We start from the raw sequence: 54,351 nt of genomic DNA, 5'->3' as shown, positions 1-54,351 counted from the left end.
CTCGGGGAGATCGTCGTACGCCTCGAAGATGCCCTTGGCGCCGAGCCGCCGCGCCATCTCCGTGTGGTCGTGGCCGCGCCACACCCCCGGCACGGCGAAGTACTCCGCCTTCGACTCCCGCAGCGCGAAGCCGACCTCGCGGTCCCGCAGGAACGGGATCAGCGGGGTCTGTACGGCGCCCAGGCGGGCCAGCGCGAAGGACAGCAGGGCCGTCTCGATCCGGGTGGGCAGCTGCCAGGCGACCACCGTGCCGGGGCGCACGCCCATGCCGTACAGCCCCGCCGCGACCCGCTCGGCACGCGCGCGCAGGGCGCCGAAGGTGAGCGTGCGGTCGTCCTGGAGGAAGAGCGGGCGGTCGGGGGTGCTGCGCGCGCGGCGGTCGAGCAGCTCCCACAGCGTGCGGGAGGAACTCAGGGAGTGCGGGGTCTCGTTCACATCTGCCCCCTGCTTGGCTGACGGGTCGTCAGGTGGGATGCTATCTGACAGTCCATCAGATAAGTACCGTCCGGCGGAGGGGACCCATGACGGAACTGCCCCGCATCATCAGCGTCGACGACCACGTCATCGAGCCCGCGCACCTCTTCGAGACCTGGCTGCCCGCCAAGTACCGCGACCGCGGCCCGCAGCCCCTCACCGCCGGCATCGGCGAGCTGGCGTATGTCGGCGGGAAGTACCAGATCACCATGGATCCCGACGGGCAGCCGACCGACTGGTGGATCTACGAGGACCTGAAGTTCCCGTACAAGCGCAACATCGCCGCCGTCGGCTTCGACCGCGACGAGATGACCCTGGAGGGCATCACCCGCGCGGAGATGCGCCGCGGCTGCTGGGACCCCGCGGCGCGGCTCGCGGACATGGACCTCAACCACGTCGAGGCCAGCCTCTGCTTCCCCACCTTCCCCCGCTTCTGCGGCCAGACCTTCGCCGAGGCGCACGACAAGGAGGTCGCGCTGGCCTGTGTGCGCGCCTACAACGACTGGATGGTGGAGGAGTGGTGCGGGGACAGCGGCGGGCGGCTCATCCCGCTGTGCCTGATCCCGCTGTGGGACGTGGACCTGGCGGTCGCCGAGATCCGGCGCAACGCCGCACGCGGGGTCCGCGCGGTGACCTTCTCCGAGATCCCCACCCATCTGGGCCTGCCGTCCATCCACTCCGGCTACTGGGACCCGTTCTTCGCCGCCTGCCAGGACACCGGCACGGTCGTCAACATGCACATCGGGTCGTCGTCCCAGATGCCCGCCGCCTCACCGGACGCCCCGCCCGCCGTCCAGGCCTCGCTGTCCTTCAACAACGCGATGGCCTCGATGATGGACTTCCTCTTCAGCGGCGTCCTGGTGCGCTTCCCGCGGCTCACGCTCGCCTACTCCGAGGGGCAGATGGGCTGGGTGCCGTACGCCCTGGAACGCGCCGACGACGTCTGGGAGGAGCACCGCGCGTGGGGTGGGGTCCGGGACACGATCCCCGAGCCGCCCTCGACGTACTACTACCGGCAGATCTACTGCTGCTTCTTCCGCGACAAGCACGGCGTCGCCTCGATCGACGTCGTCGGCCGCGACAACGCCACCTTCGAGACCGACTACCCGCACGTCGACTCGACCTTCCCGCACACCAAGGAGGTCGCCCTCGACCATGTGAAGGGCCTCGACGACGAGACCGTCTACAAGCTGATGCGGGGCAACGCCATCCGGATGCTCGGCCTGGACCTCGACCGCTGATGGACCTCGCGGACACGCCGGAGGAAGAGGAGTTCCGCGCGGGACTGCGGGAATGGCTCGCGCGGGTGCTGCCGACGCTGCCGCCGAAGCCGTCCCCCGACGACTGGCCCGCGCGGCGGGCCTACGACCTCGGCTGGCAGCGGACGCTGTACGACGCCGGATACGCCGAGGTGCACTGGGACGCCTCCCCGACCCTGCGGCTGATCTTCCTGGAGGAGACCGAGAAGGCGGGCGCGCCCTATGTGGGAGCCAATTTCGTCGGGCTGCTCCACGCGGGGCCGACCATAGCCGCCGAGGGCACCGCCGAGCAGCGGGCCCGCTGGCTGCCGCCGATCCTGCGCGGCGAGGAGGTCTGGTGCCAGGGCTTCAGCGAACCGGACGCCGGATCGGACCTCGCGGCACTGCGCACGCGCGCGTGGCGGGACGGCGACGCCTACGTGGTGAGCGGGTCCAAGATCTGGACCTCCCACGCGGAAGTCGCCGACTGGTGCGAGCTGCTGGTGCGCACCGACCCCCAGGCGCCCAAGCACCGGGGCATCACCTGGCTCGCGATGCCCATGGACGCGCCGGGCGTCACCGTACGGCCGCTGCGGACCCTCGCCGGGTCCGCCGAGTTCGCCGAGGTGTTCCTCGACGAGGTGCGGGTGCCGGTGGCCAACCGGGTCGGGGACGAGAACGACGGCTGGCGGGTGACCCTGGTGACCCTGTCCTTCGAGCGCGGCACCGCCTTCGCCGGCGAGGTCGTCGCCTGCCGCCGGGTGCTGGGCGAACTCGCCCGCCAGGCCCGGAAGAACGGCCGCTGGGACGATCTCGTGCTGCGGCGCCGGCTGGGCCGGCTGCACGCCGAGTTCCGGGCGCTGTGGCGGCTCACGCAGTGGAACGTCAGCGCGGCCGAGACGACCGGCGGAGTGCCGGGAGCGGCGGGTTCGGTTTTCAAACTGAGGTACTCACACGCCCGTCAGGAGCTGTACGACACCGCCGCCGACGTCCTCGGCACCGACGCCCTCGACCTGGACCGCCCCTGGGTTCCCGACCGGCTGTCCGCCCTGTCGTACACCATCGCCGCCGGCACCTCCCAGATCCAGCGGACCATCGTGGCCGAACGGCTCCTCGGCCTGCCGAAGGGGCGATGACCATGCGTTTCCGGCTCACCGACGACCAGCGCGCCCTGCGGGACGGGGTACGGGAGCTGCTCGCGCGGCGGTTCGACGCGGACGCCCTGCGCGCGGCCGTGGCGCGGCCCGGCCTCGACCGGGCGCTGTGGCGGGACCTGGGCGCCGCCGGGTTCTTCGCCCTGCGGCTGCCGGAGGCGGACGGCGGCGTCGGACTCGGCCTGCCCGAGACCGTGTTGGCGTTCGAGGAGGCGGGCCGGGCACTGCTCCCCGGCCCGCTGGTGGCCACCCACCTCGCGGCGGGCGCGGTGCCGGGAGCGGCCGACGGCTCGGTCGTCGTGGCGGCCGTCGACGGGGAGCTGGTGGAGTGGCTGGCGGAGGCGGACGTGGTGCGCGGGGACGCCGCCGGGGCCGTTCCGCTGCGGTCCGTCGACCCGTTGACGCCACTGCACCGGGTGCCCGAGGCGGCCACCCCCGACCCCGTCGCGGTCCTGCTCACCGCCGCCGAACAGCTCGGCACCGCGGGCCGGGCCGGCGAGCTGGCCGTCCGGTACGCGCGGACGAGGGAGCAGTTCGGGCGGCCGATCGGCGCCTTCCAGGCCGTACAGCATCTGTGCGCGGACCTGCTGGTGCGGGTGGAGACCGCGCGGGCCGCCGTGTACGCCGCCGCCGTCACCGCCGACCCCGCGGACATCGCCGCCGCTCGGCTGCTCGCCGACGAGGCCGCCGTGCGCGGCGCCCGGGACTGTCTCCAGGTCCACGGCGGAATGGGATTCACCTGGGAGGCGGAGGTGCATCTGCTGCTGAAACGTGCCTGGGTGCGCGCTCACCGTGGGGGAAGCGGTACGGAGAGTGAGGAACTCCTCGCGGGTGAACTCCTGTCCGAGGCGGGCTGAGAGGCGCTGGGCTGCGGCGTCGTCAGAACCGTGGAGGAGGGGCTGGTTCCGCACTCGGGAATGTCACGGATCGTGGCACCGGGCAGTTACTCAGCGTTGATATCGGGTTGTGTCCCGCGTGGCACTCGTCACGTCCCGGAGCGGGAGTCCCCCTCCGGTACCTTGTGGGGGACGCGCCGCATTCCGGCTGTTCGACTCCCCGCGACGAGGGTCGCACAGTATGCCGCACGGGTACTCCTTCGCGCGGGAATATGCCCGAAGCGCTTGTTGGGGTGACGGTACGTCAACGAAGCTGTTCTGCAAGGGATTCACGTTCCGTGACCCTTGCTCTGGGCGTTGTTCTGGTCATGCGGAAAATGGCTACGATCGTGGCCCCCGTGAGGCTTGCGAGCCTTAAGTGTCCATCGGTTCGGATGGTGTGAGCGGTGCAGGTGCTTCAAGTGCAGCTGGAGATCCGGCCCGACCCCGCTGAGGTGGGGCGGGCGCGGAGGTGGGCACGCGCGCGGCTCGCCGGTTCCGCGATAGCGGCCGACGAGCCGCTCGCCGAGACGGTGATCCTCATCGTCTCCGAACTGGTCACCAACGCCGTGGTGCACACCGGCTGTCCGGCTGTGCTGCGCCTGTGCCTGCCTCAGGCCGCCGCCGCCGAGGAGGCGACGGTCCGTCTGGAGGTCGCCGACGGCAGCACCCGCGCGCCGGTGCCCCGTTGGGCCGAGGGCGACGAGACCGGCGGCCGGGGCCTCGCGCTCGTCGACGGGCTCGCCGACCGCTGGGGCTGGAACCCCGAGGGCGCCGGCAAGCGCATCTGGTGCGAACTGGACCGCCGTACCGCCCAGCGCGCGGCCGCCGTGTCCTACCCGGACGGCGGCGCGGCGGCGTACGGCGGGTGCGAGGGGCTGGCGTACGAAGCGGTGTGACGCCGTACGGGGGCACGGGCGCACGGTGTTCCGGCGGACCGTGCCGCGCGGTGGGGCGATGCGCCGGGACGTGCTTCCGTGCGCGCCTCTGTCATAACGGACTTAAGTAACAAATCACTGTACGGGTGTTGACGGCGCGTGTCCGTTTGATCACGCTTGTGGTCAGCGATTCGCCGCGAGGGGACGACGAGGGCTTGGGTGACGGAGGTCCTCGACGAGTGTGGGTCGTGAACCGGCGTCGGTTCCCGCAGGGGCATGGGGAATCGGTGGGGGAGGGCACGCCGGGCCGGATGGCGGCGCGTGGTGCCGTGCTCGGGGCGGGCGCTCTCGCGCCGCCAGCCGGACTTCAGAGGATTGCGACCGGGGCCACCGGGGTGCCCGTCGCGCCGACGAACGGCTCCGGCATCGCCGACAGCAGGAACGCGTAGCGGCCCGTTTCTCCACAGGCTGTGGACAACTCCTCGAGATTCCAGTTCTGCCCCTGCGGCATCCCCATCTCCACCAGGTCCAGGGCGTGGACGGGCAGCCACAGATCCTCCACCTCGGGTGGAAATATCTCAAAAGTGAGGGTGTCGTTGGCGACCGCGGTCACATCGCGCGCGTGGAACCACTCCGGCGTCCGCAGCGACAGCCCCGGCGACGGATGGCCGTAGCCGTGCTTGTCGCCGGCGAGATAGACCTGCATCTGCCCGGTCCGTACGAGCACGATGTCGCCCGCACGCACGCGCGTACCGGCCAGTTCCTCGGCGGCCTCCAGATCCTCCGGGGTGACCGCGTGACCGCCGTCGAGGCGGTCCCGGCCGAGCGCGCGGGCCACGTCGAGCAGCACGCCGCGCGAGACGATGTGCCGGGCCTTGTCGATCCCGGCGAACGCGGCGCCGCCGTGCGCGGTGACGGTGTCGGCGGGGCGGCCGTTGTAGAGCCGGCCCGAGTGCGAGACATGGGTGAGCGCGTCCCAGTGGGTGGCGGCCTGGAGCCCCATGGTCACCGTGTCGTCGCTGCACGCGACCGTGCCCGGGCCGAAGATCTCCTGGTTGATCTGCACCATCGCGTGCAGCGGGTTCACCCGCCCCGGGATCATCCCGGTCTGCACGCCGTCCTGCTGGAGCGGCAGGGCCAGCGGTACGCGGCGGCCGGTGCGGACCTCGGCGACGGCCGCGCGGACGACCTCGTCGGTGATCAGGTTGAGGGTGCCGATCTCGTCGTCGGCGCCCCAGCGGCCCCAGTTGTTCACGCGCTGGGCGATGTCGTGGAACACCGGAGGAAGTGCGGCGGATGACATCGGCCCTCCCCGGGGGCTTGTCGCCGAGTATCTGACGGGTCGTAGAATTCGAGGAGACGAATCTAACGGATCGTCAGAAACTGCGGGAAGGGGCCGGGCATGGGGAACTTCTTGGCAGGAAAGGTCGTCGCCGTGACGGGTGCCGGGCGCGGCATCGGCCGGGCGGTGGCGCTCGCGGCGGCCGCGGAGGGGGCGCGGGTCGTCGTCAACGACTACGGGGTCGCCGTGGACGGCGGTTCGCCCACGAGTGAGATCGCCGACGCCGTCGTCAAGGAGATCGAGGCGGCGGGTGGTCAGGCCGTCGCGGTCGCCGACGACATCTCGACCATGGCCGGGGGACAGCGCGTCGTCGACGCGGCGGTCGGGGCGTACGGGCGGATCGACGGGGCGGTGTGCGTCGCCGGGATCCTGCGCGAGCGGATGCTGTTCAACATGACCGAGGAGGAGTGGGATCCGGTCGTCGCCACCCATCTGAAGGGGACCTTCACCGTGTTCCGGGCGGCGTCGGCGGTGATGCGGCGGCAGGGCTCGGGGACGCTGATCGGGTTCACCAGCGGCAATCATCAGGGGTCCGTTTCGCAGGCCAACTACAGCGCGGCGAAGGGGGGTGTCATTTCGCTCGTGCGGAGCGCCGCGCTGGGGCTGCACAAGTACGGGGTCACCGCCAACGCGGTGGCACCGGTGGCGCGTACGCGGATGTCCGCGCGGGTCCCTGCGGGGCTGGCCGAGATCGGGGAGCCGGAGGATGTCGCCGCGATGGTCGTGTACCTGCTGTCCGAGCGGGCGCGGGAGGCGGGGATCACCGGGCAGGTGTACACGGTGGCGGGGGCGAAGATCGCGGTGTGGGCGCAGCCGAGGGAACTGCGTTCGGCTTATGCGGAGGGTGGGTCCTGGACGGCGGAGCGGATCGCGGAGGTTTTGCCGGGGAGTGTGGGGGTCGATCCGATGCCGTTGCTTCGTCGGGCGGGCGCGTGAGAGCTCGGGGCGTGCGGTTGTGTGGCGGCTGCGGGTTGGTGGTGGCTGGTCGCGCAGTTCCCCGCGCCCCTAAAGGGGAGTTACCCGGCGCCGAGTTGAGGAGTGGCTGTGGATTTTGGGTTCGCTGCGGAGGATGAGGCGTTTCGGGGTGAGGCGCGGGCGTGGCTTGGGCAGCACGTTGATGCCGGGGTGGACCGGCGTACCTGGGAGCGGACGCTCGGCAAAGCCGGGTGGGTCGGGCTCGGGTGGGCGGAGAGCGGGTACGGGAATCGGGTCGCGACGCTCACCCAGCAGGTTGCCTGGGCCGAGGAGTACGTGCGGTCGGGGGCGCCCGCGCGGTGTGGGCATATCGGGGAGAATCTGCTCGGGCCCACGCTGATCGCGCACGGGACGGCGGAGCAGAAGGCGCGGTTCCTGCCGGCGATCGCCGCCGGGGAGGAGCTGTGGTGCCAGGGCTACAGCGAGCCGGGGGCGGGATCCGACCTCGCCGGGGTGCGGACGAAGGCCGAGCGGGACTCGGACGGGACGTATCGCGTCACCGGGCAGAAAATCTGGACGTCGCTCGCGCACGAGGCCGACTGGTGTTTCGTGCTGGCGCGTACGGAGGCGGGGTCGCGGCGGCACCATGGGCTGAGTTTTCTGCTCGTGCCCATGGACCAGCCGGGGCGGATCGAGGTGCGGCCCATCCGGCAGCTGACCGGGACGAGCGACTTCAACGAGGTGTGGTTCGACGGGGCACGCGCGCGCGTGGAGCACGTGGTCGGGGCGGAGGGGAAGGGCTGGCGGGTCGCCATGAGTCTGCTCGGCTTCGAGCGCGGGGTGTCCACGCTCGCCCAGCAGGTGGGATTCGCCGAGGAGTTGGGGCGGGTGGTGCGCGCGGCGGTCGCGTCGGGCGCGGTGGCCGATCCGGTCGTACGGGAGCGGCTGGTGCGGCAGTGGGCCGAGCTGCGGGTCATGCGGTGGAACGCGCTGCGGACGCTGGGCGGTTCGGCCGGGGCGGGGGCGTCGAGCGTGGCCAAGCTGCTGTGGGCGGGCTGGCATCAGCGGCTCGGGGAGCTGGCGATGCTGGTCCGGGGCGCGGAGGGGGCGGTGGGGCCGCGGGACTGGTCGGCTGACGCGCCGTACGAACTCGACGCCGCCCAGCACCTGTTCCTCTTCTCCCGCGCCGACACCGTCTACGGCGGATCGGACCAGATCCAGCGCACGATCATCGCCGAGCGGGTGCTCGGGCTGCCGAGGGAAGCCAAGGGCTGAAGGGTGCTGTGGGATGCGCGGTGTGGTCTTCGACGGGGAGCGGGTTCGGGTCGTGGACGACCTGGAGGTGCGGGAGCCGGGGCCCGGGGAGGTGCGGGTCGCGGTCGTGGCGGCGGGGCTGTGTCACAGCGATCTGTCCGTGGTGGACGGGACGATTCCGTTCCCGGTGCCCGTGGTGCTGGGGCATGAGGGTGCGGGGGTGGTCGATGCGGTCGGGGACGGTGTCAGCCATGTCTCGCCCGGGGATCATGTCGCGCTGTCCACCCTCGCCAACTGCGGGGCGTGCGCGGACTGCGACCGGGGGCGGCCGACGATGTGCCGGCGGGCGATCGGGCGGCCCGGACGGCCGTTCTCCCGGGGCGGGCGGCCGGTGCACCAGTTCGCTTCGACGTCGGTCTTCGCCGAGCGGACGGTGGTGCGGGCCGTGCAGGCGGTGCGGATCCCGGACGACGTGCCGATGACGTCGGCCGCGCTGATCGGGTGCGGGGTGCTGACCGGGGTGGGGGCGGTGCTGAACCGGGCCCGGGTGGAGCGCGGGGAGAGTGTGGTCGTCATCGGGACCGGCGGGATCGGGCTGAACGTGATCCAGGGGGCCCGGCTCGCGGGGGCGCTGCGGATCGTGGCGGTCGACGCGCAGCCGGGGAAGGAGGCGGTGGCGCGGCGGTTCGGGGCGACGCACTTCCTGACCTCCGCCGAGGGGGTGCGCGAGATCCTGCCGACCGGGGCGGACCACGTCTTCGAGTGCGTGGGGCGCGTGGAACTGATCCGTCAGGCCGTCGATGTGCTGGACCGGCACGGCCAGGCCGTGCTGCTGGGTGTGCCGCCGGCCGACGCCGAGGCGTCGTTCCGGGTGTCGTCGATGTATCTGGACAAGTCCATCCTGGGCTGCCGGTACGGCTCATCGAGGCCGCAACGGGACATCGCGCTCTACGCCGAGCTGTACCGGGAGGGGCGGCTGCTGCTGGACGAGTTGGTGTCGCGGACGTATGCCGTGGAGGACTTCGAGAAGGCGGCGGCGGACGCGGGGGCGGGGGTGCCGGCGCGGGCGGTGCTGACGTTCTGACCTCGAACTGGAGTTTCGGCAAGGGGTGGTTGGCCGGAGTTTTCCACAGGGGCGGGAAATCCGGTGGGGCTTTGTCGGTCCCGACCTCTAGCGTCAGCCGCATGACCTATCGCGACCTCGCCACCCGGCCCGTGCTGATCTGGTCCCTCGTCGCCGTGGGCGCCCGGATGCCGGTGGCCATGGCGCCGCTGGCCGTGGTGTTCCTCGTGCGGGAGCGGCCCGGCGGGTACTCGCTCGGGGCGCTGCTCGCGGCGGCGTACGTGCTCGGCGAGATCGTCGGGGCGCCCGTGCTCGGCATGCGGGTGCGCCCGGAGCGGGCCCGGCGGCAGATGGGGGCGGGGCTCGCCGTCGGGGCGGTCGGGTTCGCGGGGCTGGGGCTGATGCCGGGTGCGTCGGCGGTGGTGTTGGCGGGGTGTGCGTTCGTTGCCGGAGCCGCCCCCGCCGCGTCGGCTGGTGGGTTGCGGTCGTTGCTGACCGGTCGGCTGGTTCCCCGGGACGCCGTGGCGCAGGCGCTGTCCGTCGAGTCGATGCTGATGTCCGGGGTGTGGGCGGTCTCCCCGGCCCTGGTCACCGGGCTGGCGTTGGGGTGGGCGCCCCGGGTGCCGCTGCTGCTCGCGGCCGTGCTGGTGGTGGCCGCGGCGGGTGGGCTGTGGCTGCTGCCCGAGGGCTGGGAGGTGGAGGAGGCCGCCGCGCGGGGCCGGTCGATGCTGCGCCTGCTCGCCGGGGCCTGGCCGGTGTACGTCACCGGCGCGGCCAGTATCGCCCTGCTGGCACTCGCCGAACTCCTGCTGCCCGCCCTGCTGGAACACCGGGGGATCGGCGTCGGCTGGTCGGGGCCGCTGCTCAGCGGGTTCGCGCTCGGGTCGGCGGTGGGCGCGTTCCTGTACGGGGCGCGGTCCTGGCCGGGGCGGCTGCGCACCCGCAGCGTCGTGCTGATGTGCGGGGTCTCGGGGTGCGCGACGCTGGTCGCCCTCATACCGGGCACCGTCGGGATCGCGGTCGCGCTGACCTGCGCGGGCGTGCTCCAGGCGGGCGCGATCATCACCCGGAACCTGGCTCTCCAGGAGACCCTTCCGCCGAGTGCGCTGGCCGCGGGCTACTCCGTGATGTACGCGGCGGCCAGCGCCGGATACGCCGTGACGGGCTCGGCGGCGGGCGCCCTGCTCAAGGTGACGACCCCGGACACGGCGATCCTGGCCGGGGTCGGGCTGACGCTGGTGATGGTGGCGGTGGGCGCCTGGGGCGAGGGACGACTGGACCGCCGTAAGGCTTCCGAGGCCGACGGGGTGTCAGCCGCGGGCGGCGGGGTGTCAGCCGCGGGCGGTGGTATCGCGCGGGCGGCTGCCTCCGACGCGGCTGCCTTGGACGCGGCCGGCTCCGCCGCGGCCCCCGCCGCCTCCCCCGGCTCTGCCGCCCCCGACGTCCCCGCCCCCGGCCCGGAAGGTCCGGCGGTAGGTGGTGGGGGTGACGCCCAGCGCGGTCTGTAGGTGCTGGCGCATCGACTGGGCGGTGCCGAAGCCCGCGTCCCGGGCGACCTGGTCGACCGAGAGGTCGGTGGTCTCCAGCAGGTACCGGGCGCGCTCGACGCGCTGCTGGGTGAGCCACTGGCCGGGGCTGACGCCGGTCTCCTCGCGGAAGCGGCGGGTGAAGGTGCGGACCGACATGGCCTCCTGCTCGGCCATGTCCCGCAGCTGGATCGGCTCGTGCAGCCGGCCGAGTGCCCAGGCGCGCGCCGTGGTCGTGGTGGCCTGCTGCGGGTCGGGCACCGGGCGCTGGATGTACTGCGCCTGTCCGCCGTCGCGGTGCGGCGGAACGACCGTGCGCCGGGCCACCTCGTTGGCGACGGCCGTGCCGTGGTCGCGGCGCACGATGTGCAGGCACAGGTCGAGACCGGCGGCGACGCCGGCGGAGGTCAGCACGTCACCGTCGTCGATGAACAGGACGTCCGCGTCCACCCTGACCTTCGGGAACATCCGCTGGAGGCGTTCCGCGTCCGCCCAGTGGGTGGTCGCCGGGCGGCCGTCGAGGTAGCCGGCGGCGGCCAGGACGTACACGCCGGTGCAGATGGAGGCGAGCCGGGTGCCGGGCCGGACGCGGGCGAGGGCGGCGGCCAGCTCCTCGGTGAGCACGCCCTCTTCGTAGACCGGGCCGAGCTCGTACGACGCCGGGACGATCACCGTGTCGGCGGTGGCCAGGGCCTCCGGGCCGTGGGGGACCTGGATCGCGAAGTCGGCGTCCGTCTCGACCGGGCCCGGCGGGCGCACCGAGCAGGTGAGGACCTGGTAGAGGTGCCGCCCCCGCGCGTCCTTGGGGCGGCCGAAGATGCGGTGCGGGATGCCCAGCTCGAAGGGGAGCAGCCCGTCGAGGGCGAGGACGACGACGCGGTGCGGACGGAACTCGGGGTCGCCGCCCGGGACCTCGCTCGGCTCAGGGCGGCTCGGCTCGGGGCTCGGCTCACGGGTCATGGCCCGATCCTAACGAATGCTGTCCTTCGGGCCACTCGTTCACGATCGGTCGGCATCGGAAGCTCTAGTGCGTGACCCAGACAACCGATGCCACAGCCGCAGCGAACGCCCGGAAGGAACCGCGTCCCGCCCGCGGCCGCCGGATCCACCGCGCCTGGTTCGTCGCCGCCGTCACCTTCGTGACGATCACCGGCGCCGCCGCCTTCCGCTCGGTGCCGGGTCTGCTCATCGACCCGCTGCACCAGGAGTACGGCTGGTCGCGCGGCACCATCGGCGCGGCCGTCTCCGTCAACCTGGCCCTCTACGGCCTCACCGCACCGTTCGCGGCCGCTCTGATGGATCGTTTCGGCATCCGGCGGGTCGTCGCGGGCGCCCTGGTGCTGATCGCGCTCGGCTCCGGGCTCACCGTGTGGATGACGGCGGCCTGGCAGCTGCTGCTCTGCTGGGGCCTGCTGGTCGGCCTCGGCACCGGTTCGATGGCGCTGGCCTTCGCCGCGACCGTCACCAACCGCTGGTTCACCGAACGACGCGGTCTGGTGACCGGCATCCTCACCGCCGCGTCCGCCTCCGGACAGCTGGTCTTTCTGCCGCTGCTGTCCTGGATCCTCGTCGAGACCCACGAGTGGCGCCCGGCCGCCGTCACGGTCGCCCTCGCCGCCCTCGCGGTCGTCCCCTTCGTCTGGCTGCTGCTGCGCGACCACCCGGCCGACGTGGGCCTCAGGCCGTACGGCGCGAAGGAGTTCGTGCCCAAGCCCGCGCCGGTGCCGGGCGCCGCGCGCCGCGCGGTCACCGTTCTCTTCCAGGCGGCCCGCACCGGCCCGTTCTGGCTGCTGGCCGGCACCTTCGCGATCTGCGGGGCCTCGACCAACGGCCTGATCCAGACCCACTTCGTGCCCGCCGCCCACGACCACGGCATGCCGGTCACCGCCGCGGCGTCGCTGCTCGCCGTCATCGGCGTCTTCGACGTGGTCGGCACCATAGCCTCCGGCTGGTTCACCGACCGCTTCGACGCCCGCCGGCTGCTGGCGGTCTACTACGCCCTGCGCGGCGTCTCGCTGCTCTTCCTGCCGATGCTGCTGGCCCCGTCGGTGCACCCGCCGATGATCTTCTTCATCGTCTTCTACGGCCTCGACTGGGTCGCCACCGTCCCGCCCACCGTCGCGCTGTGCCGCGAGCACTACGGCGAGGACAGCGCGATCGTCTTCGGCTGGGTGCTGGCCTCGCACCAGGTCGGCGCCGCCCTGGTCGCCTTCCTCGGCGGGGTCGCCCGCGATGTCTTCGGGACGTACGACATGGTCTGGTACGCGTCCGGCGCGCTGTGCGCGGCGGCGGCGCTGATGTCGCTGGTGATCCGGCGCCGGCCGGCCGCCGCGTCCCTCACGGCGGCCTGAGCCGGGCCCTCACCGGGGCGCGCGGGCGTCAGGAGGACTCGGCGCCCGCCCGGCGGCGGCGTACGGCCAGCACCAGCAGTCCGCCGACCGCCGCGGCGGCTGCCGCGGCGCCCGCGAGCAGCGGGGTGCCGTCGGATCCGGTGGCGGCCAGGTTGCCGCCCGTGGAGCTGCCGGTGGTGCCGACGGTGGCCCCGGTGGTGGTGCTGCCGGTGGAGCCGCCCGCCGACGTCGAACCGGTCGAACCCGTCGTGCCGGTCGATCCGGCGGAGCCCGTCGCGCCCGACGTGCCCGTGCCGCCCGCGGCCTGGCCCTCCGGGTCGTTGCCGCCCGTGGCGCCGCCGGTGCCGCCGGTGCCGCCCGAGGCGCCGGAGTCGTCGCCGGTGACGTCGACGCGGAGGTGGGCGGTGTTGTTGCCGAGCTTCTTGTCGTACGTCGGCGTGATGTCGTAGATCGAGCTGGCCCGCACCTCGCCCTTGGTGTCCTTCGCGCCCTCCTTCACCTTCAGCGTGAAGGCCCAGGTGTGCGTCTCGCCGACGTCCAGGGTGGCGTCCTTCGGCCAGCACACGTACGCGGGCTTGCCCGGCTTCGACGGGCCGCTCGGGCCGTCGATGTGGAACGGCGAGCAGTCCGCGGGCACCTCGACGGCGACCGTGCCCGGCGGGATCTGCACCTTCAGCCCGGGCAGGTTGTCGCTCACCTGGTCCTGGACCCAGCCGGGGCCGTCGTTGCGCAGGGTGGCCTCCACAGTCACCGTGTCGCCGGGGGCGGCCTCGGCCCGGTCGCCGACCGCCACGACGTCGGCCGAGCTGTCGGCGGTCATCGCCAGGCGCTGGTAGGCCTGGTCGAACCCGCCGCTCGGGGCCTCGCCGGTGCGGGAGGTGCCGTATTCGACGGCCTCCATGAGCGCGTGCGGCAGCGCCTTGAACCGGACGGACGTGGTGTGGGTGGCGCCGGGCTGGATGACCGTGTCCAGCTCGCACAGCGCCGTCCGCACCCGCTGCTCGTCGGTCGTGTACGTGCAGCCCGCCACGGGCTCCGGGAAGTCCAGACCGCGCGTCAGCCGGACCTGGAAGACGACGCCGTCCACGGGGGCCGTGCCGTGGTTGGTGAGGGTGACGGTGTCCTCGTACACGTCACCGGGCTTGAAGGGCAGGCTCGACAGCGTCGAGACCGACAGGTCGGGCGCGGCGTCCTCCGCGTGGGCGGTGGGGGCGAGGACTGCGGGCACGGCGGCGGCGAGCGCGGCGGCGGTCGCGGCGGCCGCCGCGCGGCGGGTGTGCTGACGCACGAGGTCTCCTTGGTGGGGCAGGAAGGACATGACCGGACGGTTGGCCGACCGGTCATGTCCTGGACACCCGGGAGACTCCTGAGGTTGTACGGACGGCTAGCGGAACCGTCCTTGGTGGAACAGCAGCGGCTCCGCGTCCTCGTCACCCGTCCCCAGCGCGTCCACCCGGCCGACCACGATCAGATGGTCGCCGCCCGGGTGCACCGCGTGGATCGTGCAGTCGATCCACGCGAGCGCGCCCGCGAGCCGCGGGGAGCCGGACACCGGCGCCGCGTCGTGGGCCACGCCCGCGAACTTGTCCGCCCCGCGCACCGCGAAGGCGCGGCACAGCTCGGCCTGCCGGGCGGCCAGGACGTTGACGCAGAAGACGCCCGCGCGGGCGATGCGCGGCCAGGTCGTCGACGTACGGCCGACCATGAAGGCGACGAGCGGCGGATCGAGGGAGAGGGAGCAGAAGGACTGGCAGGCGAAGCCGGCGGGGGTGTCTTCGCCGGGGGTCACGGCGGGTGCCGTGACAACGGTCACGCCGGTCGCGAAGTTCCCGAGCACCCGGCGGAACTCGGCCTGGTCGACGGGCGCCCGCTCGTCCTGCCGTACGGCCCGTAACTCCGGGCGGGGGAGGGGCTCCACGGGGGGTGTGCCGGGGAGTGTGTCGACCGACCTGAGGTAGCGGACTGCGGCTGCCGCCATGCCTGCGTGTCCCATCACGCCTCCATTGAAGCTGACGGTTCGTCAGATGGAAAGGGTGCTGCGAGCAGCGGAAATGCGCGGGCGTACGCTCCGGCGTATGGGGTGGGGAGAGATACGGCGAGAGCTGGACGCCGCCGCCTCCGGGAGTGCGGCGCAGCTGCCCGTGGCGTTCCTGGTGTGGTGGATCGGCACGTTCACCGAGGACGACTACGGAGTCGGGTACGGAGGTGCCTTCGGGCTGGCTTGCCTGTGCCTCCTGGTGCCGCTGGTGCTGCCGTTCCTGGGCCTGATCCATTCGGTAGCCCATCTCGTGCCGGGCTGGCTGCTCGCCCAGCCCCTCGCCCGGCGCTTCCCCGACCGGCCGCGGTGGATCTGGCGGCTGCTGGGCACGACGGTCGTCGCGGCGCTGTGGGCGACGGTGTCCGCCCTCCTCCTGGACTGGCCGTTCGTCACGACGACGCTGGCCTACGCGGCCCTCGGGGTCTGGCCCTTGCTGTGGTGCGGCTTCGTCCGACGGCGGGCGGAGCACACCGGGCGGTCCCGGGGATGCCTGGGCCTGTGGCTCTCCTCGGCCCTGGTCTCCGTGGGGTTGTCCGCGCTGACATTGCTGGGCGGGACGCTGGCCACGGTCACCGGGCTGGTGCCCGAGTACGAGCCGCCGAGGCTGTCCGCCGGGCAGCTGACCGGTGTGTGGCGGGGCGAGGACGGGGCCGTACTGCGGCTGCTGCCCGGCGGACGGGCCGAGGCGACGGACGTGCCGGAGCGGGACCCCGACGGCTGGGACTTCGGCACGTGCCACGGCACCCACACCGGCACCTGGGCGGCCGGCCGGCAGGACGGCCGCGACGGCGTGTCCGTGAGCCTCGGTGGCAGGTGCGGCGAGGAGCTGTTCTGGTCGGCGAGCGGTACGGCGGACGCCCCGGAGCTGTTCGTGCGGACGGGCGACCCGGACTCCCCGGCCCTCCGCGTTCTCGAACGCGACTGACCTCCGTCACCGCCCCTGGAACTCAGCGCTCCGCCGCTCCCCGAACGCCGCCAGCCCCTCCCGGGCGTCCGCCGTGCCCATGTTGATCTCCTGCGCCGCCGCCTCCGCCGCGAAGGCCGTGGCGCGGTCGGCGTCGAGGGAGGCGTTGACGAGCTGCTTGGTCAGGGTGAGGGCGCGGGTGGGCCCGGCGGCGAGGCGCTCGGCCCACTCGCGGGCCGTCTTCTCCAGCTCCGCGTCCGGTACGACCCGGTTGACCAGGCCGAGGCGTTCGGCGTCCCGGGCGGAGACGGCGTCGCCGAAGAACATCAGCTCCTTGGCGCGCTGCGGGCCGAGGAGGCGGGGGAGGAGGTAGGCGCCGCCGCCGTCGGGGACGAGGCCGCGGCGGACGAACACCTCGATGAAGCGGGCCGACTCGGCGGCGAGCACGAGGTCGCAGGCGAGGGCGAGATGCGCGCCCAGACCGGCCGCGGTGCCGTTCACAGCGGCGACGACCGGCTTCTCGCAGTCGAGGACGGCCGCGATCAGCCGCTGCGCGCCGAGCCGCAGGGTGCGGGCCACGTCCCCGGCGATCCGCTCCCGGCCGGCCGCCCCCGACCCCCGCAGGTCCGCGCCCGCGCAGAAGCCGCGCCCGCTCCCGGTGAGCACGACCGCGCGGACGTCCGGGTCGGCGGAGGCCTCGCCGAGCAGCAGGATCAGCTCGTCGCGCTGGTCGGGCAGGAGGGCGTTGAGGGCGTCGGGCCGGTTGAGCGTGAGGTGGGTGACGTGCCGTTCGGTCGTGACACGGATCCACGGTTCGGGCATGGCCATGGAGCTCACCGGCACACCGCCAACGCGTCCAGCGCCACCGCGCCCTGTCCCCGGGGCAGCACCACCAGCGGGTTGACGTCGAGTTCCGCGAGGTCGTCGCCGAGTTCCAGGGCCATCCGCTGCACCCGCAGCACGACCTCGACGAGCGCGTCCAGGTCGGCCGGGGGCCGGCCGCGCACCCCGTCGAGCAGGGTCCGCCCGCGCAGTCCGGCGAGCGCGTCGCGGACCTGCTCCTCGCCGAACGGCGGCACGCAGACGGCCGTATCACGCAGCACCTCGACGAGCACCCCGCCGAGCCCGACCGTCACGGTCGGCCCGAAGAGGTCGTCGTGGGTGACGCCGGCGACCATCTCGACGCCGGGCTCGACCATCTGGCAGACCAGGACGCCGTCCAGCGGGACACCCTCGTAGCGGGCGATGTCGGTGAACTCCCGGTAGGTATCGCGGACCTGCGCGGCCGAGGTGAGCCCGATCCGCACCAGGCCCAGCTCGGTCTTGTGGGCGAGGTGTGCGCCGGACGCCTTCATCACCACGGGGTAGCCGACCAGGCCCGCCGCCCGTACGGCCGCCGCGGCACTGGTCACCAGCTGCTCGCGCGGTACGCGGATGCCGTACGCCCGCAGCAGCTGCTTCGCCGCGTGCTCGCTGAGCTGCTGCCCGGGGCGCAGGAGTTCGCGTGCCTTGCGGTAGGAGGGTGACGGGGTGCGCGGGGCGGTGTCGAAGGGGGAGCGGTAGTCGCGGACGAAGCGGTGGTGGTCGAGGTAGGCGCGGACGGCGGTCAGACAGTTGCCGACGGTGCGGAAGGTGGCCACGCGGGAGGAGCCGAGCAGGACGTCCCGGTAGGCGGGCTCGGTGCCGACCGGCGACCCCCACACCACGCAGACCAGCTTGTCCGTCCGCTCGGCCGCGTCCACCAGGTCGCGCACCAGCCGGTCGGACAGGGGCGGGAAGGGCCCGGTGATCGGGCAGATGAGCACGCCGACCGCAGGGTCGTCGAGGAGCGCATCGATGATCTTCCGCCCGCGGTGGTCGCCCACCGGATGGCCTCCGTTGTCCACGGGGTTGGCCACGCTGAGGTAGCCGGGGATCCACTGGTGCAGCTCGGCCTGCTTGGCCTCGGACAGCACCGGCAGCCGCAGTCCCGCCGCGGTCGCCAGGTCGGCGACGTGCGCGCCCGTGCCGCCGGAGATCGAGTAGACGACGACGCCGTCGGCGCGTGGGGGCCTGGCGCGGGCCAGCAGGGCGGCGGTGTCCTGGAGTTCGTCGAGCCCGTCGACGCGGATCACGCCGTACTGCCGCATCGCCGCGTCCACCACCGCATCCGCCCCGGTGAGCTTGCCGGTGTGGGAGGCGGCGGTGCGGGCGCCGGTGGCGGTACGGCCCACCTTGACCGCGACGACGGGCACCCGGTTACGGGCGGCCCGGTCGGCGGCGAGCAGAAAGGAGCGGCCGTCCTTCAGACCCTCGACGTACGCCGCGATGGCACCGACCTCGGGCCGCTCGGCGAAGTAGGAGAGGAAGTCGGCGGTCTCCAGATCGGCTTCGTTGCCGGTGGGGGCCCAGTGGGAGAGGCGGATGCCGAGTTCCTGGAGGGCGAAGACGGGGCGGCCCTGGTGCCCGGACTGGGTGATCAGCGCGATCGCCGGGCCGTCCAGGTCCTCGCGGAACTCCTCGAAGGCGTTGAGGTTGGTGTTGGGCCCGAGCAGCCGTATCCCCGAGCGGGCGACGGCGGCGGCCAGCCGTTCCTGGGCGGCGGCGCCCTCCGCGCCGGTCTCCGCGAACCCGGAGGCGAAGACGACCGCGAACCGCACCTTCGCCTCGGCCAGTTCCTCGATCACCGGAAGAGGGTCGGCGACCAGCAGGACGGCGAGATCGACCTGCTCGGGCAGGGCGGCGACGGAGGGGACGCAGGGGATGCCGTGGACGGACGGGCGGCGGGGATGCACGGGGTGCAGCCGCGCGCCGACCCGCTCGGCCCAGCGGATCAGCTGCCGGGTGACACCGGCGTTCGGCCGCCCCTCCGCGTCCGAGGCGCCGATCACCGCGACGGACTCGGGGCGGAAGAGCCGGTCCAGATCGGGGACGTCGGCGTGCAGCAGCCGGCCGCTGACGTCGAGGCCGGCCGGGTCGGTCGTACGGCCGTGGACGGCGGGGCCGGGACGCTGCTCGCCGCAGGCGATGACCCGGGCCCGGCGGGAGTCGGTGGTGAGGGTGCCGTGGGTTGATCCAAGCATCGGTCCGCCCCGCTCCTGTGTGACAGCTCGATAACTGACGCTCTGTCAGATTACTGAACTGACACCACGTCAGGAACCCCGTGGAACGGGACCGTCACCCCGGCGGCAGTGCCGGGCCGTCACCCAGGCAGGCGCGACACCCGCCCCCGGCACGTCCGGACCACCGCCTTCGCGATCTTCTCCGCGTCGATCGCCAGCTCCCGGAACATGCCGCTGATGGGATTGGTGAAGCCGGTGAAGAACAGGCCGGGCGCCTGGTGCGGGGTGCGGCCGCCGTGCACGACCGGGCGCCCGCGCTCGTCGAGTACCCCCAGGTGACCCACCAGGCCCTCCAGGGCACGGACGTATCCGGTCGCGGCGATCACCGCGTCCGGGCCGATGCGGTCGCCGTCGGCGAGGACGACCTTGCCGTCCTCGAAGGAGTCCACGGCGGCGACGATCTCGACCCGGCCCCGGCGGACCGCGTCGATCAGGCCGACGTCCTGCACCGGGACCGCGCCCTCGCGCACCCGGCTGTAGAGGCCGGTGTCGGGGCGGGGCAGGCCGTGCGCCGACAGGTCGGGCACGCTGATCCGCGCCAGCGGCCGGGCCAGTACGTCGACCAGGCGGACCGGGAGGCGGCGGACCAGGATGCCGTTGTACTGCGCGGCCCAGCCGGCCGTGGAGCGGCGGACGATGTGCGGGACGGTGCGCACGGCCAGCCGTACCCGCGCGGCCCCGCCCTCCGCCAGGTCGACGGCGATCTCGGCGCCGGTGTTGCCGATGCCGACGACGAGGACGTCGCGGCCGGCGTAGGGCGCGGGGTCGCGGTAGTCGGAGGCGTGCCGGAAGTCGCCGGTGTAGCCGTCGAGGCCGGGCCAGTCCGGGATGTGCGGGGTGTGGTTGTAGCCGGTGGCGACGACGACCGCGGCGCCGGTCAGCTGCCGGCCGCCGGTGGCGTGCAGCAGCCAGCCGTCACCGTCGGGGGAGCGGTCGATCCGGGAGACCTCGACGCCGGTGACGACGTCCAGCTGGTGGTGCTCGGCGTACTTCTCCAGGTACCGCACCACGTTGTCGCGGGAGACCCAGCGCCCGAAGCGGCGCGGCATCGGCAGCCCGGGGAGGCCGGACAGCCTGCGGGTGGTGTGCAGACGGAGCCGGTCGTAGTGGCGCCGCCAGGAGGAACCGACCCGGTCGGACTTCTCCAGCACCACGGCCCGTATGCCCTGCGCGCCCAGCGCGTACGCGGCGGCCAGACCGCCGGGGCCGCCGCCGATGACGTAGACCGGGCGGTGGTCGGGGGCGCTCTCGGGGGCGTCCCCGGGGCCGTGCTCGGGGTCGCTCTGGGTGGTGGGGGTGAGGTCGGGCATGTGGGGGAGCGTAATCACATGTCCGGTTGATGGGTCTCGGTCAAGACCGGAATTGGTTGCGGATCGATCACGGATGAGTGGGGATGGTGGATTTACGGCGGCCGAGGCGGGCGCGGCTTCACAGCCGGAGCACAGGCCTTCCCTGTCCGCACTATCTGACGTACCGTCAGTTTTCATGGACGCGATCTGGCTCACGGGCGCGGAATGGCTGGCCGTACTGCGGATCGGGCTCGGCCTGTGGTGGCTGGAGAGCTGGCGGCACAAGGACAAGAAGGCCTGGTTCGGGGAGGGCAGCGGGATCGCCTGGGCGGCGGACATCGCGGCGCGGCACCGCTGGACCGCCGTACGCTCCGGCTTCGACCTCGTCGTAGCCCCGCGACCGCGCGTGATGGCGTACGTGGTCGCCTACGCGGAACTCGCCCTCGGCCTCGGCCTGATCACCGGATTCCTCACCCCGATCGCCCTGGTCGGGGGCCTGCTCCTCAACGCGCTCTACTTCGTCCTCATGATCCACGACTGGGCGGAGCAGGGGCAGAACTCGATGATGGCGCTGATCTCGGTCGTGGCGCTGTTCGGGATGTCCTGGCAGACGTGGTCGCTGGACAGCGCGCTGGGGTGGTTCCTGTGAGCCGGGCGCCCGAGACGGCGGACGCCTTCGCACGCACCTACTGGGACGCTGCGGGGGAGGGCCGCCTGCTGCTGCGCCGGTGCGGGGAATGCGGCCGGGCGCACCACTACCCCCGTGAGTTCTGCCCGTACTGCTGGAGCGAGGACGTCGTCTGGGAGGCGGCCAGCGGCCGGGCCACGTTGTACACCTGGTCCGTGGTCCACCGCAACGACCTGCCGGCGTTCGCGGGACGGGCGCCGTACGTCGCTGCCGTGGTCGACTTGGCGGAGGGGCCGCGGATGGCGACGGAGGTGGTGGACGCGGGGGAGCTGCGGGCGGGCATGGAGCTGGAGGTGGCGTTCCGGGAGGGGGTGCCGGTGTTCCGGGACGTCCACCTGCACGCCCGGCTGGCGACGGACGTGGTGGAGATCGAGCCGTGACGGCGGCGGCGACGGGGCGCGGCGCGCGCAGGAGGATGAGTACGCGTACTCATCGACAACCCTTCGGGCCACCATGAGACTTGCGGCAACACATCAACACGAAAGGCCAGGGCGCCCATGCCGCCGCACCGCCGCACTTCGCTCCTGCTCCTCGCCCTCACCGGCGGAGTCACGGCACTTCTGCTGACCGGCTGCGTCGGGCAGGAGCGGGTCTGCCTGCCCGGCAAAGATCCGGTGCTCGCCGTAAACAACTCGGGCGGCGACTGCGTGCCTGAGGGCGAGGAACCTGCTCCCGGCTGGGCGCGTTACCCGCAGGGCAAGGAGCCCGTGTACGTAGACGACGAGTGGGACCGGTACTGGTCCGACAAAACCCTCGACGAGAACGGCCGGATCGTTCCGCAGCCGCGGTAATACGCGGGATGCGCTGCGGTCCTAGGCGGCCTGTGGAGACGAGGCCGGGCCGGCCGTCCCGTGGCTCTTCACGCCCAGGTGAGGCGTTGCCCGTCGGGGCCGATGCGCAGCCGCATACGGTCGGCCAGCGGGCACCCGTCCGCCTGCCACTGCGTCTGCGATTGCCGCGGTGATCGGCAGCCCGGCCACGTCTTCGAGCCACGCCCATTGGTCGTTGTCTCAGCCTGTCCAGGGTGGGCGGGAGACACGGCGCAAGCCCTTACGTCGGGGTGGGCGACCGCAGGCTTTCGTAGCGGTTGCACAGGGAGTTGAGGGCGTGGGCAAGCTCCCGGGTGTGAGCAGCCACCCCGTCCGGTCCGGGTTCCGGAGTGGCGCTCAGCCTGGTGCGTGCCAGCCAGATGGATGCCAGCGCGCTGTCGCGGGGCGGGTAGTACCTGGGCAGCTTTCGGGCGGCCGCCTCGACCTCGGGGATGAGCAGCTCGATGTGGCCGCGGAGTGCGCTGGTCAGAGTGTCCAGGTCATCGCCGGTCGTCCCGGATGCGCGGCGAATGGTCTCGCGCATCGTCGCGATGTCCACCGGCGGGGTGTCGTCTGCTGCGTTCACCGGATGCCTCCCGCCCTCAGGTGGCAGGCGCAGCCACACCGGTGCACGAGCAGGATGCCGGTGGAGTGGGGCAGCGGAATGTCCCTGGTCCGGCGGCATTTGCTGTGCATGTCCGGGTAGTCCGGCCGTTGCCCCAGGGTGCATTCCGCCGACAGCGTGGCGGGCGGGGCGGAGTGAGTGCTGAGGGTCATGGCAGCTCACCTCGCGACCGGGCGTTGGCCATCGCCACACCCGCGCTGAGCGCCTCCTCGGCCGTGACCGGCCGCAGGTTCTCCGGCTGCGCGTCCCACTCGGTGCCGCCGCCGACCAGCCGCAGCTGCACGTAGAGGCCGACGAAGCCCATCACCTTGCCGATCTTCTTGGCCCTGGTGTCCTCGACCAGGTCTCCGAGGCCCGGCTTGTGGGTCACCACCAGCACTCACCCCCCGAAGGGCCCGCGTGGGCGCTCGCGTAGATGTCCGCCCCCAGCTGCGCCACGTAGGGGCGGACCAGGACGCCTGTGCACTCCCACGGCGCCTGTGTGGACCGGGCGTGCCGCTTCCGGCGGTGACTGCGGGCGGCGACGACTCGCGCGCCCCAGACATTCGGCGACGGTTGGCGAGACAGGGCGGGGCCCACCAGGCGGGGCGTGGTGGTGCGGCGGTGCCGACCCGGCACCCGGGGGCCGAACAGGACGGCTCTCACCCATCCGAGTGCCTGTGATAGGAAAGCCAATGTCGATGCTCCTCAGTAGCGTTGGCCATGCCCCGGGGCCGTTCGCGCGACCGCCGGGGTCTATCGCTTTCGTGCAGCAGGCGCAGCGGCCGGTGTACTCCCCGGACTAGTCCTGGTCTGTCTCGAACGACGCTGCGCGTCACTGGTCGTCCCTGCTGCGCCGGTTGACCTCCCGGAGCTTGTCTCGCAAGGTCGGACCCTTGTCGCCGTCGCGGGACTGTCCGCCGGTGTCATCGGGGCAAACGGCCGCTGCGTGCAAGAACTTGGGTAAGGCCGGGTGCTTGACTCGGGCACGCCCGCCCTTTCCGCTCCGTCCGTCGTCACTCGCCATCGATCAACCTCCGGTGTCGCTGCATGCACTACGCAACCGGATGGACACGGAGAGCGGTACCTTGTGGGCGGGGTCGGAACTTGAAAGCCCTGAAAGTCCATGACGCACCCGGGAGTTGCCATGGCCAAGAGTTCGAACGTCGCTCTGGGTCGACTTCTCGGTGAGACCGGCTGGAGTCAACGTCAGTTCGCCATGGCCGTGAACCGCTTGGGTGCGGAGAACGGCACCTCCTTGAAGTACGACGAGTCCGCCGTGAGCCACTGGCTTGGCGGCACCATGCCCGTGAGGAAGGTTCGGCCGCTCATCCTGGAGGCGCTGGCCCGCAAGCTCGGCCGCCCGATCACGCACGCGGAGGCCGGCCTTCCTCCGTCACCCGACCAACCGCACACCTATGCGTCTACCGTGGAAGGGCTGATCGAGCTGGGGAGGCAAGACATGGACCCGTCCCGTCGTGGCGTCCTTGGCGTGGCCCTGTTCTCCGTCGCGCTGACCATTCCCGACTGGCCGGACGTGGTGGGCCGTATGGAGTCTGTCCAGACCGGCCGCTCTCGCCGGATCGGATGGGCCGAGGTGGACGCCGTGGCCGCCATGACGGAGAAGGTGTCAGAGCTGGACGACATGTTCGGCGGGCGTCATGCCAGGCCCATGGCCGCAGCGTTTCTGGTCAACACGGTGGCTCCCCACCTGCGGGCCGACGCTCCCGAGGACGTGCGCAGGGGCATGCTGGCCGCCGCGTCGGATCTCCTGTACCTCACCGGGTACATGGCCGTGGACGAAGGGCTTCACGGCCTGGCCCAGCGGTACTACGTCAAGGCCCTGGAGCTGGCCGGGGCCGCGGATGACCACCTGACCTACTGCACGACCCTGCGCGGAATGAGCCTCCAGGCCGTGGACTTGGGACACAACGCCCAAGCGCTCCGGCTCGCGAATGCCGCCGCAGCAGCGTCCCCGAACGCCGGGCCCCGCATGCGCGCGTTCCTGGCCGGTCAGCAGGCGCACGCCTACGCGGCCACCGGGGACCGTCACAACGCACTTCGGTTCATCCGGGAGGCGGAGACGGCCATGGACAAGGCAGAGTCCCAGGCGAAGGCGTTCGGGAGCTATGACCCGTCGTCGCTGGCCTACCACGTGGCTCAGGTCCAGTACGGCCTGGGGGACCGGGCCGGGTCCGTGAAGAACCTTGAGCTGTCGTCCAAGCTCCGCCACGGCGTGTATCGCCGGACCCGCGTTCGCTATGACTCCCTCCTGGCGGAACGGCAACTGGAGCTGGGGCACTTGGAGGCCGCTTGTGCGACCTGGGGCCGCGTACTCGATGACTATCCGTTGGTCCAGTCGGGCCGGGCGGATGAGCGTGTCCGCGCCATGAGGTCACTCATCCGGCCTCACCTACGCAACCGTTACGCCAAGGACCTGTACGAGCGCGCCCGGAGCCTGAGTGTGCCAACGGCCACGTGACGCCGGCATTGGCGGCCTACCGCTGACGCTCGGGGCGAGGCCGTGTCGTTCCGGTCAGTCCTTCACGATCTCTGTGAGCTGGGTGCGACCTTCGTGAAGAGACCGCCCTCTACGCCCCGAGCAAGCCCGCGCTCCTACGCTGAGCCCGCCAGGAGAGTCCGCCGCATGCATCCGGTCCACCGCCTCAGCCAGCGCCTGGAGCTCCGCGAGCTCGAAGCCGCCGACGCCGACGCCGTGTTCGCCATCTACGGCAGCGAGACGGCCACCGAGCACCTGTCGTTCGAACCGCGCACGCTCGACGAGGTCCAGCAGTTCGTGATGCGGTCCATTGCGGCGTCGAAAGCCGACCCGCGAACGGAGTACGCGCTCGCCATCGTCGAACGCCGTACCGGGCACCTCATTGGCTCCGGCCGCCTGGCCCTGGACCCGCACCAGCCCGGCGGAGCCACGATGGGCTTCGCACTGCGCCCCGCTTCCTGGGGCTCTGGCTACGGACTCGAAACCGTACGACTGCTGCTCGGGTTCGGCTTCGAAGAGCTCGGCTTGCACCGCGTCTGGGGCGCCCGATCCCCCGCCAACGAGGCCTCCGCCAAGACGATGGCACGCGCCGGGATGGTCGAAGAGGGCCGGATCCGCGAACATGTTCGCAAGGCCGGCGCCTGGCGGGACTCCATCGTCCACGCGATCCTTGACCATGAGTGGACCGCTCAGAGCGCCTAACCCGTCGTCCGAGGGAAGACCGGTGGCCGCCACCGCAGCCGCGAGCTGCCGCATCTGGCCCTCTGGCCGGGGACAGTGCGCCTTGATTGGATCCGGGCCATGAAGCCAGAACCGGAGTCCATGCGGAATCACTGGTGGTGGCGGCCCGGCTGGAGCGTCGGCCGCCGCTTCTACACGGGGCATCTCACGTTTGAGGGCCAGGCGGACGTACACCGGCTCGCCAACGAGTACCGAGCCGCCCTCGCCCCCCTCCGAGACCTCCTCACGCCCATCCCCGACCGCTGGTTGCATCTGACCATGCAGGGCATCGGGTTCGTCGGCGAGGCCAAGGAACCGGACGGCCAGGCCATCGTCGAGGCCGCCGGCGAGCGGCTGGCGGCCGTGCCGTCCTTCGACAGCCAGATCGGGCCCGTGGTTCTCGACCCGGAGGCCGTACTGCTCCCCGTCCGCCCCGACGGACCGGTCCGCCAGGTCCGCGACGCGATCCGCGTATCGATCGGCGAGGTTCTCGGCGAGGTACCAGAGAAGGCCGAGGGTTTCACCCCGCACGTGTCCGTGGCCTACAGCGCCGCGGACGGCCCGGCCGCCCCGATCGCGGAAGTTCTCGGCGGCCTGGATCCGGAACCCGCCCGGGCGCGCATCTCCAGCGCCGAACTGATCGTGATCCATCGGGACAACCAGATGTACGAGTGGGAGCCGTTCGCCACGGTGGCGCTCGGCTGACCCGAGGGCGTACCCCGGCCCTGCCGCCAGGTGGGGCCTCCGCCTTTCCAGGGCAGCCGAAGAGAACATCGAGACCAGCCACCGCCGGTGGGGCCGCGTCGTTCCGGTCAGCCCCTCACGATCTCCGAGAGCTGGGCGAGGCTGTCGAGCCGCCAGTCCGCCGCGGCCACAACCTGTGGGTCGTCTGCCCAGAAGTGCCCCCATGGTCCGCGACGAAGGTGCGCCACCCGCAGCCCCGCCGCCTTCGCCGGGAAGACGTCGTTGGCCGGGTGGTCACCGACGTAGAGCGTCGCGTTCGGGGCCGCCTGTGCCACCTCCAGCACCCGCCGGAAGAACTCCGGTTGCGGTTTCGCGACACCCCACTCTCCCGAGGTCACGATGAGATCCGCCGGCAGATCGAGGTCGCGGAGCAGTTCCGCCGCGCGGGATGTCTGGTTGCCCGCGATGATGACGCGCACACCGGCCTTCCGAAGCGCGGACAGGGCCGGGCGGACGTCGTCGTAGAGGTCGCTCTCGTCCAGGTGCTTGCCGCGGCCGGCGGATTCGCGGGCGTGGTACTCGGCGGCGACGTCGATGCCCGGACGTACGAGACGGAGGGCTTCGGCGTTGTCGTCACCCTGGGCGACGACGGCGCCGACGAGGGCGGAGAGGGTGTGGCGGGGTACGTCCAGCCAGTCGGCCCACGAAGCCCAGTAGCGGTCGTCCCGGGTGATCGTCTCGCCGATGTCCAACACGATGGTCTCAATCACCCTGGGAGCCTATGGCGCGGCAGCAGGGGCCAGGTCGTGTCTCTCCGATCACGAGCGGAGACCTGAACCCAAGCGGGCGAGCTGGCCACTTGCCGTACTGGAAACTTGCCACTTTCCGAACTGGAAACTGGCCGCTACTCTTTCCGTCATGGAAACTAACGGGGTACGACTGACGCCAGAGCAGGCCCGTTCCGCGCTGGCCGACACCGAGCGCATCCGGGCCTCCGCCGCAGCGCTGTCGGCCACACCGTGGCCGAACTGGTTCTTCATCACGCTGACGCTCTACGCTGCCGCGCTCCCGATCACCTACGGAGGAGCCATGGCTGACGCGGACTGGCTACTGCCGGGCCCCGCCTGGATGGGCATCATGCTGGCGATGACCGCGGTGTACGGGGCGCTCTTCGCCGTCGCGGCCAAGGCCTGGCGCAACAAGACCGGGGTCGCGCTGCGGTTCGACGTGCTGCCGAAGCGGGCGACCGTGCCGCTCGCTGTCGGCCTGCCCGTGCTGCTGGTGGGGTCGGCGTTCGCGTTCCGCGTCACCGGACGGCCAGTGTGGCTGATCGCGGCCTCGCTGATCAGTGCCGCCGTGTCCGTCGGCTTCCACCTTGCCTTCGTCCGCCTGCACCGGAAGACCACGTGAGCGCCGAAACCCACGACCATCTGGAGGGCTTCGACACCACCATCCACGCCCCGAACCGGCTGCGCATCTGCGCCCTCCTGGACACCGCGGGCGAGGCGGAGTTCGGCCTGGTCCAGAAGCAACTCGACCTCTCCGCCTCCGTGCTGAGCAAGCACGTCACCGTGCTGATGGACGCCGGCTACGTCGGGCAGCGCAAGGCCGTGCGCGACTCACGGCAGCGCGTGTGGCTCCACCTGACCCGGCGAGGCCGGGATGCCTACCAGGGGCACCTTGCGGCGCTGCGGGCGATCGTCGGGTCGTCGGATCCGGCTCTCTGATCACGATCGGAGCGAGATGAGCGTCGTGCTCCGCTGTGTCCGCGTCGACCGACCGGACAGAAGCAGCCGGTAACGCGGCCCGGACGAGTGGCCCAATGCCGGCACAACGGCCCTCTCGTCACCCGGGCGGCACTCACCTCACGGCCACAACAAACTCCGCACCCACCGCTCCCCCTCCCGCCGGTACACCAGCCGCACGTGCCGGCGCCGCTCGTCCCCCTGGAAGAACTCCACCTCCACCGGTCGCAGGTGGTAGAGGGTCCAGGTCGGCACCGGGGCTTCGGGGTCGCTTCGGGCCCGTTCCCAGGCCGCCTCCGAGGCCAGTCGCAGCTCCTCCAGCGAACCGAGGACCTCGCTCTGCCGACCGGTCAGGGCTGCCGCCAGCGCGCCCGTGGAGCGGGCGTGCAGGTCGGCCTGGCTCTCGGCGGAGGGGGCGGCGGTGACGGGGCCGCGCAGCCGCACCTGGCGGCCCCGCACGGGCCAGTAGAAGCCGAGGGCCGCGTACGGCCGGGCGGTGAGCTGGCCGCCCTTCCGGCTGGTGACGTGCGTCGCGAAGGACCAGCCGTCGGCGTCGGCGCCGTGCAGCATCACGATCCGTACGTCCGGCAGACCCTGCTCGTCCGTCGTCGCGAGGGACATGGTGTGCGGTTCCGGCTGCCCCGCCGCCACGGCCTCGGCGAACCACTCCGTGAAGAGGGCGAGCGGCTCGGCGGGCGCGGTGGCCGGGTCGAAGGGCGGCAGCGCGGTCACCTCCGGGTCCCACACCCGTAGCGACCTCAGCAGCTCATGAAGATCCGTTCCCATGCCCCGATTGTCAGATGGTTCCCAGGTCGGAGGAGACCCAACGCTCGGGACGCATCCGTACGACCACCTGCTCGCCGTGGTTCTTCCAGGCGAAGTCGACGTAGTCGTCCACCTTCTCGGCGGGCAGGTAGCGCGCGGAGATCTCCCGAAGCCGCTCGATGGTGGCCGGGGTCGTCTCGATGACCGGCCCCTCGACCGACACGTACCGGGTCGTCGGCTCCACCCGGTCCACCATCAGCGTGAACCGGCCGGCCGCGCTGATCAGCTCGTACTTACGCGACTCCAGCCCCGTCATGATCCACACGGTCCCGTCGGACTCGACCTGGTACCAGACCGGCACGGTGAGCGGCGCGCGCCCCGCGCCCGCGTCCACCGACAGCGCGGCGACATGCGGCTCCGCCAGGAACTGTGCACGCTCTTCACGGTTCAGGGCCATCACGGTCTCCTCGTCCTCATCGACTCTGCGGCGTCCGGTGCGGCATCCCAGCACAACGCCGATGGAGGGGGAGGTGTTCCCCAGTGTTCCCCCTCACGTCCTCACGCCTCACGCGTCACGGGGCTGGTCCCACTGCACGTCCGCGAGGGAGTCGACCGGCTGGGGCTTGCCGATCAGGGCCAGGGCGGCGAAGAAGTTGATCTGACCGATCGCGATGGCGAGGGTGGCCAGGGCCTTCTCGTCGTAGTGCCTCGCCGCCTCGGCGTAGATCTCGTCGGTGACACGCTCCCGGCCGTGCGGGGCGGGCTGGAGCGTGGCCTCCACCAGGGCGAGGGCGGCGCGCTCGGCGTCGGTGAAGTACGGCGCGTCCTGCCAGGAGGAGACGGCGGTGATGCGCTCCTCGGACTCGCCGGCCTTGCGCAGGAAGCTGGTGTTCAGGATCGTCAGGTAGGTGTTGTGGACGATCTGCCCGGCGCGCAGGTGGACGAGGTTGATCGTGGTGCGCGGCACCGACTGGTTGCCCGTGGCCCGGAAGAGGGCGGCGCTGATGTCCTTCATCTCGGGCACGTACCTGGTCGGGTCGGACATCCGGGAGATCGGGGTGGTGTTCGTCATCGCTGCGCTCCTCGGTATCGGTCAGTTGCTGCGTTCACTGCACTGACGGATGCGCGCGCCGAGTCGTGACAGCAGTCGGGAGATTTCTTTCAGTCCCGCCCCAGCACCACCGTCCCCGACGAGCAGAACCAGCCGCCCGTCCCCGACGCCACCCCCAGCCGGGGCGGCCCGCCGTCCCGGGTTCGCACCTGCCGTGCCCCCGCCTCGCCCCTCAGCTGCCGTACCGCCTCCACCAGCAGGAACAGCCCCCGCATTCCGGGGTGCTGGGCGGACAGCCCGCCGCCGTCGGTGTTCACCGGCAGCCCGCCGCCCCCGACCGTCAGCCGGCCCTTCTCCACGAACGCCCCGCCCTCGCCCTTCCCGCAGAAGCCCAGGTCCTCCAGCGTCACCAGGGTCATGTAGGTGAAGGCGTCGTACAGCTCCGCGAAGTCGATCTCCTGCGGCCGCACCCCCGCCCGCTCGAACGCCAGCCGTCCGCTCACCGCCGCCGGCGACACCGTGAAGTCCGGCCAGGACGACAGTGCGGAGTGGGAGACGTGCTCGCCGGTGCCGAGCACCCACACCGGGGCCGTACGGCAGTCCCGTACGTACTCCTCCGCGGCCAGCAGCACCGCCGCCCCGCCGTCGGAGCGCAGGCAGCAGTGCAGTTTGGTGAACGGGTCCGCGATCATCGGGCCCGACAGGACCTCGTCGACCGTGACCGGGTCGCGGAACATCGCCTCCGGGTTCAGCGCCGCGTTCGCCCGCGCCTGGACGGCGACCTCCGCCAACTGCTCGATGGTCGTGCCGTGTTCGATCATGTGGCGGCGCGCGGCCATCGCGTACTTGGCGATCAGGGTGTGGCCGTACGGCGCCTCGAACTGCGCCGGGCCGCGCCCGCCGAAGTCGTACGTGCCGGTACGGCGGCCCGCCCTCACATCCGCGCGGGCCGTCGAGCCGTACGCCAGCAGGACCGCCTTCGCGTGGCCCGCGGTGATCGCGTCGGCGGCGTGCGCGGCCATGACCTCCCAGGTGGCGCCGCCGACGGAGGTGGAGTCCACCCAGGTGGGGCGCAGGCCCAGGTGGTCGGCGACCTCGATCGGGGCCAGTGTGCCGGTGCCGGCCGAGGCGAAGCCGTCCACCAGCGACCGGTCCAGGCCCGCGTCGGCCAGCGCCCGGCGGGCCGCCTGGGCGTGCAGGGCGTAGGCGGTGGCGTCCTCGACACGACCGCAGTCGGACAGGGCCACGCCGACCACGGCGACTTTTCGGGTACCCATAGATCTGACGGTACATCAGAAACTGCCTCTATTATGACGGTCCGTCAGATATCAAAAAGCTCCAGGAGGCCCTGTGGATGCCGAACTCACCGCCGAGCAGCGCGACATCCGCAGTGCGGTGCGCGAGCTGCTGGACCGCCAGTGCCCGGCCGGGCAGGTGCGCGCCGCCGTCGACACCCCGGCCGGGCACGACCCCGCCCTCTGGGCCGCCTTCGCCGAACACCTCGGCCTCTCCGGGCTCGCCCTCCCCGAGGTCTACGGCGGCGTCGGGTGCTCCGCGACCGAACTCGCCCTCGCCTGCGAGGAGGTCGGCCGCGCCCTGGCCCCCTCCCCGCTCCTCGCCACCACCGTCCTCGCCGCGCCCCTCCTGCTCGCCCTCGGCAGCACGGCCCAGCGCGCCGCCCACCTCCCCGCCCTCGCCTCCGGCGCCCGTACCGCCGCGCTCGCCGTCCCCGGGCCCCAGCTGACCACCGCCCTCGCCCTGACCGGCGACAACACCGGCGACTGGGCGGGCGGCGGGCGTGCGGGCGGGGTGCAGGCGCGGCGTGCCGACGGGGGCTGGCGGCTGTACGGGCAGGCCGACCAGGTGCTCGACGGGCACAGCGCGGGGCTGCTGCTGGTCGCGGCGCACGCCGGCGGGTACGCGCGTTCCCGCACCCTGCTGTTCCTCGTCCCCGGGGATGCCCCCGGGCTCGTCCGTGTACGGCAGACCTCGCTCGACGCCACCCGGCCGCAGGCCCGCGTGCAACTCCGCGACACACCCGCCGAGTTGCTGGGCGACGACGACGAGCGGGACCCCTGCCCCGCCCTCGCCGCCGTCGGTGACACCGCCGCCGCCGTGCTCGCCGCCGAGGCCGTCGGGGCCGCCGACCGCGCGCTGGAGCTGACCGTCGAACACGTCCGGCGGCGCGAGCAGTTCGGGCGGCCGATCGGGTCGTTCCAGGCCGTCAAGCACCGGCTGGCCGATGTGTATGTGCAGGTCCAGGCGGCCCGCTCGGCGGCGTACTACGCGGCCTGGGCGACCGTCCAGGGGGAGCGGGTGGGCGCGCTGGCTCTCGCCCAGGCCCTGGAGGCGCTGCGGACCGCCGCCGCCGAGGGGATCCAGCTGCACGGCGGCCTCGGGTTCACCTGGGAGCACCCCGCCCACCTGTACTTCAAGCGGGCCGCCGGTGACGAGCTGCTGTTCGGGCCGGTGCACCGGCTGCGTGACCGGGCCGCCGACGGGGCGCGGCTCCTCGAAGGGCGGGTGGCGGTGTGAACGTCCTCGAACGGGTCCTCACCCCGATGGTCCAGCGTGTGTCCACCACCCGGGCCTTCGCCCGTCTCGCCCCGCACGTCATCCCCGCCCTCGACCGCGCCGTCCACCGGGTGACCCGAGGAAAAGTCCTGCTCAGCGCCCTGCTCCTGCCCGGCGTGATCCTCACCTCCACCGGTGCCCGCAGCGGGCTGCCGCGCCGTACACCCCTCGCCTGCCTGCCCGAGCCCGGCGGCCGCTCCTGGCTCCTGGTCGGCTCCAACTTCGGCCGCACCGGCCACCCCGCCTGGACGGGCAACCTGCTCGCCCACCCCGACGCCGAGATCAGCTTCCGGGGCGAGGACATCCCGGTCACCGCACGGCTGCTCGCGGGGGAGGAGCGGGCGGAGGCCTGGCGGGCGCTGCTCGCGTTCTGGCCGCCGTACGCGGAGTATCAGGCGCGGGTGGCGCGGGAGATCAGGGTCTTCCGGGTCGTACGGCGATGAACGTCACAGCGTGGCCAGGCGCTGCACCAGCAGGAACGCGCCGATGCCCAGCATCGCCGCACCCGAGGTACGCGTGACCGCGCGGGCGGCGGCCGGGCGGGCGCCCAGGACCGCGCGGGCCAGCAGGCCGACCGTGAGGTAGACGGCGGCGCAGCACGCCATGTGGAGCAGGCCGAGCGCGGTGGTCTGCACGGGCACGGGCAGGTGGTGGCCCTCCAGGGTGAGGAACTGCGGCAGCACCGACAGATAGAGGAGCAGGCCCTTCGGGTTGAGTCCGCTGATCGTCGCGCCCCGCAGGAAGACCCGGCGCCGGCCGGCCGAAACGGTCTGCGCGTCTGCCGCCCCCGGTACGCCCGGCCGCCGCAGTACGCCCCACCCCAGCCACACCAGGTACGCCGCCCCCGCCACGGTCAGCGCGGTCAGCAGCATCGGGGACCCGGCGACCAGCACCGCGAGGCCCGCCGCCGCGAGGACGGTGTGCAGGGCGTAACCGGTGACCAGGCCCGCGACCGCCGGGAACGGGGAGCGGTTGCGCAGGCCGGCGGAGATCACGTACGCCCAGTCGGCGCCCGGTACGCAGACCAGCAGGAAATCCAGGGCGAGGAAGGAAAGGAGGGAGGCCGAGTCCATGATGGGGACATTAGGCGGAAAGCGGCCGAAAGTGTTCCCGTTCTTTCCTCGTCTTCTCGCACGTTGAGGCAAGATTTGTCCCATGGACGACGTGGACCGGAAAATCCTTGCCGAGCTGCAGCAGGACGGGCGGCTGACCGTGACCGAGCTGGCCGGGCGGGTGCGGCTCAGCGTCTCGCCCTGCCACCGGCGGCTGCGGGAGCTGGAGCGGTCGGGGGCGATCAGCGGCTACCGGGCCGTGGTGGACCCGGCCGCGGTGGGGCTGACCTTCGAGGCGCTGGTCTTCGTCTCGATGCGGCAGGAGGACCGGGAGACGGTCGCCGGGTTCGAGGCGGCGCTGAGCGAGGTGCCGGAGGTGCTGGAGGCGCAGCGGCTCTTCGGGGAGCCGGACTATCTGCTGCGGGTGGTCGCGGCTGATCTCGCCGCGTATCAGCGGCTGTACGACGAGCGGCTGGCCACGCTGCCGGGCGTGCAGCGGCTGACGTCCACGCTCGTGATGAAGCATGTGGTGAAGGATCGGCCGTTGCCCGCGTAGCGCCGTGAGGGCTCATCGTCGTCGCGGGCTGCGGGCCGTCACTGGTTGATCGCGCAGTTCCCCGCGCCCCTTTCGGGGCGCCTGACAAGACGTGGGGAGCGCGGATCCGTTACTTCGTCGGCTTCTTGCCGGTGATCGCCAGATGCACCAACAAGGAGAGGTTCGGCTTGAGTTCGGCCTGCTTGACGCCCCAGGACGTGAAGCCCTTCTGGTGCGAGGCCACCGCCGCGAGCATCGCGACGACCGAGCCGGCGATCGCGGCCGGATTGACGTCCTTGTCGACCCTGCCCTTGGCCTGGAGTTCGGCGACCGCGTCCGCGAGGGAGTTGTTCACCGAGTTCAGGATCTTCATGCGGATCTTGTAGAAGCGCTTGTCGCCCTCGGCGGCGCCGAGATCGACCACGCGCAGGATGGCGTCGTTCTTGCGCCAGAACTCCAGGAAACCGTCCACGAGTTCCTGCGCCGTCTGCCAGCCCGCCTTGCCGACCCAGCTGCGCCCCTCGACCATCTCGGTCAACCCGGCGCCCTCGGCGGCCATTTGCTCGGCGATCTCCAGGACGGCGCCCTCGACGTCCGGGAAGTACTGGTAGAAGGTCGCGGGCGAAGTGCCCGCCTTCCGGGCGACGTCGATGACTTTGACGTCGCGGTACGGAGAGGAGCTGAGCATCTCACTGAGGCAGTCCAGCAGCTTCTGCCGCGTCGCCTGCCCGCGCCGGCCGGCCACGCGGCCGTCGACGGTACGCACTTGTCCTGTCATGCCGTCAGCTTACCGAGGGGTGATCGGAGCGCGATTCGGCCGACTGCAAATGGGGTGCACGGGGGAACGGAGGGTGGTGTGCCTGGTGGGCGGGGTGTGCGAGCCGCCGTTACTTTGACTGCATGGCCGAAAACAGGGCATCTGCTCACCAAGAGGGATACACGGAGGGCGTCCCGTGCTGGGTCGACGCCCAGCTCGCCGACGTGGCGGCGGGCAAGCGGTTCTACGGTGAGCTCTTCGGGTGGTCCTTCGAGGATGCGTACGGCGGCGGCGTCTGGGCGCACTCCGAGGGCGAGCCGGTCGCCGCGCTCGCGCAGAAGGCGGACGGGCGGCTGCCCACCGTCTGGACGGTGTACTTCGCGACGCCGGACGCCCAGGCCCTGTCCCGGCGGATCCTGGCGGCCGGCGGCCAGGTGGTGACCGCGCCGATGCCGGTCGGCGACCTGGGCGTCGCGGCGCTCGCCACCGACCCCGAGGGTGCCGTGTTCGGGCTGTGGCAGCCGGGCACGCACGCGGGCTTCGGCCGCCGCCACGAGCCCGGCACGTTCGGCTGGGCGCAGCTCTACGCCCGGGACACCGCCGCCGCCAACCGCTTCTACGGCGGTCTCTTCCACGACGCCCTGTTCGGGCCGGAGGCCGAGCCCGACTTCGGCCGCGCCCCGCTCACCGACGTCTTCCCCGCCGAGATGCCGCCGCACTTCCTGGTCCACTTCCGGGTGGCGGACTGCGCGGCCGCGCTCGTGGAGGTGACCCGGCTCGGCGGCCGGGTGCAGGCGGGCCCCTTCGAGGCGTCGTACGGCACGGTGGGCGTGGTCACGGACGACCAGGGGGCGTCGTTCGCGGTGGTGCAGCGCTGAACCGGGGGCCGCCGAAGGGCGCGTCTGGTCCCTTTGGTGTGCCTATAGGGTGAGACACCCCGTTTCTCACCGGGTTCGCAACCGGGGCCCCGGCCAGGAAGAATCGGGGTGCGTGCCGCCATGGCGGTGCGGTGGTGAGACGCTGCACGGGGTCGCGTACATATGTGGGTGACGCGGCTCGTACGGGGAGGTGGCAGGCAAGTGGTGGATCAGCTGACGCAGCACGATCCGCGGCGGATCGGGCCGTTCGAGGTGCTGGGACGGCTGGGGGCCGGCGGCATGGGGCTGGTCTATCTCGCGCGCTCGGCGTCCGGCCGGCGCGTGGCGATCAAGACGGTCCGCACCGAGCTCGCCGAGGACCAGTTGTTCCGGGTCCGCTTCACCCGTGAGGTGGAGGCGGCCCGCGCGGTCTCCGGCTTCTACACGGCGGCCGTGGTCGACGCCGATCCGCGCGCCGCGGTGCCGTGGCTGGCCACCGCGTACGTGCCCGCGCCCTCGCTCGAGGAGATAGTGAACGACTGCGGTCCGCTGCCTGCGCAGGCGGTGCGCTGGCTGGCGGCGGGCGTGGCGGAGGCGCTCCAGTCGATCCACGGCGCCGGTCTTGTCCACCGTGACCTGAAGCCGTCGAACGTGCTGGTCGTCGAGGACGGCCCGCGGGTGATCGACTTCGGTATCGCGTCCGGCGTTTCGAACACCCGTTTGACAATGACCAACGTCGCCGTCGGCACCCCCGCCTATATGTCCCCCGAGCAGGCGAAGGACTCCCGCAGTGTGACGGGCGCCTCCGACGTCTTCTCCCTCGGCTCCACCCTCGTCTTCGCCGCCACCGGCCACCCGCCCTTCCACGGCGCCAACCCCGTCGAGACCGTCTTCATGCTGCTGCGTGAGGGGCCGGATCTCGAAGGTCTGCCGGACGAGCTGCGCCCGCTGATCGAGTCCTGTATGCAGATGGACCCGGCGGCCCGCCCCACCCCCGCCGACCTCCAGGCCCAGCTCGCCCCGCACCTGTTCGGCTCCGGTTCCGACGACAGCGGTACCGCCTCGGCGTGGCTGCCCGAGAAGGCGGTCGCCCTCATCGAGGCCCGCCGCGGCGGCCGCCCCGCGGTCAAGTCCGCACCCGGCGGGCACTCCGCCGGTCGCAGCGGGGGCAGTCCCGCCGTACCGCCCCCGCCGTCCCACGACCCCGTCGTCCCGGCTGCCGTCGGCGCACCCCCCGTGTCCGTCGGTGCCCCCGACGGCGGCCCCGTCCGGCTGGCCGGCGCCTCCGTGCCCATCGGGCCCGGCCCGCGCGTCGCCGACGCCCGTGCCGCCGCCGTCAAGGCGCCCCCGCCGGAGGCCGGTCTCGCCGCCTCCTGGTCCAAGCCGCGCCCCGGCGTCAACGGCGCCGACTCCGCCGTGACCGCGCCTCCGGCGCCCGCCGCCCCGCCGGAGCCGGCGGCGACGGGCTGGCGTCCGTGGCGCTTCCGCATGTCGAACGATGTGTGGGGCACCCCGGCGGTCGACGGCGACCTCGTCTACGTCACCTCCTTCGAGGTGCACGCCCTGGACGTGGCCACCGGCCGCCGCCGCTTCAAGACCCGTGACGTCGCCTGGTCGATGGCGGTCGCGGACGGCCGTATCCACGCCTCCGACGGCCCCACCCTGTTCGCCCTGGACGCCCGCGAGGGCACCGACCTGTGGCGGCTGTCGACGGACGCCTGGGTCTACTCCCTCAAGGCCGAGCGCGGCACCGTCGTCACCGGCACCCGCGGCGGCGGCGTCCAGGCCTGGGAGGCCGTGAACGGCCGCAAGCTGTGGGAGGTCACCGGCTGCCAGACCGACTTCGAGTCCCCGGAGGCCGGTCCGGCGCTGCATGACGGCACGGTGTACGTCTGGCAGGACGCCCGGCTGCGCGCCCTCGACGCCCGCACCGGCGACGAGCGCTGGTCGTACCCCATCGGCGACGCGGCCTCCTGCGGCGGCGTACCGGTCCGGGTCGCCCCCGCGCCCGACGGCTACGTCTACATCTCCGCGGGCACCCGCGTCCTCGCCGTGGACGTCGCGAGCGGTCATGTGCGCTGGCACTTCGAGGCCCCGGCGGTCTTCCTCTCCCCGCCGGCCTTCGCGCCCGGCCCCGCGGTCACCGGCGGCGGTGTCTACCTCGCCGACTACCTCGGCACGGTCTACGCCCTCGACGCCACCGACGGCCGCGACCGCTGGCGCATCGCCACCGAGTCCCGGGCCTCCGTCGAGCCCGTCCTCGTCGCGGCCGGCCACGTCCACGTCGGCAGCGGGACGGGGCTCTACACGCTGGACGCGGTCACCGGCACCCCCAAGTGGCGGTTCCAGGCGGGCGGCGACATCGTCGGCACCCCGGCCGTCGCCGAGGGCCGGATCCACTTCGGTTCGACCGACCACCTGCTGTACACCCTGAAGGCCGACGACGGCCGGCTGCGCTGGAAGCTGGCCACCGGCGGCGAGATCACCGGCTCCCCGGTGGTCAAGGACGGCATCGTGTACGCGTGCAGCAAGGACCGCTGCGTCTACGCCCTGGACGCCGAGAAGGGCACGGGCACGGCGCGCACCGCCTGAGCTTTGGAGACGGCCGTCGTGCGGGCACGGAAGGGGTTCCAGACGGCGGCCGTCGCTCTCGGGGAGCGTGTGGAGGATCCTTCACCGCTCTGACACCTGACGCTACGCCCGGTGAGCGGGGGGCGCCAGGCGAGCTGCGCTAGTGTGACGCGCGCATGTCATGAACGTCTTTGGTCAGCACGGGGGTCCGTACACCATGAAGCTTCGCCATGTCCGCGCCGTCGCCGTCTTCGTCGGCGTGGTCGTCGCCCTGACCGGCGCCCGCCACTCCAGCGGTGGCGGCTGCGACAACTCCAGCTCGTCCGGCTCGTCGAGCAGCACGGGCGGCAGCCACTACGACGACGATGACGACTACAACTCCACCACCGGGTCCACCTCCGGCGGCGGCGAGACGAGCGACACCGGCGGCGGAGCCGACGTCGACGCCTCCCAGGACGTGAAGATCGAGAGCTGCGTGTACGACGCGACCCGCGGCATCGTCGCCCGGGTCAGTGCCAGCAACCCCAGCACGAGCATCACGTACACCTACGAGTTCAGCGTCACCTTCAAGGACCCCCAGGGCACCCTGGTGCGCACCAGCGAGTCCACCATCCCGTTCGTCTCGGCGGGCTCCACCGACACCCTCGACGTGGCCGCCTCCTACGTCCCCGCGGACGGCGGCGACGGCAGCGGCAGCAGCTGCGAGCTGGACGACGTGACGCGTACGGCGGTGTAAGGCCGGGGCGTTCGGCTCACCGGACGCGGTGTTCCCGCAGGCGCCCCCGGAACAGCTCGGCCTGCCGCTCCGGCGGCAGATTCCCGAGCGCGACCAGATGGGGCGCCTGCGCGAACCCCCGCGCCACCACGGCCTCCCGCGTCGTCCACAGGGCCCGTACGGTTCCCTGGACCGCGCCGGCCGGATACCCGGCGAGCACGACCGCGCACGCGGTGGCGGCGGCCAACGCCCCGCCCGGCTCGGTGAGTTCGGAGACCAGCCCGAGCTCGTACGCCCGCCGCGCGCTCATCCGCTCGGCGGCCCCCATGAGCGCCATACGCGCGACCTCGCCGTACGGCATCCGCTGCGCCAACAGCACCGACTCGTACGCGCTGACCATCCCGTAGGTGGTGTGCGGGTCGAAGAAGGTGGCGCCGCTGCCCGCCACGACGAACTCCGCCTCCCCGAGCAGGTAGAAGGCCCCGCCGCACGCCATTCCTTCCACAGCGGCGACGACCGGCGTCCACAGGTCGTTGGCCTTGGGGCCGATCCGGAGCAGCGGATCGTCCTGGCTGTACGGGGAGGCGGGCTGCGGCACGACGGCGTCCCGGTCGATGCCGGAGCAGAAGGCCCGGTCGCCGGAACCGGTGAGGACGACGGCCCGTACGCCGTCGTCGTACCGGAAAGTCCGCCAGGTCTCGGCGAGTTCGCGGGCGGTGGCGAGATCGATGGCGTTGAGCCGCTCGGGCCGGTCGAGGGTGACGACGGCGACGCCGGTGTCCCGGTCCACGCTGACCAGCAGGCCGCTCACGGCCGCTCCAGAACCCACTGCGGCAGCCCGGCGCCGTCGAAGACGACCCGCACCGCGGCCCCGATGCGCACCCGGTCGGCGGGGAAGGAGCCGAGAGGCGCACCCGCCCGCTCGACGAGATTCCCGACCAGCCGGATCCGTGGCGCGTCGGCCAGCTCCACCACGATCACGTTGTACGGCGCCCGTTCCGCGTAGTCGGGGAGCAGCGGCGGATGCGGCACGACGTACGACCACACCCGGCCCCGCCCCGTCGTCCGCCGCCACTCGCTCGCGAAGGACTGGCAGTACGGGCAGCAGGGCCGGGGCGGGAAGCGCGGCTCGCCGCAGTCGGCGCAGGCCTGGACGCGGAGTTCGCCCTGGGCGGCGTACTCCCAGAAGGGGGCGCCGTCGGAATCGGTGACGGGACGGAGCACGGTGATCGTCAACTCCTCAGCAGCAGCGCGGACGTGGGGACACCCTCGCCGGCGGTGACGAGGCAGGTGGCGGCGCCGGGGACCTGGGCGGTGCCGGTGCCGCGGAGCTGCTTGACGCCTTCGTTGATCAGGTTGAAGCCGTGCACGTAGGCCTCGCTGAGCCCGCCCCCGCCGGTGTTGAGGGGCAGCCGCCCGCCGATCTCCAGCGCCCCGCCCTCGGTGAAGGCGCCGCCCTCGCCCCGGCCGCAGAAGCCGTAGCCCTCCAGGGAGAGGGGGATGAGCGGGGTGAACGCGTCGTAGATCTGGGCCACGTCGACGTCCTGGGGGGCGAAGTCGGCGTGCTTCCACAGATGCCGGGCGGCGGTCCAGGAGGGGCCGGAGAGCGGGTCGTCGTTCCAGTAGTTGACCATGCCGTGGTGCTGGGCGGGCAGGCCCTGGGCGGCGGAGTGGACATAGACGGGACGGTTGCGGCAGTCCCGGGCGCGCTCGGCGCTGACGACCACGCAGGCGAGGGCGCCGTCCGTCTCCAGGCAGTTGTCGAAGAGGCAGAGCGGTTCGCTGATCCAGCGGGACGACATGTACATCTCGCGGGTCAGCGGCCGGTCGTACATCATCGCGTCCGGGTTCTGGTTGGCCCGGTTGCGGCAGGCGAGGGCGACGTTGAAGAGGTGGTCGCGGGTCACGCCGTACTCGTGCATATAGCGACGGGCGAGCACGGCGATCTCGTCGACGGGCCGCAACAGCCCGAAGGGCCGGGTCCACTGGGCGGGGGTGGGCAGTTGCGCCGCGGTGTCGGTCCACGGGCGCGGTCCGGATCCCCGCTTCCGGGACCGCCAGGCGACCCCGACCGTGGCCGCGCCGGCGGCGATCGCGGCGGCGAGGTGCGCGACCGTGGCACAGGAACCGCCGCCGCCGTAGCCGACCTTGCTGAAGAAGGTGAGGTCGCCGAGACCGAGGGCCTTGGCCAGCTCCACCTCGTCGGTCTCCTCCATCGTGTAGGAGGCGAGCGCGTCGACCTCCCCGGGCGCGATGCCGGCGTCGTCCAGCGCGGCGAGGACGGCCCGGCAGGCGAGGGTCCGCTCGTCCTCGGGCAGCCGTCTGGCGAACCGGGTCTGGCCTATGCCGACGATGGCGGTGGCGTCCTTGAGTCCGGGCATGGGGCCTCCGCGCGGGAGTTCGGGAGTGGAGAGCTGGCTGACAGAGCGTCAGGTTACAGCTAATCTGACGAAGCGTCAGCTATACGGACGGGGGTACCTGCCCATGCGAAGCATTCCGGAACTGGTCCGCTCGGCGGCCGAACGGTACGCGGACGCGGAGGCGGTGGTGGACGGCCGCACCCGGATCTCCTACGCCGAACTGGGCGCCCGCGTGGAACGCGCGACGGCGGCGTGCCTGGCGAACGGCGTCCGGGTGGGAGACCGCGTCGCGCTGTGGGCGCCCAACTCGCTGGAGTGGATCGTCGCGGCGCTCGGCGCGGTGTCCGCCGGGGCGGTGCTCGTCCCGCTGAACACGCGCTTCAAGGGCGCGGAAGCGGCGGACGTGCTGCGCCGCAGCGGGGCGCGCCTGCTGTTCGTCACCGGGACGTTCCTGGGCACGTCGTACGTGGCGTCCCTGCGCAGGGCGCTGGCCGCGACGGGCGGCCTTCCGGACCTGGAGCACGTGGTGGTCCTCGCGGACGACGCTCCCGCGGAGTACCGCACGTGGAAGGACTTCCTGGCGAGCGGGGAGGGCGTGGGAGCGGGGGAGGCCGAGGCGCGGGAGCGCGGCCTGCACGCCGACCGCCTGTCCGACATCACCTTCACCTCGGGGACGACGGGCCGCCCCAAGGGCGTGATGATCACCCACGGGCAGACGCTCAGGGCGTACGAGACCTGGGCGGACCTCGCCGGTCTCCGGCAGGGCGACCGCTACCTGATCGTGAACCCCTTCTTCCACACCTTCGGCTACAAGGCGGGCGTACTGGCCTGCCTGATGCGCGGCGCGACGATGATCCCGCAGCCGGTGTTCACCGTGGACACCGTCCTGGCGAGCATGGCGGCGGAACGGGTGACGGTCCTGCCGGGCCCGCCGACCCTCCTCCAGTCCGTGCTGGACCATCCCGCACGCTCGGCGTACGACCTCTCGTCGCTGCGGCTGGTGGTGACGGGGGCGGCCGTGGTGCCGCTGCGGCTGGTGGAGCGCCTGCGGGACGAACTGGGCGTGCGCACGGTCCTCACGGCATACGGCCTCTCCGAGGCCACCGGCATCGTCACGATGTGCCGCCGGGACGACGCCCCCGAGGTCATCGCGTCCACGTCCGGACGGGCCATACCGGGGACGGAGGTGAGGCTCACGACCCCCGAGGGAACCGAGCCGCCCCCCGGCACCCCCGGCGAGATCCTGGTCCGGGGCTTCAACGTCATGCGCGGCTACCACGAGGACGAGACGGCGACGGCCGAGGTGCTGGACGGCGAGGGCTGGCTGCACACCGGCGACGTGGGCGTCCTCGACGACGCGGGGAACCTGCGCATCACCGACCGCCTCAAGGACATGTTCGTCGTCGGCGGCTTCAACGCGTACCCGGCGGAGATCGAACAGCACCTGGGCCGGCACCCGGACGTGGCCGACGTCGCGGTGGTCGGCGTACCGGACCCCCGCCTGGGCGAGGTCGGCAAGGCGTACGTCGTCCGCACACCGGGAGCGCTGCTGACCGCCGACGACCTGATCGCGTGGGCGCGGCGCGAGATGGCCAACTACAAGGTGCCGAGGGCGGTCGAGTTCATGGAGAGCCTGCCGAGGAACGCGAGCGGCAAGGTGCTGAAGGGGGAGCTGCGCGGGGCGCGGGCGGGCTGACCGTTCGTCAAGATTCGCCCCTGCGCGACCCGCTGCCCACACGACGGCCGCGGCGGCTCCCCCTCCGCGCCGCCGCGGCCGATCCCCGTGCGAGAAGGCTTACTTCGTCGGCTTGAAGGGCTCCGACGTGGCGTGCAGGTCCTTCGTCTCGACCGGCTCGGACGTGGCGTGCAGGTCCTCGGTGGTGGCCTCGCCGCCGGTGGCGTGCAGGTCCTCCGTGGTGGCCCCGCCGTCCTCGGTGCCGGTGGCGTGCAGGTCCTGGGGCTTGAGCGCGTCGCTCATCTGGTTCAACTCCCGTTGCCAAGTTCAGGTAGATGGGTCGGCGGGGCCCGCCCGGACACTCCCCCGTGGGTGACCGGACGGGCCCTCTGGGTCGCTCACCCTAGTTCGCCAGAGCGAGAGCCCCTGCAGTGACCCGCCTGCCCCCCGACGCGACGGATCGACTGAGACGAGCATGGCGGGAAGCGATAAACGAACGATGAACGCCGTGGCCGGAGGTCAGGCGGCTTCCACGGGGCTGAGGAGCAGACGGACCTCGGAGGCCTCCGGCGACCCCAGTTCCTCGTAGATGCCGAGGGCCTCCTGCCAGCAGACGCGGGCCCGGCCGGTCTGGCCGATGCCGGCGAGGGCCCGGCCCAGGACCGTCAGGACGTTGCCGCGACGCCATTCGCCGCCGATGCCGCGCAGGATGGTCAGCGCCAGCTCGGCGTTGGTCGCGGCCTGCGCGGGGCGACGAGCGGCGAGGTCGACCTCGGCCAGCCGGAACAGGGTCATGCCTTCCCACAGGCGCTGACGGCTGTCGCGGAACACGTCCAGTGCTTCGTGCAGGCGGTGGGCCGCGGCGTCGAGTTCCCTGCTCTGGGTGAGCGCGAGGCCCAGGGCGTAGCGGGCGTTCGCGCCGCGCATGGAGTTCCCCATGGCGTCGTAGATGTCGATGCCCTCCTGCGCCAGGGCGACCGCGCTCTTCGTCCGCCCGGTGGCCAGGTGGATCCGCGACAGGTTGCACAGCGCGCTGGCCTCACCGGGGCGGTTGCCCATGGTGCGGCAGTACTCGATGGCCCGTGACAGGTGCTCCTCGCCGTCGGCGTGACGGTTCTGGTAGAGCGCGATGATGCCGCGGGCGTTGAGGGCCCAGCAGACGGCGAACAGGTCGTCGGCCTGCTGGGCGAGGCGTATCGCCCGCTCGGCCTCGCTGTCGGCCAGCTCGAAGCGGCCGCCCACGTGGTGCACGTTGACGAGGGTCGTCAGGGCGCGTGCCTCCGCGCGGGGAGTGCCCAGCGAGCGGGAGGCGTCGAGCAGGGCCTTGGCGGTGGCCTCGTACTCCCGGGAGTTGGCGCCGGACTCCGACAGGTCGTGGGCGACCCACAGCAGGTCGATGGCCCGCGTCAGCGTCTCCGCCCGGCCGGCCGACTGCCGTGCGCAGGCCAGCAGGCAGATCGCCTCGGCGTACAGCCAGTCCTGCGCCTGGTGCCGGTCCTCGAAGGGCAGCCCGGGATATCCCGGCACTTCCAGGTGATCCACCAGCCGGTCCCCCGGCCGCTCGATCGCGTACACCCCCGCCGCCGTCGCCAGATAGAAGTCCAGCAGCCGCGACATCGCCGCCTCCCGCTCGCTCGGCGGTTCCTCGTCGCGTTCCGCGCACGCACGCGCGTAGAGGCGGACGAGGTCGTGGAAGCGGTAGCGGCCGGGGGCGGCGGATTCGAGGAGGGAGGTGTCGACCAGGGACTCCAGCAGGTCCTCGGTCTCGTCCGCCGGGAGGTCCAGGACCGCCGCGGCCGCCGCCAGGGAGATGTCGGGGCCGTCGGCGAGGCCCAGCAGCCGGAAGGCCCTGGCCTGGGCCGGTTCGAGTTGGCCGTAGCCGAGTTCGAAGGTGGCCTTGACGGCGAGGTCGCCGGCCTGCAGTTCGTCGAGGCGGCGGCGCTCGTCGGCCAGCTTGGCGGCGAGGGTCGACACCGTCCAGGTGCGGCGGGCCGCCAGGCGGGAGGCGGCGATGCGGATGGCGAGGGGGAGGAAGCCGCAGGCCGCGACGACGTCCAGGGCCGCTTCCCGCTCCGAGGCCACCCGTTCCTCGCCGACGATCTTGGTGAAGAGGGCCAGGGCCTCGTCCGGGGACATCACGTCCAGGTCGACCAGGTGGGCCCCGGCCAGGTCGACCATGCGGACGCGGGAGGTCACCAGGGCCGCGCAGCCGGAGGTGCCGGGGAGGAGGGGCCTGACCTGGGCCGCGTCCTTCGCGTTGTCCAGCAGGATGAGGACGCGGCGGCCGTCCAGGACGGAGCGGTACAGCGCCGAGCGCTCCTCCAGCGAGTCCGGGATCGACGAGTCCGGCGTGCCGAGGGCGCGGAGGAAGGAGCCGAGAACCGTCTCCGGTTCCGCCGCGCGCGGGCCCGCGCCCTGCAGGTCGACGTACAGCTGGCCGTCCGGGAAGGCCGTGCGGGCCTGGTGGGCCACGTGGACCGCGAGGGTCGTCTTGCCCACGCCGCCGATGCCCGCCAGCGCCGAGACCGCCATCACCCCGGTCTCCGACGAGGCCAGCACCTCGCTCAGCTCCGCGACGAACGACGCGCGGCCGGTGAAGTCGGGGACGGTCGCCGGGAGCTGGGCCGGGCGGACCGGGACGACCGCCGGTTCGGCGACCGGGGCGGAGGGCTCCGCCAGGCCGGGGTCCGCGCGGAGGATGCGTTGCTGGAGGTCGCGCAGGCCGGGGCGGGGGTCCACGCCCAGTTCGTCGGCCAGGAGGCGGCGTGTGTCGGCGTAGACGGCCAGGGCCTCCGCCTGGCGGCCGCTGCGGTACAACGCCAGCATCAGCAGTTCCCGCAGCCGTTCCCGGAGGGGATGCGCCGCCGTCAGGGCCGTCAGCTCGGAGACCGCCTCCGCGTGGCAGCCCTGTTCCAGGTCCATGTCCAGGCGGGATTCGAGGAGCTGCACCCTCCACTCCTCCAGGCGCACCCGCTGCGCCTCCGCGTACGGGCCCGGCACTCCCGCCAGCGTCTCGCCGTCCCACAGGGACAGCGCCCGGTTCAGGGTCTCGCGGGCGTGGCACAGGTCCCCGGCGGCCCTGGCCTTCTCCGCCTCCACCGCCAGTTCCTGGGCCGTGCCGAGGTCCAGCGCGCCCTCGCCGAGGCCCCGGATCGCATAGCCGCCGGACTCGCTGACCAGGACGCCCGCGTCCAGCGCCTTGCGCAGCCGGGAGGCGTAGGTGCGGACCGCCGCGAGCGCCTGGGAGGGCGGTTCCTCGCCCCACAGCGCGTCGATCAGCTCGGCGGCCGTCGCCGTACGGCCCTCGCGCAGCAGCAGGGCGGCCAGCAGGGCGCGTTGCTGGGGTGAGCCGGTGTTCAGCGGTTCGTCGCCGCGCCAGGCGCGCACCGGCCCGAGCACGCCGAAGCGCAGCGCCGCCGGTTCCACCGAGCCCGGACGCCGCTGCGCCGGCACTCGCGGTAGCCCGTCCATCGCCGTCCCCCTAGACATCCTGAGCAACCCTGTCAGTTTGCCTTGTTCATGGCGGATGCGTCAGCCGCGCGAGATGCCGATCACAGCCGATACCGAAGAGGTCGGCGGCCGGTTCACGTGACCCTCACCGCCTCTTCGCAGGGCCCACTAGCTGACGGACCGTCAGATCAGCGCTACCTTGCCCCCATGGACACGTTTCCGCGCATCATTTCCGTCGACGACCACACCGTCGAGCCGCCGAACGTCTGGCAGGACCGGCTCCCGGCCAGGTACAAGGACACGGGGCCGCGGATCGTCCGCGGCCCGCTGAAGGAGATGACCTTCCTCGGCGGCCGCTTCAAGCCCGTCATGGGCACCCCGGGCACGGACGACGGGCCCATCGGCGACTGGTGGGTCTACGAGGACCTGCGCCGCCCGCTGACCCGGCTCGACACCGCCGTCGGCTACGGCAGGGACGAGATCAGGCTCGAGGTCATCACGTACGAGCAGATGCGTCCGGGGTCCTACGACGTCCCCGCCCGCCTCGCCGACATGGACGTCAACCACGTCCAGTCCGCCCTGTGCTTCCCGACCTTCCCCCGATTCTGCGGCCAGACCTTCACCGAGGCCGCCGATCACGAGCTGGGGCTGCTCTGCGTCCGCGCCTACAACGACTGGATGGTGGAGGAGTGGTGCGGCCCGGAGGCCCACGGGCGGCTCATCCCGCTCACCCTCATCCCCCTGTGGGACGCCGAGCTGGCCGCCGCGGAGGTACGGCGGAACGCCGCGCGGGGCGTCCGCGCCGTCGCCTTCTCCGAGATACCCCCGTATCTCGGTCTCCCCTCGATCCACACCGACGACTGGGACCCCTTCCTCGCCGCCTGCGACGAGACCGGCACCGTCATCGCCATGCACATCGGCTCCAGCAGCCGGATGCCCTCCACCTCCGCCGACGCCCCGCCCGCCGTCGGCTCCACCATCACCTTCGCCAACTGCTGCTTCTCGATGGTCGACTGGCTGCTGAGCGGCAAGTTCGAACGCTTCCCGGGGCTGAGGGTGATGTACGCCGAGGGGCAGATCGGGTGGATCCCCTACATCCTGGAACGCGCCGACGTCGTCTGGGAGGAGAACCGCGGCTGGGGCGGTGTCGCCGACAAGGTGCACCGGCCGCCCTCCGAGCTGTTCGCCGAGCACGTCCACGGCTGCTTCTTCGACGACGCCTTCGGGCTGCGCAACCTCGACTCCATCGGCGTCGGCAACGTCCTGTACGAGACCGACTACCCGCACTCCGACTCCACCTGGCCGAAGTCGCGCGAGGTCGGCGAGGCGCAGATGGGGCACCTGGATCCGGACGTCGTCGAGCGGATCGTGCGCGGCAACGCCATCGACCTGCTCGGGCTCACCGCCGACGGGCTGTGGGTGCCATGAGCCCCGGCGGGCTCCGCTACGGCATGCAGCTGCCCGTCCAGTCCCAGAGCACGCTGTACGCCGAGCCCTGGGAGGCCGCCGCCGGGCCGGAGGACCTGGTCGCCGTCGCGCGGGCCGCCGACCGCGCCGGGTTCGACTACGTCGCGTGCTGCGACCATGTCGCGATCCCGCGCCGGCTCGCCGCCGCGATGAGCACGGTCTGGTACGACCCCGTCGCCACCCTGGCGTACGTCGCGGCACACACGGAGCGGGTGCGGCTGCTCTCCCACGTCGCCGTCGTCGGCCTGCGGCATCCGCTGGTCACGGCCAAGCAGTACGCCACCCTCGACCACCTCGGCGGCGGGCGGCTGATCCTCGGGGTCGGCGCCGGGCACGTCCGGGAGGAGTTCGAGGCGCTCGGGGCCGACTTCCGGCGGCGCGGGGCCGTGCTGGACGAGTGCGTGGACGCGCTGCGCGCCGCCCTCGGTCCGGAGGAGTACCCCGAACACCACGGGAAGCTCCACGACTTCCAGGGGCTCGGCCAGCGGCCCCGGCCGGCCCAGGCGCGGGTCCCGGTGTGGGTCGGGGGCTCCTCGCCCGCCGCCGTGCGCCGGGCAGCGCTCAAGGGGGACGGATGGCTGCCGCAGGGCGATCCCAGGGAGCGGCTGCCCGCGCAGATCGAGCGGATCACGCGGCTGCGGGCCGAGGCCGGGCTCGCGGCGCGGCCCTTCACCGTCGGCGCGATCGCCGAGCCGCTGTACGTCGGGCGGCCGGCCTGGGACGTCGGCCGCCGCACCCTCGCCGGGCCGCCCGGCGCGCTCGCCGAGTCGCTGCGGGCCTACCGCGCGATGGGCGTGCACCAGGTGCAGGTGCGGTTCCGCTGCCGGAGCCGCGGTGAACTCGTCGACCAGATCGCGGCGTTCGGCGCGGAGGTCGCGCCACAGCTGTAGCAGGGAGGGCTTATGGGAAAGCTGGACGGGCGGGTCGTCCTCGTCACCGGGGCGGCGCGCGGACAGGGGGAGCAGGAGGCGCGGCTGTTCGCCGAGGAGGGGGCACGGGTGGTGCTCGCCGATGTGCTCGACGAGCAGGGCGAGGCGGTGGCCAAGGAGACCGGGGGGCGGTACGTCCATCTCGACGTCGGCGAGGAGGCCGACTGGCGGGATGCCGTGCGGGTGGCCGTGGACGCGTACGGGCGGATCGACGGGCTGGTGAACAACGCGGGGATCCTGCGGTTCAACGCCCTCGTCGACACGCCGCTCGACGAGTTCATGCAGGTGGTGCGGGTCAACCAGGTCGGGTGCTTTCTCGGCATCCGGTCCGTGGCGCCCGCGATGACCGACGGCGGCACGATCGTGAACACCGCCTCCTACACGGCCGTCACCGGGATGGCCGCGGTGGGCGCGTACGCCGCGACCAAGCACGCCATCCTCGGGCTGACCCGGGTCGCCGCGCTGGAGCTGGCACACCGGGGGATTCGCGTCAATGCCGTGTGCCCCGGCGCCGTCGACACCGCCATGTCCAATCCGGCGCGGCTCGACCCGGAGGCGGACGCGGAGGAGACCGCGCGGGCGCTGGACGAGCTGTACCGCCGGCTGGTGCCGCTGGGACGGATCGGCCGGGCGGAGGAGGTGGCGCGGCTCGCGCTCTTCCTGAGCTGCGCGGACTCGTCGTACATCACCGGGCAGCCGTTCGTGATCGATGGCGGATGGCTGGCGGGGGTGAGTGTCATCTGACGTACCGTCAGCTATTGACGGTCCGTGCGCCCGGTGTCAGAGTCGGCTGAACTGACGACTCGTCAGATATCGTCGGAGAGGGACGGTGAACCCCGTGGAATTCGGCCTTTTCGTCCAGGGATACGTCGGCAAGCGCGCCGAGACCGACCCGCTCGCCGAGCACAAGGCGCTGATGGAGGAGACCGAGTACGTCATCGCGGCGGACCGGGCGGGGTTCAAGTACGCGTGGGCCTCCGAGCACCACTTCCTGGAGGAGTACTCGCACCTCTCCGCCAACGACGTCTTCCTCGGCTACCTCGCCCACGCCACCGAGCGCATCCACCTCGGCTCCGGGATCTTCAACCCGCTCGCGCAGGTCAACCACCCGGTGAAGGTCGCCGAGAAGGTCGCCATGCTCGACCACCTCAGCGAGGGCCGCTTCGAGTTCGGCAGCGGGCGCGGCGCCGGGTCGCACGAGATCCTGGGCTTCCTGCCCGGCATCACCGACATGAACCACACCAAGGAGATCTGGGAGGAGACCATCGCCGAGTTCCCGAAGATGTGGCTCCAGGACGAGTACGAGGGCTTCCAGGGCAAGCACTGGTCGCTGCCGCCGCGGAAGGTCCTGCCGAAGCCGTACGGGAAGTCGCACCCGGCGATGTGGTACGCGGCCGGGTCGCCGCCGTCGTACGCGATGGCGGCGAAGAAGGGGCTCGGGGTGCTGGGCTTCAGCGTGCAGAAGGTCTCCGACATGGAGTGGGTGCTGGAGCAGTACAAGACGGCGGTCGTGGACGCGGAGCCCGTCGGGGACTTCGTGAACGACAACGTGATGGTGACGACGACGGCGATCTGTGCGCCCACGCACGAGGAGGCGATACGGATCGCCGTGAACGGCGGACTGCACTACCTGCCGTCTCTCGTCTTCCGGTATCACGACACCTTCCCGCGGCCCGAGGGGTTCCCCGTGTGGCCGGAGACGCTGCCCGAGTACACCGCGGAGTTCATCGAGCTGCTCATCGAGGAGGAGCTGCTGATCTGCGGGGATCCGGACGAGGTGCTGCGGCAGTGCGAGCGGTGGGAGCAGGCGGGGGCGGACCAGCTGAGCTTCGGGTTGCCGGTGGGGGTGCCGAAGGAGGAGACGTTGCAGACGATCCGGCTGATCGGGGAGCACGTGATTCCGAAGGTCGACACGGATCCGGTTCATCGGACTTCGCGGTTCCGGCAGGGGGCTTGAGGCGGAGGCAATGTCCATGCTTGATCACGTCATCAAGGGTGCGACCGTTGTGGACGGCACGGGTGCACCCGCGTACGTCGCCGATGTCGGTCTCCAGGACGGGCGTATCGCCGTCGTCGGCACCGTCACCGAGCAGTCCCGGACCTCCGAGGACGCCTCCGGCCTCATCCTCGCCCCCGGGTTCGTCGACCCCCACACCCACTACGACGCCCAGCTCTTCTGGGATCCGTACGCCACGCCCTCCCTCAACCACGGAGTGACCACCGTCGCCGCCGGGAACTGCGGGTTCACCCTCGCGCCCCTCCACCCGGACCGTCCCGAGGACGCCGACTACACCCGGCGCATGATGGCCAAGGTCGAGGGCATGTCGCTGGTGGCGTTGGAGGAGGGGGCGCCCTGGGGGTGGCACGGGTTCGGGGAGTATCTGGACGCGTTGGAGGGGCGGATCGCCGTGAACGCGGGGTTCATGGTGGGGCACTGTGCGCTGCGGCGGTATGTGATGGGCGCGGAGGCCACAGGGGGACAGCCCACCGAGGACCAGCTCGCCGCGATGGTGCGGCTGCTGCACGAGGCGATGGAGGCGGGGGCCTGGGGGTTCTCCACCACGCAGTCGTCCACGCACTCCGACGGGGACGGGCAGCCCGTGGCCTCCCGGCATGCGCGGCCGGCCGAGCTGCTGGCGCTGGCGCGGGCGGTCGGGGAGCACGAGGGGACGCAGATCGAGGCGATTGTCGCGGGGTGTCTCGACCAGTTCAGCGACGCGGAGATCGAGCTGCTGGCGGAGCTGAGCGCGACGGCCGGGCGGCCGCTCAACTGGAACGTGCTCACCATCGACGCGGCCGTCCCGGAGCGGGTGCCCCGGCAGCTGCTGGCGAGCGAGCGGGCCCGGAAGGCGGGCGGCCGGGTCGTCGCGCTGACCATGCCGATCCTGACGCCGATGAACATGTCGCTCGGCACCTTCTGCGCGCTCAACCTCATCCCCGGGTGGGGGCCAATCCTCGGGCTGCCCGTGCCCGAGCGGATCGCCCGGCTGAAGGACCCCGAGGTACGGGCCGAGATGCTGCGGCGCGCCGACTCCAGGGAGGCCGGCGTCTTCCGGCGGCTGACGAACTTCGGTCGGTACGTCATCGGCGACACGTACAGCGAGGCCAACCGCGGTCTGACCGGGCGGGTCGTCCGGGACATCGCCGAGGAGCGCGGGCTGGATCCCTTCGCGTGCCTGGTGGAGATCTGCGCCAACGACGACCTGCGTACGGTCCTGTGGCCCATGCCCACCGACAACGACCCGGCGTCCTGGGCGCTGCGCGCCGAGACCTGGCGGCACGAGGACGTCCTGCTGGGCGGCTCCGACGCGGGCGCCCATCTGGACCGGATGTGCGGGGCGCCGTACACCACCCGGTTCCTCGGCGACTGTCTGCGCGGGCGGAAGCTGGTGCCGCTGGAGCAGGCGGTGAAGATGCTGACCGACGACCCGGCGCGGCTGTTCGGGCTGCGCGAGCGGGGGCGGATCCGGCAGGGCTGGCATGCGGACCTGGTCCTCTTCGACCCGGAGCGCGTCGACGCCGCTCCGGCCACGCTGGTGCATGACCTGCCGGGTGACAGTCCCCGGCTGGATTCGAAGGCGCTCGGGGTGCGGGCCGTGTGGGTCAACGGGGTCGAGGCCATCCGGGACGACGCGGTGACCGGGGCCGTGCCGGGGCGGGTGCTGCGGTCGGGGCGGGACACCCGGACGGTGAGCACCCGGTGAGCGGCCGGCGGAACGGTCAGCGGCTGTTCGTGGGCGGGGCGTGGACCGAGCCGGACGGCGGCCACTACGCCGTCGTCGATCCGGCGAGTGAGGAGACCGTCGGGTGGGCCCCGGAGGCCTCCGCGGCGCAGGCGCGGGACGCCTGTGCCGCAGCGCGTGAGGCGTTCGGGACGTGGTCGCGCACGCCGGCCGAGGAGCGGGCGGCCGTGCTGGCGCGGGCCGCGGAGATCATCCGGACGCGGCTGGGGCCGTATGCGGAGCTGGCCCAGGCGGAGACCGGGGCGACGACGGCGACCGCGCGCGGGATGCAGGTGGGGGTGGCCGCCGCGCGGTTCCGGCGGTACGCGCGCGTGGAGCCCGCGGAGTGGGCGGTGCCGCCGCAGGTCGGGCGGGACGGGGTGATGGGGGCGCTGGCGGTGCGGCAGCCGGTCGGGGTCGTCGCCTGCGTCACCTCGTACAACAACCCCTGGGCCAATGCCGCCGGGAAGATCGCGCCCGCGCTCGCCATGGGGAACACCGTGGTGGTGAAGCCCGCGCCGCAGGATCCGCTGTCCGTGTACCGGATGGCGGAGGCGCTGGAGGCGGCCGGGGTGCCCGCCGGGGTGGTGAACGTCGTGTCGGGGCGGGAGGTGGCGGTCGGGGAGGCCGTCGTCGGCTCGCCCGACGTCGACATGGTCAGCTTCACCGGGTCAACGGCCGTCGGGCGCCGTATCGCCGAGGTGTGCGGGCGGGACATGAAACGGCAGCTGATGGAGCTGGGCGGGAAGGGCGCGGCGCTCGTCTTCGACGACGCGGACCTCGGCGCGGCCGTGGCCGGGATCGGGACGACCTTCTCCTTCTACAGCGGGCAGATCTGCACGGCGCCGACGCGGGTGCTGGCGCAGCGCGGGGTGTACGAGCGGGTCGTGGAGCGGCTGGCCGCCTACGCCGGGCGGCTGACGGTCGGCGATCCGCGGGAGGCCGGGACCGTGGTGGGCCCGGTGATCTCGGCGGCGCACCGGGAGCGGGTCGAGGCGTACGTCGAGCTGGGGCGGAAGGAGGGGGCCGTCGTCGTGGCGGGAGGGGAGCGGCCCGCCACCGACCGGGGGTTCTACGTCGCCCCCACCGTCCTCGCCGACTGCGCCAACGACCAGCGGGTGGCCCGGGAGGAGATCTTCGGGCCGGTGGTCGTGGTGATCCCCTTCGACGACGAGGACGAGGGCGTCGCCCTCGCCGACGACTCCGACTACGGACTGATCGACTACGTCTGGTCGGCGGACGTGGCGAGGGCGTTCCGGGTCGCCCGGCGGCTGCGGGCCGGCGGCGTCGGGGTCAACACGGTCGGCCGCAACATGGAAGCGCCGTTCGGCGGGTTCCGCAAGAGCGGCGTCGGCCGGGACTGCGGCTCCTACGCGCTGCACGCGTACAGCGAGACGCAGTCCATCGTGTGGCCCGGCGGCTGACCCGGGGGCCCGGTCCTCAGCCGGCGTACAGGCGGCGCAGCCAGCGGGCGCGGCCGGGCGGGGCCGGGGTGAAGCCGACCCTGCGGTGCAGGGTGCGGTAGTTGTCGAAGGCGAGGAAGTCCCCGGCGCCGAGGACCAGGCTCTCGTACGGGGCCTCGGCGAGCAGCTCGGTGAAGCGGGCCAGCGGGGTCACGCCGGCGGCACCGGCGGCGGTGGTGTGGCCGCGGTCGAAGCGCACCCGGCCGGCCGCGTCCAGCAGCGGAACGCCGGTCAGGGTCTCGCCGGTGCGGTTGGA

Annotated in this window: 54 protein-coding genes and 1 pseudogene (2 of these 55 running past the window's edge); 31 read left to right on the top strand and 24 right to left on the bottom strand. The window is 72.5% G+C overall.

Going from position 1 to position 54,351, the window contains the following annotated elements:
- Positions 1–435, bottom strand: the beginning of a protein-coding gene (locus ACZ42A_RS12030) for a class I adenylate-forming enzyme family protein (RefSeq protein WP_468527057.1). It extends 1,068 nt beyond the left edge of the window; only the first 435 of its 1,503 coding nucleotides appear in the window; it begins with the start codon at positions 433–435; the stop codon falls past the left edge of the window.
- Positions 436–521: 86 nt separating this feature from the next.
- On the opposite strand from ACZ42A_RS12030, the gene ACZ42A_RS12025 reads away from it, so the two are divergent.
- The 4 genes from ACZ42A_RS12025 to ACZ42A_RS12010 all read left to right on the top strand — a co-directional run bounded on the left by ACZ42A_RS12025 (position 522) and on the right by ACZ42A_RS12010 (position 4,640).
- A complete protein-coding gene (locus ACZ42A_RS12025) occupies positions 522–1,715 on the top strand; it encodes an amidohydrolase family protein (RefSeq protein WP_468527056.1) in 1,194 nt (397 codons plus the stop codon).
- Positions 1,715–2,848 carry an acyl-CoA dehydrogenase family protein gene (locus ACZ42A_RS12020; RefSeq protein WP_468527055.1) on the top strand — a complete coding sequence of 378 codons (1,134 nt, stop codon included), beginning with the start codon at positions 1,715–1,717 and terminating at the stop codon, positions 2,846–2,848. Before ACZ42A_RS12025 ends, ACZ42A_RS12020 begins: the two co-directional genes overlap by 1 nt.
- Before the next feature lie 2 nt (positions 2,849–2,850).
- The gene (locus tag ACZ42A_RS12015) at positions 2,851–3,723 is read left to right on the top strand and encodes an acyl-CoA dehydrogenase family protein (RefSeq protein ID WP_468527292.1); all 873 of its coding nucleotides are present in this window, start codon (positions 2,851–2,853) and stop codon (positions 3,721–3,723) included.
- Between the two features lie 440 nt (positions 3,724–4,163).
- Positions 4,164–4,640, top strand: coding sequence for an ATP-binding protein (locus ACZ42A_RS12010; RefSeq protein ID WP_468527291.1), 477 nt, complete (start codon positions 4,164–4,166; stop codon positions 4,638–4,640).
- Positions 4,641–4,986: 346 nt separating this feature from the next.
- On the opposite strand, the gene ACZ42A_RS12005 is transcribed toward ACZ42A_RS12010, so the two are convergent.
- Entirely contained in the window at positions 4,987–5,922 is a 936-nt protein-coding gene (locus ACZ42A_RS12005) for a cyclase family protein (RefSeq protein WP_468527054.1), read from the bottom strand.
- A gap of 99 nt (positions 5,923–6,021) precedes the next feature.
- Here ACZ42A_RS12005 and ACZ42A_RS12000 point away from each other — a divergent pair, with 99 nt between their 5' ends.
- The 4 genes and pseudogenes from ACZ42A_RS12000 to ACZ42A_RS11985 form a co-directional block, all read left to right on the top strand.
- A complete protein-coding gene (locus ACZ42A_RS12000) occupies positions 6,022–6,897 on the top strand; it encodes an SDR family oxidoreductase (protein ID WP_468527053.1) in 876 nt (291 codons plus the stop codon).
- A gap of 108 nt (positions 6,898–7,005) precedes the next feature.
- On the top strand, positions 7,006–8,151 hold the full coding sequence (locus ACZ42A_RS11995) for an acyl-CoA dehydrogenase family protein (protein WP_468527052.1): 1,146 nt from the start codon (positions 7,006–7,008) through the stop codon (positions 8,149–8,151).
- A 13-nt stretch (positions 8,152–8,164) separates the two neighbouring features.
- The gene (locus ACZ42A_RS11990) at positions 8,165–9,214 is read left to right on the top strand and encodes a Zn-dependent alcohol dehydrogenase (protein WP_468527051.1); all 1,050 of its coding nucleotides are present in this window, start codon (positions 8,165–8,167) and stop codon (positions 9,212–9,214) included.
- Positions 9,215–9,315: 101 nt separating this feature from the next.
- Positions 9,316–10,563 (top strand): annotated as a pseudogene (locus ACZ42A_RS11985) (MFS transporter); the annotation flags it as partial.
- On the opposite strand, the gene ACZ42A_RS11980 reads toward ACZ42A_RS11985, so the two are convergent.
- Complete coding sequence (locus tag ACZ42A_RS11980) at positions 10,525–11,679, bottom strand: GlxA family transcriptional regulator (protein WP_468527050.1); 1,155 nt, start codon at positions 11,677–11,679, stop codon at positions 10,525–10,527. The pseudogene ACZ42A_RS11985 and the gene ACZ42A_RS11980 sit on opposite strands and share 39 nt — an antisense overlap.
- Positions 11,680–11,750: 71 nt before the next feature.
- Between ACZ42A_RS11980 and ACZ42A_RS11975 the strand changes: the two genes are divergently transcribed.
- Positions 11,751–13,070: an MFS transporter gene (locus ACZ42A_RS11975; RefSeq protein WP_468527049.1), complete on the top strand. Its 1,320-nt coding sequence runs from the start codon at positions 11,751–11,753 to the stop codon at positions 13,068–13,070.
- 28 nt (positions 13,071–13,098) lie between these two features.
- Here the strand turns inward: ACZ42A_RS11975 and ACZ42A_RS11970 are convergent, their stop codons facing one another.
- Together ACZ42A_RS11970 and ACZ42A_RS11965 are read right to left on the bottom strand one after the other, a co-directional pair.
- The gene (locus ACZ42A_RS11970) at positions 13,099–14,358 is read right to left on the bottom strand and encodes an LPXTG cell wall anchor domain-containing protein (RefSeq protein ID WP_468527048.1); all 1,260 of its coding nucleotides are present in this window, start codon (positions 14,356–14,358) and stop codon (positions 13,099–13,101) included.
- 96 nt (positions 14,359–14,454) lie between these two features.
- Positions 14,455–15,048, bottom strand: a complete 594-nt coding sequence (locus tag ACZ42A_RS11965; RefSeq protein ID WP_468527047.1) for a flavin reductase family protein — start codon at positions 15,046–15,048, stop codon at positions 14,455–14,457.
- 97 nt (positions 15,049–15,145) lie between these two features.
- On the opposite strand from ACZ42A_RS11965, the gene ACZ42A_RS11960 reads away from it, so the two are divergent.
- Complete coding sequence (locus ACZ42A_RS11960; protein WP_468527046.1) at positions 15,146–16,033, top strand: hypothetical protein; 888 nt, start codon at positions 15,146–15,148, stop codon at positions 16,031–16,033.
- Positions 16,034–16,039: 6 nt separating this feature from the next.
- On the opposite strand, the gene ACZ42A_RS11955 is transcribed toward ACZ42A_RS11960, so the two are convergent.
- From ACZ42A_RS11955 to ACZ42A_RS11945, 3 genes are all read right to left on the bottom strand, one after another.
- Complete coding sequence (locus ACZ42A_RS11955; RefSeq protein ID WP_468527290.1) at positions 16,040–16,834, bottom strand: enoyl-CoA hydratase/isomerase family protein; 795 nt, start codon at positions 16,832–16,834, stop codon at positions 16,040–16,042.
- Between the two features lie 11 nt (positions 16,835–16,845).
- A complete protein-coding gene (locus ACZ42A_RS11950; protein WP_468527045.1) occupies positions 16,846–19,074 on the bottom strand; it encodes an acetate--CoA ligase family protein in 2,229 nt (742 codons plus the stop codon).
- A gap of 119 nt (positions 19,075–19,193) precedes the next feature.
- Positions 19,194–20,423, bottom strand: coding sequence for a flavin-containing monooxygenase (locus ACZ42A_RS11945; protein WP_468527044.1), 1,230 nt, complete (start codon positions 20,421–20,423; stop codon positions 19,194–19,196).
- 175 nt (positions 20,424–20,598) lie between these two features.
- Between ACZ42A_RS11945 and ACZ42A_RS11940 the strand changes: the two genes are divergently transcribed.
- The 3 genes from ACZ42A_RS11940 (at position 20,599) to ACZ42A_RS11930 (ending at position 21,881) form a co-directional block, all read left to right on the top strand.
- Entirely contained in the window at positions 20,599–21,051 is a 453-nt protein-coding gene (locus ACZ42A_RS11940; RefSeq protein WP_468527043.1) for a DoxX family protein, read from the top strand.
- Entirely contained in the window at positions 21,048–21,470 is a 423-nt protein-coding gene (locus ACZ42A_RS11935) for a Zn-ribbon domain-containing OB-fold protein (RefSeq protein WP_468527042.1), read from the top strand. Before ACZ42A_RS11940 ends, ACZ42A_RS11935 begins: the two co-directional genes overlap by 4 nt.
- Before the next feature lie 117 nt (positions 21,471–21,587).
- Positions 21,588–21,881 carry an SCO0607 family lipoprotein gene (locus tag ACZ42A_RS11930; protein ID WP_468527041.1) on the top strand — a complete coding sequence of 98 codons (294 nt, stop codon included), beginning with the start codon at positions 21,588–21,590 and terminating at the stop codon, positions 21,879–21,881.
- Between the two features lie 259 nt (positions 21,882–22,140).
- On the opposite strand, the gene ACZ42A_RS11925 is transcribed toward ACZ42A_RS11930, so the two are convergent.
- The 3 genes from ACZ42A_RS11925 to ACZ42A_RS11915 are packed head-to-tail and all read right to left on the bottom strand — an operon-like array spanning position 22,141 to position 22,897.
- On the bottom strand, positions 22,141–22,485 hold the full coding sequence (locus tag ACZ42A_RS11925) for a DUF6415 family natural product biosynthesis protein (protein WP_468527040.1): 345 nt from the start codon (positions 22,483–22,485) through the stop codon (positions 22,141–22,143).
- Complete coding sequence (locus ACZ42A_RS11920; protein ID WP_468527039.1) at positions 22,482–22,676, bottom strand: hypothetical protein; 195 nt, start codon at positions 22,674–22,676, stop codon at positions 22,482–22,484. The genes ACZ42A_RS11925 and ACZ42A_RS11920 overlap by 4 nt, the downstream gene beginning before the upstream one ends.
- Complete coding sequence (locus tag ACZ42A_RS11915; RefSeq protein WP_468527038.1) at positions 22,673–22,897, bottom strand: hypothetical protein; 225 nt, start codon at positions 22,895–22,897, stop codon at positions 22,673–22,675. The genes ACZ42A_RS11920 and ACZ42A_RS11915 overlap by 4 nt, the downstream gene beginning before the upstream one ends.
- 753 nt (positions 22,898–23,650) lie before the next feature.
- On the opposite strand from ACZ42A_RS11915, the gene ACZ42A_RS11910 reads away from it, so the two are divergent.
- The 3 genes from ACZ42A_RS11910 to ACZ42A_RS11900 all read left to right on the top strand — a co-directional run bounded on the left by ACZ42A_RS11910 (position 23,651) and on the right by ACZ42A_RS11900 (position 26,428).
- Complete coding sequence (locus ACZ42A_RS11910; RefSeq protein WP_468527037.1) at positions 23,651–24,985, top strand: tetratricopeptide repeat protein; 1,335 nt, start codon at positions 23,651–23,653, stop codon at positions 24,983–24,985.
- A 165-nt stretch (positions 24,986–25,150) separates the two neighbouring features.
- Positions 25,151–25,705 (top strand): GNAT family N-acetyltransferase, encoded by a 555-nt coding sequence (locus tag ACZ42A_RS11905; protein ID WP_468527036.1) that lies wholly within the window; start codon positions 25,151–25,153, stop codon positions 25,703–25,705.
- A gap of 99 nt (positions 25,706–25,804) precedes the next feature.
- The gene (locus tag ACZ42A_RS11900; protein ID WP_468527035.1) at positions 25,805–26,428 is read left to right on the top strand and encodes a 2'-5' RNA ligase family protein; all 624 of its coding nucleotides are present in this window, start codon (positions 25,805–25,807) and stop codon (positions 26,426–26,428) included.
- Positions 26,429–26,535: 107 nt separating this feature from the next.
- On the opposite strand, the gene ACZ42A_RS11895 is transcribed toward ACZ42A_RS11900, so the two are convergent.
- On the bottom strand, positions 26,536–27,177 hold the full coding sequence (locus ACZ42A_RS11895; protein WP_468527034.1) for an HAD family hydrolase: 642 nt from the start codon (positions 27,175–27,177) through the stop codon (positions 26,536–26,538).
- A gap of 148 nt (positions 27,178–27,325) precedes the next feature.
- On the opposite strand from ACZ42A_RS11895, the gene ACZ42A_RS11890 reads away from it, so the two are divergent.
- Positions 27,326–27,817 carry a hypothetical protein gene (locus tag ACZ42A_RS11890; RefSeq protein WP_468527033.1) on the top strand — a complete coding sequence of 164 codons (492 nt, stop codon included), beginning with the start codon at positions 27,326–27,328 and terminating at the stop codon, positions 27,815–27,817.
- The gene (locus ACZ42A_RS11885) at positions 27,814–28,134 is read left to right on the top strand and encodes a transcriptional regulator (RefSeq protein ID WP_468527032.1); all 321 of its coding nucleotides are present in this window, start codon (positions 27,814–27,816) and stop codon (positions 28,132–28,134) included. The genes ACZ42A_RS11890 and ACZ42A_RS11885 overlap by 4 nt, the downstream gene beginning before the upstream one ends.
- 138 nt (positions 28,135–28,272) lie before the next feature.
- On the opposite strand, the gene ACZ42A_RS11880 is transcribed toward ACZ42A_RS11885, so the two are convergent.
- The 4 genes from ACZ42A_RS11880 to ACZ42A_RS11865 form a co-directional block, all read right to left on the bottom strand.
- Positions 28,273–28,938, bottom strand: a complete 666-nt coding sequence (locus ACZ42A_RS11880) for a pyridoxine/pyridoxamine 5'-phosphate oxidase (RefSeq protein WP_468527031.1) — start codon at positions 28,936–28,938, stop codon at positions 28,273–28,275.
- A gap of 10 nt (positions 28,939–28,948) precedes the next feature.
- A complete protein-coding gene (locus tag ACZ42A_RS11875) occupies positions 28,949–29,374 on the bottom strand; it encodes a pyridoxamine 5'-phosphate oxidase family protein (RefSeq protein ID WP_468527030.1) in 426 nt (141 codons plus the stop codon).
- Between the two features lie 108 nt (positions 29,375–29,482).
- Positions 29,483–29,989: a carboxymuconolactone decarboxylase family protein gene (locus ACZ42A_RS11870; protein ID WP_468527029.1), complete on the bottom strand. Its 507-nt coding sequence runs from the start codon at positions 29,987–29,989 to the stop codon at positions 29,483–29,485.
- Positions 29,990–30,078: 89 nt separating this feature from the next.
- Positions 30,079–31,245, bottom strand: a complete 1,167-nt coding sequence (locus ACZ42A_RS11865) for a thiolase C-terminal domain-containing protein (RefSeq protein ID WP_468527028.1) — start codon at positions 31,243–31,245, stop codon at positions 30,079–30,081.
- 73 nt (positions 31,246–31,318) lie between these two features.
- Here ACZ42A_RS11865 and ACZ42A_RS11860 point away from each other — a divergent pair, with 73 nt between their 5' ends.
- Together ACZ42A_RS11860 and ACZ42A_RS11855 are read left to right on the top strand one after the other, a co-directional pair.
- Complete coding sequence (locus ACZ42A_RS11860) at positions 31,319–32,503, top strand: acyl-CoA dehydrogenase family protein (RefSeq protein ID WP_468527027.1); 1,185 nt, start codon at positions 31,319–31,321, stop codon at positions 32,501–32,503.
- A gap of 26 nt (positions 32,504–32,529) precedes the next feature.
- A complete protein-coding gene (locus tag ACZ42A_RS11855) occupies positions 32,530–32,985 on the top strand; it encodes a nitroreductase family deazaflavin-dependent oxidoreductase (RefSeq protein ID WP_468527289.1) in 456 nt (151 codons plus the stop codon).
- 3 nt (positions 32,986–32,988) lie between these two features.
- On the opposite strand, the gene ACZ42A_RS11850 is transcribed toward ACZ42A_RS11855, so the two are convergent.
- Positions 32,989–33,615: a LysE family translocator gene (locus ACZ42A_RS11850; RefSeq protein WP_468527026.1), complete on the bottom strand. Its 627-nt coding sequence runs from the start codon at positions 33,613–33,615 to the stop codon at positions 32,989–32,991.
- An 82-nt stretch (positions 33,616–33,697) separates the two neighbouring features.
- Here ACZ42A_RS11850 and ACZ42A_RS11845 point away from each other — a divergent pair, with 82 nt between their 5' ends.
- The gene (locus ACZ42A_RS11845; RefSeq protein ID WP_468527025.1) at positions 33,698–34,150 is read left to right on the top strand and encodes an Lrp/AsnC family transcriptional regulator; all 453 of its coding nucleotides are present in this window, start codon (positions 33,698–33,700) and stop codon (positions 34,148–34,150) included.
- A 109-nt stretch (positions 34,151–34,259) separates the two neighbouring features.
- Here the strand turns inward: ACZ42A_RS11845 and ACZ42A_RS11840 are convergent, their stop codons facing one another.
- Entirely contained in the window at positions 34,260–34,895 is a 636-nt protein-coding gene (locus tag ACZ42A_RS11840; protein WP_468527288.1) for a TetR family transcriptional regulator, read from the bottom strand.
- Between the two features lie 134 nt (positions 34,896–35,029).
- Between ACZ42A_RS11840 and kbpA the strand changes: the two genes are divergently transcribed.
- The 3 genes from kbpA (at position 35,030) to ACZ42A_RS11825 (ending at position 39,050) form a co-directional block, all read left to right on the top strand.
- Complete coding sequence (gene kbpA, locus ACZ42A_RS11835; protein ID WP_468527024.1) at positions 35,030–35,764, top strand: AfsK-binding protein KbpA; 735 nt, start codon at positions 35,030–35,032, stop codon at positions 35,762–35,764.
- A 201-nt stretch (positions 35,765–35,965) separates the two neighbouring features.
- Complete coding sequence (gene afsK / locus ACZ42A_RS11830) at positions 35,966–38,335, top strand: protein serine/threonine kinase AfsK (protein WP_468527023.1); 2,370 nt, start codon at positions 35,966–35,968, stop codon at positions 38,333–38,335.
- 196 nt (positions 38,336–38,531) lie between these two features.
- Positions 38,532–39,050, top strand: a complete 519-nt coding sequence (locus tag ACZ42A_RS11825) for a hypothetical protein (RefSeq protein ID WP_468527022.1) — start codon at positions 38,532–38,534, stop codon at positions 39,048–39,050.
- A 16-nt stretch (positions 39,051–39,066) separates the two neighbouring features.
- Here the strand turns inward: ACZ42A_RS11825 and ACZ42A_RS11820 are convergent, their stop codons facing one another.
- Genes ACZ42A_RS11820 through ACZ42A_RS11810 form a run of 3 tightly spaced genes read right to left on the bottom strand, consistent with a single transcriptional unit; the run spans position 39,067 to position 41,410 of the window.
- Positions 39,067–39,840, bottom strand: a complete 774-nt coding sequence (locus tag ACZ42A_RS11820; RefSeq protein WP_468527021.1) for an enoyl-CoA hydratase/isomerase family protein — start codon at positions 39,838–39,840, stop codon at positions 39,067–39,069.
- Positions 39,837–40,253, bottom strand: a complete 417-nt coding sequence (locus tag ACZ42A_RS11815) for a Zn-ribbon domain-containing OB-fold protein (RefSeq protein ID WP_468527020.1) — start codon at positions 40,251–40,253, stop codon at positions 39,837–39,839. Before ACZ42A_RS11815 ends, ACZ42A_RS11820 begins: the two co-directional genes overlap by 4 nt.
- A gap of 8 nt (positions 40,254–40,261) precedes the next feature.
- Complete coding sequence (locus ACZ42A_RS11810; protein WP_468527019.1) at positions 40,262–41,410, bottom strand: lipid-transfer protein; 1,149 nt, start codon at positions 41,408–41,410, stop codon at positions 40,262–40,264.
- A gap of 103 nt (positions 41,411–41,513) precedes the next feature.
- Here ACZ42A_RS11810 and ACZ42A_RS11805 point away from each other — a divergent pair, with 103 nt between their 5' ends.
- On the top strand, positions 41,514–43,085 hold the full coding sequence (locus ACZ42A_RS11805) for a FadD3 family acyl-CoA ligase (protein ID WP_468527018.1): 1,572 nt from the start codon (positions 41,514–41,516) through the stop codon (positions 43,083–43,085).
- 99 nt (positions 43,086–43,184) lie between these two features.
- Here ACZ42A_RS11805 and ACZ42A_RS11800 read toward each other — a convergent pair whose 3' ends face one another.
- Both ACZ42A_RS11800 and afsR read right to left on the bottom strand, forming a co-directional pair.
- Complete coding sequence (locus tag ACZ42A_RS11800; protein ID WP_468527017.1) at positions 43,185–43,367, bottom strand: hypothetical protein; 183 nt, start codon at positions 43,365–43,367, stop codon at positions 43,185–43,187.
- A gap of 216 nt (positions 43,368–43,583) precedes the next feature.
- A complete protein-coding gene (gene afsR, locus ACZ42A_RS11795; RefSeq protein WP_468527016.1) occupies positions 43,584–46,535 on the bottom strand; it encodes an SARP-family global regulator AfsR in 2,952 nt (983 codons plus the stop codon).
- 186 nt (positions 46,536–46,721) lie between these two features.
- Between afsR and ACZ42A_RS11790 the strand changes: the two genes are divergently transcribed.
- The 6 genes from ACZ42A_RS11790 (at position 46,722) to ACZ42A_RS11765 (ending at position 54,056) form a co-directional block, all read left to right on the top strand.
- Positions 46,722–47,942 carry an amidohydrolase family protein gene (locus ACZ42A_RS11790; protein WP_468527015.1) on the top strand — a complete coding sequence of 407 codons (1,221 nt, stop codon included), beginning with the start codon at positions 46,722–46,724 and terminating at the stop codon, positions 47,940–47,942.
- Positions 47,939–48,871 (top strand): TIGR03619 family F420-dependent LLM class oxidoreductase, encoded by a 933-nt coding sequence (locus ACZ42A_RS11785; protein ID WP_468527014.1) that lies wholly within the window; start codon positions 47,939–47,941, stop codon positions 48,869–48,871. The genes ACZ42A_RS11790 and ACZ42A_RS11785 overlap by 4 nt, the downstream gene beginning before the upstream one ends.
- A 12-nt stretch (positions 48,872–48,883) precedes the next feature.
- Positions 48,884–49,654 (top strand): SDR family NAD(P)-dependent oxidoreductase, encoded by a 771-nt coding sequence (locus ACZ42A_RS11780; protein WP_468527013.1) that lies wholly within the window; start codon positions 48,884–48,886, stop codon positions 49,652–49,654.
- A 94-nt stretch (positions 49,655–49,748) separates the two neighbouring features.
- Complete coding sequence (locus ACZ42A_RS11775; RefSeq protein WP_468527012.1) at positions 49,749–50,867, top strand: LLM class flavin-dependent oxidoreductase; 1,119 nt, start codon at positions 49,749–49,751, stop codon at positions 50,865–50,867.
- Positions 50,868–50,883: 16 nt separating this feature from the next.
- Complete coding sequence (locus ACZ42A_RS11770) at positions 50,884–52,614, top strand: N-acyl-D-amino-acid deacylase family protein (protein ID WP_468527011.1); 1,731 nt, start codon at positions 50,884–50,886, stop codon at positions 52,612–52,614.
- Positions 52,611–54,056 (top strand): aldehyde dehydrogenase family protein, encoded by a 1,446-nt coding sequence (locus ACZ42A_RS11765; RefSeq protein ID WP_468527010.1) that lies wholly within the window; start codon positions 52,611–52,613, stop codon positions 54,054–54,056. Before ACZ42A_RS11770 ends, ACZ42A_RS11765 begins: the two co-directional genes overlap by 4 nt.
- 16 nt (positions 54,057–54,072) lie before the next feature.
- Here ACZ42A_RS11765 and ACZ42A_RS11760 read toward each other — a convergent pair whose 3' ends face one another.
- Positions 54,073–54,351 carry the 3' end of a Fe(II)-2OG oxygenase family protein gene (locus ACZ42A_RS11760; protein WP_468527009.1) on the bottom strand. 666 nt of this gene lie beyond the right edge of the window, so the window shows 279 of its 945 coding nt (coding positions 667–945); its start codon lies off the right edge, out of view; it ends in the stop codon at positions 54,073–54,075.

The sequence above is a fragment of the Streptomyces sp. NPDC030838 genome (genome assembly GCF_055572035.1).
Note: the sequence above shows the minus strand (reverse complement) of the source record. Positions and strands in the feature narration are given on the sequence as shown.

Bases quoted from the DNA above. Each gene is read 5' to 3' on its own strand.
- afsR (WP_468527016.1), bottom strand. From the start codon at position 46,535: ATGGACGGGCTACCGCGAGTGCCGGCGCAGCGGCGTCCGGGCTCGGTG.
- ACZ42A_RS11865 (WP_468527028.1), bottom strand. From the start codon at position 31,245: ATGGGTACCCGAAAAGTCGCCGTGGTCGGCGTGGCCCTGTCCGACTGC.
- ACZ42A_RS11780 (WP_468527013.1), top strand. From the start codon at position 48,884: ATGGGAAAGCTGGACGGGCGGGTCGTCCTCGTCACCGGGGCGGCGCGC.
- ACZ42A_RS11920 (WP_468527039.1), bottom strand. From the start codon at position 22,676: ATGACCCTCAGCACTCACTCCGCCCCGCCCGCCACGCTGTCGGCGGAA.
- ACZ42A_RS11980 (WP_468527050.1), bottom strand. From the start codon at position 11,679: ATGACCCGTGAGCCGAGCCCCGAGCCGAGCCGCCCTGAGCCGAGCGAG.
- ACZ42A_RS11905 (WP_468527036.1), top strand. From the start codon at position 25,151: ATGCATCCGGTCCACCGCCTCAGCCAGCGCCTGGAGCTCCGCGAGCTC.
- ACZ42A_RS12015 (WP_468527292.1), top strand. From the start codon at position 2,851: ATGCGTTTCCGGCTCACCGACGACCAGCGCGCCCTGCGGGACGGGGTA.
- ACZ42A_RS11825 (WP_468527022.1), top strand. From the start codon at position 38,532: ATGAAGCTTCGCCATGTCCGCGCCGTCGCCGTCTTCGTCGGCGTGGTC.
- ACZ42A_RS11990 (WP_468527051.1), top strand. From the start codon at position 8,165: ATGCGCGGTGTGGTCTTCGACGGGGAGCGGGTTCGGGTCGTGGACGAC.
- ACZ42A_RS11855 (WP_468527289.1), top strand. From the start codon at position 32,530: ATGGTCCAGCGTGTGTCCACCACCCGGGCCTTCGCCCGTCTCGCCCCG.
- ACZ42A_RS12025 (WP_468527056.1), top strand. From the start codon at position 522: ATGACGGAACTGCCCCGCATCATCAGCGTCGACGACCACGTCATCGAG.
- ACZ42A_RS11940 (WP_468527043.1), top strand. From the start codon at position 20,599: ATGGACGCGATCTGGCTCACGGGCGCGGAATGGCTGGCCGTACTGCGG.
- ACZ42A_RS11930 (WP_468527041.1), top strand. From the start codon at position 21,588: ATGCCGCCGCACCGCCGCACTTCGCTCCTGCTCCTCGCCCTCACCGGC.
- ACZ42A_RS11900 (WP_468527035.1), top strand. From the start codon at position 25,805: ATGAAGCCAGAACCGGAGTCCATGCGGAATCACTGGTGGTGGCGGCCC.
- ACZ42A_RS11845 (WP_468527025.1), top strand. From the start codon at position 33,698: ATGGACGACGTGGACCGGAAAATCCTTGCCGAGCTGCAGCAGGACGGG.
- ACZ42A_RS12000 (WP_468527053.1), top strand. From the start codon at position 6,022: ATGGGGAACTTCTTGGCAGGAAAGGTCGTCGCCGTGACGGGTGCCGGG.
- ACZ42A_RS11960 (WP_468527046.1), top strand. From the start codon at position 15,146: ATGGGGTGGGGAGAGATACGGCGAGAGCTGGACGCCGCCGCCTCCGGG.
- ACZ42A_RS11770 (WP_468527011.1), top strand. From the start codon at position 50,884: ATGCTTGATCACGTCATCAAGGGTGCGACCGTTGTGGACGGCACGGGT.
- ACZ42A_RS11910 (WP_468527037.1), top strand. From the start codon at position 23,651: ATGGCCAAGAGTTCGAACGTCGCTCTGGGTCGACTTCTCGGTGAGACC.
- ACZ42A_RS11965 (WP_468527047.1), bottom strand. From the start codon at position 15,048: ATGGCGGCAGCCGCAGTCCGCTACCTCAGGTCGGTCGACACACTCCCC.
- ACZ42A_RS12020 (WP_468527055.1), top strand. From the start codon at position 1,715: ATGGACCTCGCGGACACGCCGGAGGAAGAGGAGTTCCGCGCGGGACTG.
- ACZ42A_RS11950 (WP_468527045.1), bottom strand. From the start codon at position 19,074: ATGCTTGGATCAACCCACGGCACCCTCACCACCGACTCCCGCCGGGCC.
- ACZ42A_RS11810 (WP_468527019.1), bottom strand. From the start codon at position 41,410: ATGCCCGGACTCAAGGACGCCACCGCCATCGTCGGCATAGGCCAGACC.
- ACZ42A_RS11875 (WP_468527030.1), bottom strand. From the start codon at position 29,374: ATGGCCCTGAACCGTGAAGAGCGTGCACAGTTCCTGGCGGAGCCGCAT.
- ACZ42A_RS11955 (WP_468527290.1), bottom strand. From the start codon at position 16,834: ATGCCCGAACCGTGGATCCGTGTCACGACCGAACGGCACGTCACCCAC.
- ACZ42A_RS11850 (WP_468527026.1), bottom strand. From the start codon at position 33,615: ATGGACTCGGCCTCCCTCCTTTCCTTCCTCGCCCTGGATTTCCTGCTG.
- ACZ42A_RS11800 (WP_468527017.1), bottom strand. From the start codon at position 43,367: ATGAGCGACGCGCTCAAGCCCCAGGACCTGCACGCCACCGGCACCGAG.
- ACZ42A_RS11870 (WP_468527029.1), bottom strand. From the start codon at position 29,989: ATGACGAACACCACCCCGATCTCCCGGATGTCCGACCCGACCAGGTAC.
- ACZ42A_RS11790 (WP_468527015.1), top strand. From the start codon at position 46,722: ATGGACACGTTTCCGCGCATCATTTCCGTCGACGACCACACCGTCGAG.
- ACZ42A_RS11880 (WP_468527031.1), bottom strand. From the start codon at position 28,938: ATGGGAACGGATCTTCATGAGCTGCTGAGGTCGCTACGGGTGTGGGAC.
- ACZ42A_RS11890 (WP_468527033.1), top strand. From the start codon at position 27,326: ATGGAAACTAACGGGGTACGACTGACGCCAGAGCAGGCCCGTTCCGCG.
- ACZ42A_RS11785 (WP_468527014.1), top strand. From the start codon at position 47,939: ATGAGCCCCGGCGGGCTCCGCTACGGCATGCAGCTGCCCGTCCAGTCC.
- kbpA (WP_468527024.1), top strand. From the start codon at position 35,030: ATGGCCGAAAACAGGGCATCTGCTCACCAAGAGGGATACACGGAGGGC.
- ACZ42A_RS12005 (WP_468527054.1), bottom strand. From the start codon at position 5,922: ATGTCATCCGCCGCACTTCCTCCGGTGTTCCACGACATCGCCCAGCGC.
- ACZ42A_RS11945 (WP_468527044.1), bottom strand. From the start codon at position 20,423: ATGCCCGACCTCACCCCCACCACCCAGAGCGACCCCGAGCACGGCCCC.
- ACZ42A_RS11805 (WP_468527018.1), top strand. From the start codon at position 41,514: ATGCGAAGCATTCCGGAACTGGTCCGCTCGGCGGCCGAACGGTACGCG.